The sequence below is a fragment of the Nocardiopsis baichengensis YIM 90130 genome, from assembly GCF_000341205.1.
GTDB lineage: Bacteria > Actinomycetota > Actinomycetes > Streptosporangiales > Streptosporangiaceae > Nocardiopsis_A > Nocardiopsis_A halophila.
Genome location: NZ_ANAS01000044.1, coordinates 1 through 55,385 on the forward strand (window position 1 = coordinate 1; position 55,385 = coordinate 55,385).

The window sequence follows — 55,385 nt, forward strand, 5'->3', positions numbered from 1 at the left end:
CCCCGACTCTCCCGAGATCAACGGGGGTGTCGGTGCGGGCGGGGCCCGGAGAGCTCCACCACGCCAGCGGACACGCCCCTGGGGCGCACTCATGAACGTAGGGGCGGCATGAACCTCTTCCAGGAAGTCTTCCAAGGCGTTCACGGCCTGTCCGCGCCACCGGCGACGGATCATCTGGCCGTCGTCGACGCGTGGCTCGGGGCTCTGCGTGATGCAGGCGGCGTCTCCGCGACCCCCTGAGCGGATCACCTGCTCGTCTGAGCCACCGCAGCCGACCGGTCTCGCAGGCGACGCGCCCGCGGACATGGCGGCGATCCACGAAGGCGGGGGGTCAGAGTCCTGGACGGGGCTTCAGCCCTGGTCCACACCCGGTCACTGCCAATAACCTTCGACTTCTGAGGCCGGGCGGACGCGGGCCTCGGGGGCCTCGTCTCCGTACTCCTCTTGGGCGCGGCGCTGGCGGAGCAGGTCCCAGCACTGGTCGAGTTCGGCGGCGACGCTCCGCATTCGGGCGCGCTCGTCCGGCGTCAGGCGGTGCTCGCTCTGCTCGCGCAGCGCCTTCTCCTCGCCGATCAGCTCGTTGACCCGGGAGAGGATGTCCTTCTCCGCCCGCTTTTCGTCGCTCATGAGCCAATGGTCGGCCGCCGGCTTCCGGACGGCAAGCCTGGCGACCGGCGTTTCCGCAGCTCGCCGCGGTAACGGTGAGGCGGAACAGGCCCCCGCGGCGACCCCACTACTTCACATATACTATGTGAACTTAACATCGTTATTCACATTCAGGAGGCGACGTGGCGGATCCTTCGGCGCCGCTGTGGGTCGGCATCGACGTGGGCACCCAGGGCGTCCGGGCGGTGGCGGCGCTCGACGACGGCACGGTGGCCGGCCAGGGGGCGGCCCCGCTGCGCGGCACCCGCCGCGACGGCCGCCATGAGCAGGACCCCGAGCACTGGTGGGAGGCGGTGGGCGCGGCCTGCCGCACCGCGATGGAGCAGGCGGGCGCCGGGCGCCCGGTCGGGGGCGCGGCGCTGTGCGCCACCTCCGGCACCGTGCTCGCCGCGGACCGCGCCCTGCGCCCGCTCGGCCCGGCCCTGATGTACGACGACGGGCGCGCGGCCGCGGCCGCCGAGGACCTGATCGCCGCCGCGGGCGAGGAGGCCTGGCGGCGGGTCGGCGCCCGCCCCCAGCCCTCCTGGGCCTTCGCCCGGCTGGCCCTGCTCGGCCGCCGCGCCCTGCGGCCCGGCCGCGGCGACCTGCTGCTGCACCAGGCCGACTTCCTCACCGGGCGGCTGAACGGCGCCCCGACGGCCGCCGACACCAGCCACGCCCTCAAGTCGGGGGCCGACCCGCTGACGGCCGCTTGGCCGGACCCGGTGGTGGAGGCCATGGGGGTGCCCCCCGCCGCGCTCCCCGCGCTGACGGCGCCGGGACGCCCTGTCGGCACGGTGTGCGCCCGGGCGGCCGCGCACACCGCTCTTCCGCAGGGCACGCCCATCGTGGCGGGGATGACCGACGGGTGCGCGGCCCAGCTCGCCTCCGGGGCCTTGGAGCCGGGCCGGTGGAACGCGGTCCTGGGCACCACGCTGGTGCTCAAGGGCACCTCCGAGCAGCGGATCTCCGACGGCGCCAGCGGCGTCTACAGCCACCGCTCCCCCGACGGCAAGTGGTGGCCGGGCGGGGCCTCCAGCACCGGTGCGGGGGTCCTGACCTCGGCGTTCCCGGGGACCGACCCGGCCTCCATGGACGCCGTCGCGGACCTGGACCGCCCCGCCTCGGCCGTCGTCTACCCGCTGGCGGGCCACGGCGAGCGGTTCCCGTTCGCCGCCCCGCAGGCGCGCGGATTCACCCTCGGTGCCCCGACGGACGAGGCCGACCGGTACGCGGCCACCCTGCAGGGGGTGGCGTTCGTGGAGCGGCTGTGCTTCGAGCGGCTGGCGGAGCTGGGGGCCCCGGTGAGCGGCCCGGTGCGGGTGACCGGCGGCGCGGTGGCCGGCGCGCGGTGGACACAGCTGCGGGCGGACGTGCTCGGGCGGGCGCTGGAGGTGCCGGAGAACACGGCACCGGCGTTCGGCATGGCGCTGCTGGCTGCGTGCGGGGGCGGGCCGCCCGAGCGCGTCGCTGCGCGGATGGTGCGGATCCGCGCGACAGTGGAACCGCGCCCCGAGGTCGGCGAGCGGCTGGAAGGCGCGTACAGGCGGTTGGTCGAGGAGCTCGCGGAGCGCGGGTGGACGGACGCCCCGGCCGGGGCGGGAGCACGGAGGGGACTGCGGTGACGGAGCCGACGGAGCTGGTCGTGGTGCGGCACGGGGAGACGGTGTGGCACCGGGAGAACCGGTACGCCGGGTCGAGCGACGTGGCGCTGACCGAGAACGGCGTGCGGCAGGCCGAGGCGCTGGCGCGGTGGGCCGCGACGGCGGGGCTGAGCGCGATCGTCAGCTCGACGCTGAGCCGGGCCGCGGACACGGCCGCTCCGGCGGGCGAGGCCGCGGGGCTGCCGGTGGCGACCGACCCGCGCCTGGTGGAACAGGACTTCGGCGACGGTGAAGGGCTCACCTCCCGGGAGATGCGCGAGCGGCTGGACGGGGCGCGGGAGCGCTTCGAGCTGGACCCGTTCCGCAACCCGCTGCCGGGTTCGGAAGACCCCGTGAAGGCGACCGAGCGCGGGGTGGCGGCCCTGGCCGACGCGGCCCGGGCACACCCGGGCGGGCGGGTCCTGGTGGTGGCGCACGGGACGCTGATCCGCCTGGTCCTGTGCCGGTTCCTGGGCATGGACGCGGGCCGGTACCGGAGGGCCTTCCCCAAGGTCGGCAACTGCCGCGGCGCACGCCTGCGGTGGGAGGAGGGCGAGGTGGGCCTCCTGGGCTTCAACGAGCCCATGGAGGCCTGACCGGAGGCCCGTGGGCCACGCGCGGTCCAGCAAGATCACCAACGACGGAGCAGCCGGTGCCCCACGTCCGGGCTCCGGCCGGGCGGCGGGCTCCAAAGGTGCAGGGAGGCGGGCGGTTCCCCGGCCGACGTCCCTGAGCGGGGCACCCGCTGCTCCGTCGCCGCTGCTTTTCCGGAGCCGCGAGGAGCCAGGTGGCCGACAGGCAGCACCGGGGAACCGCCCCTCCCCCACACCCCGGATCTGACCTCGTCGGACCCCGGGTCGCCGACCGATGACCCGGCTCTACCACCGGCGGGGGTTGACGTGACCTGGACCATAACCGTATTAGTAGGATGTAATCACCACACATGATGTTAATTTCACATTCATTTTGATCGAACGGTGGCGGCGGATGGACATCGGCGTGGACGTGGGCACCTCCCTGACCAAGGCGGTGGCCTTCGACTCCCAGGGGCGCGAGGTCGACACCGCCTCCGTCCCCACGGCCCTGGAGCACCCGGCGCCCGGCCATGTCGAACAGGACGCCGAGGCGGTCGTCTCCTCGGTCGGCGCCGTCGTGCGGGCGCTCGCCTCGCGCCTGGCCGAGCCCGTGCGCCTGGTCGCCCTCACCGGACAGGGCGACGGGCTCTGGCTGCTGGACCGCGACGGCCGCCCCGTCCGCCGGGCCATGTCCTGGATGGACGGCCGCGCTTCGGGGATCATCACCGAATGGGAGCGCAGCGGCGCCGCCGCCGAGGTGTTCGCCGCCACAGGAGGCGCCCTGTTCCCCGGCGCCCAGGCCGCGCTGCTCGCCTGGGCCGACCGCGCCGAGCCCGGCTCCCTCGACCGCGCAGCCACCGCCGCCTACTGCAAGGACATGGTCTTCCAGCGCCTCACCGGCGTCCGCGCCACCGACCCCTCCGAGGCGTCGATGCCCTTCGGAGGCTCCTCCGAGGGCTACAGCGCCTCCGCCCTGCACGCGACCGGCCTGGAGCACCGCGCCGGCCTGCTCCCGCCGGTGCACGACGGCCCTCCCCTGGCCGCGCTCGACGCCGCCGGAGCGGCGCTGACCGGCCTGCCCCAGGGCACCCCGGTCTCCTCCGGCCCCTACGACCTGCCCGCCTGCGCCCGCGGCGCCGGGGTCACCCGTCCCGGCGACGGCCTGCTCATCGTCGGCACCACCCTCGCCTGCCAGGTGGCCCGCACCTCCGTCGAGACCACCGGCACCCGCGCCGGGATGTCCCTGGCCACCGGGGCCGGCGACTACCTGCGCGCGATGCCCGCCATGGTGGGCACGGCGAGCCTGGACTGGGCGCTGCGGCTGACCGGGCGGCCGGTGGAGGACCTGGAGTCCCTGCTGGAGGGGTCGCCGCCGGGGGCGAACGGCCTGCGCGTGCTCCCCTACCTGGCCCCGTCGGGCGAGCGGGCCCCCTTCGTCTCCCCCTACGCGCGCGGGGAGCTCGACGGGCTCAGCCTCCACCACGGCCCCGCCGACGTCGTCCGCGCGGTGTGCGAGGGGATCGCCTACGCCGCGCGGCACTGCCTGGAGGCCGCCGGGCTGCAGGGGCGGCTCACCCTGTGCGGCGGGGGCGCCCGCAGCCGTGCGTGGGTCGGGGTGTTCTCCGCCGTGCTCGGCCGCCCCGTCGCCCTGGCGCCGGGGGCCCAGGCCGGCGCGCGCGGTGCGGTCCTGGCGGGCCTCCGAGTCCTGGGCGAGGAGGCCGACGAGGCCGCGTGGACCGGTGCCCCCGTGTCGGCCGAACCCCCGCGGGAGCTGGTCGAGGCCTACGACGAGGGGTTCCGCCGCTACCTGGCCCGCCTTGCGGCCTCCCGCCCTCTCTGGGAGGCGGACGCGGCGGCCCCGGCCCCCGCGGGAGGCGCCCTCAGGCCGGCCTGAACGCCGCCGCCCGGAAGGGGGGACCCCCAGCCCGCCCCCTCGACGGCGGGGCGGCAGGGCCTCCCCCACCGGATCGGACGGCCGTACGGCGCGGACCTCCCGGGCCGTTCCTCCCGTGTTCGCCGGTATGTCCCCCCGGTCGGCGCGCCATAGGGTTGCCCCGCGAGGAATGCCGGTGAACCATGCCAGGTTGGATACCGCGAGGGGGTATATTGATGGACGCAGACTCTGACGAGCAGGGGAGCACCCGGATGGCGACCTACGGCTACCACGATGACAAGCAGAGCCACATCAACCGGCTGCGCCGGATCGAGGGCCAGGTCCGCGGGTTGCAGCGCATGGTCGAGGACGACAACTACTGCATCGACATCCTGACCCAGACCGCCGCGGTCAACAAGGCGCTGCGGTCCTTCGCCCTGTCGATGCTGGACGAGCACCTCAAGCACTGTGTCGGGCACGCCGTGGCCAACGGCGGCGAGGAGGCCGACGAGAAGGTGCGCGAGGCGTCCGAGGCCATCGCCCGCCTGGTGCGCTCCTGACCGTCCCCGGAGCGAACGGAAAGTGAGGCCCCCAATGGCCGGCACCACCATCACGGTCAGCGGAATGACCTGCCAGCACTGCGTCAGCTCGGTCAAGGAGGAGGTCGGCGAGATCGCCGGCGTGACCTCGGTCGAGGTCGACCTCGGCAGCGGCCGCGTCGACATCACCAGTGACGAGCCCATCCCCGCCGACCGCCTCGCGGCCGCCATCGACGAGGCCGGGTACACCGTCACCGGCTGACCCGGCGCCGCACCGCCACCGACGAGCGCGCCCGAACCCCGCGGGGTTCGGGCGCGCTCGCGTCCCGTCCCGCCGGCGGCCCCGCGGACGGCCGCCCGTTCCTCTCGGGATCCGCCGCGGCTCCGGACGGCGCGGACGCGCCATCGGCGGAGGGCCCCGGAGCCTGCGCCGCCCGGTGTTCCGCACGCCGCACCCGGCCTGCGGGCTGGGCGCTTCCGCGGCCCGTCGGTGCGCATGAGTCCGCGCCGGCCGGGCCCCGAGCCGTCGGGGCCCGCGCCCGCCGCCGCCCGGCGGAAGGACGCTAATCCCCGCCGGTCTCCTTCAGGCGCTTGGCCTCCGCCTTGGCCGTGTCGCGGTCCAGGTAGTGGTCGCCCTCGATGTCCACGAACGCCGTCGGCTTACCGTGGTGGAAGCCCAGGCGCGCGACCTCGCCCCCGAGCATCGCGTCGATCACCCAGTTCGCCAGCACGCGTGCCCGCGACGGCGCGGACGGAACCGCAGCCAGGTGGTAGGCGCGCGTCACCCCGAGCGCGGGCAGCCCGCTCAGCTCGTACCCCAGCGGCCGGGCCAGCGCGTCCTTGCCGCTCAGGTCGACCACCAGCCCCAGGTCCTTGTGCACGAACGGCGCGAGCGGCCGCCCCAGCAGGGACGCGACCACGTTGTCGGCCACCACCGTGCCCTGCCGCTGGGCGAACTGCGCCGTGGGCGGGCAGTAGCCGCCCTCGTCCTTGACCAGGTCCGGCACGGCGGCCGCGTCGCCCAGCGCGAACACGCCGTCCAGGCTCTCGGCCGCCATGTCCGCGCCCACCACGAGCCGCCCCCGGTCGGTCTCCCCGTCGAGGGTGGCCATCAGCGGGCTGGGCGTGGTGCCCGCGGTCCAGATCAGCGTGCGGCAGGGCAGCACCCGGCCGTCGGTGAGCGTGACCCGGTTCTCGGTGACCTCCTTGACCGAGACCCCCAGCTTGACCTCGATGCCCAGGCCGCGCAGCAGGTCCAGGGCCTCGTCGCCGAGCTTGGTGCCCAGCTCGGGCAGGATGTGGGGGGCGATGTCCACCAGGTGCCAGCTGATCAGCGAGCGCAGCTCGGGGTAGCGGCGCGCCATGTCCTCGGTGAGGCGCTCCAGGGACGCGGCGGTCTCCACGCCGGTGTAGCCGCCGCCGACGACGATGAACCGGCAGCGCTCCTCGCGCTCGACCGGGTCGTCGCTGGCATTGGCCAGCTCCAGCTGGGCCAGCACGTGGTCGCGCAGCACCACGGCCTCGGCCAGGTTCTTGTTGCCGAAGGCGTGCTCGCGCAGGCCGGCGATGTCGAAGGCCCGGGTCAGGCTCCCCGGCGCCAGGACCAGGCGGTCGTAGCGCTCGTGGGTCATCTCGCCGTTGATCTTCTCGACCACGACGGTCCGGGCGTCGGTGTCCACGCCCATGGCGGTACCGGGCACCATGCGGGTCCGGCGCAGCACGCGGTTGAGCGAGACCGCGATCGACTGGGGCGTGAGCAGCCCGGAGGCGACCTGCGGCAGCAGCGGGCTGTAGAGCATGTAGTCGTTGGGCGCGATGAGCACGATCTCGGCGGCCGCCCGCGGGATGCGCCGCTCCAGCCGACGCAGCGCGTGCAGCCCCGCGAACCCCGCACCGATGACCACGATCCTGGGACGTGCCATTGTCGAACCACTCCCCCTTCGACGGACCCGCTGCCCGGGCGTCCCCGTGCCGAAACTAACCCCTCGCCGCGCCCGCGCGGCGGCCAACGCGCCCGGTCGGCGCACCTTTTGGCGGGGATTTGCGCCGGTCCGCATTCCGATACCAGAGGTTCAGCCACCCATGACCCTGCGATGATCACACATGGTTACGATTTGATATCGGAATGTGATCGCCGGGCCCCGTTCCCGCCGATCACCCGGATCGACCGACCCGAGATAGGGGAGATCATGAAGCGTGTCAGCAAGGCGGCGGCCGTCGCCCTGATGACCGGTGGCCTGGTGTGCGCGGGCGCGACCGCCGCCACGGCGGAGGAGAAGCCCGCGGTTCCCGAAGCCGACCTGATCGCGAACATCACCGCGGTGTGCGAGGCGGCCTCAGAGCTGGACGCCGGCGAGGCCGCCGAAGGCACACCTGTGGAGGACGTCGAGGGCGCCGCCGAGGGGGCCGCCGACACCGCCACCGACACCGCAGGCGAGGCGGGTGAGGCGGCCGAGGCGGGGGAGTCCGTGGACACCGAGGCCGCCACCGGTGCCGCCGACGACGCGCAGGCCGAGCTGAACGCGGCCGTCAAGAAGCTGTGCGAAACCGCGGAGGGCGCCGACCTCGAAGCGCTCGGCGAAGCCCTGGGCACCGTCGAGGGCGCCACCGGGGGCGTGGACACGGGCGCGGTGGACGGCGCCACCGAAGGCGTCGACACCGGCGCCGTCGATGGCGTGACGGGCGGCCTCGGGCTGAACTAGCGCCGACTCGGTCAGGGGCCCATGGGCCCCTGACCGGGGACCGCGGTTCGCGAGGCCGTCCGAGAACGGCGCAGCGGGTGCCCCGCTCACGGCTTCTCGCCGAACGCCGGGTCGGCGCCGGTCGGGGAAGAGGGCGACGACGGCACAGCGGTGCCCCGCTCCGGGCCGATCGGCGAGAAACAGGGCACCGGGGTGCCGGGTGGAAGGCGGCGACGACAAAGGGCCGCGGCCCTTGCGGTAGCGCTGTCGGGGGTCGTGTCCGCTGGCGTAGTGGGACTCTCCGGGCCCCGGCCGCCCCCGTGGAGCACTGCCCGCCGCCCGCCCGAATCGCCCGGTTCGAAGGGGCGTGGGAGCCTCGGACACCCCGGAGCGCCCCCCGGAACCGGGCGAGTGCACGATGCCGGCCATACCAGAACCGGATTCGGTGCCTGATCCCCCCTCTACTGGCAGTCGGGTCCCACTTACACCGCCGATCGTCACTGCGAGTAGTCGAAAACGGGTCGGTGGCGACGCGAAAACCGGCGCAGGGGCGATACCCCGGCCGCCTCCACCCAACCGCCTCCCCGGAAGCCCGGCAATCAGGGGTCTTCTGGACGCCTTTTCCCCGAATCCCGTTCTGGTCTGGCCGACACCGCGCCTGGAGCCCGCCATGGGGCGTCGATGAGCGCGCTCCCGCCCGCTCCAAGCCGTGACGGTTCGTATTGCCCCAGTTCAGTAGCGTGCCGCCGATCGAAGGGGGTGCCCGGTTCGGACCGGTCGGGCGCCGCGAACGCGCGTGAGCCGACCCCGGCCCCGCCCGGACCACGGAGAGCCCCGTCACCCAGCGGGCAGTCCCGGGACCGCCCGCATCGTCCCGTCGCCGCCCGTTCCCGGAACCGGCGGCGGCCCGCCGCCCGGCACCCGACAGCGCTACCGCAAGGGCCGCGGACCTTCCTCGTCGCCGCCCTCCACCCGGCACCCCGGCGGCCCGCCGTCCGAACGAGCACCAAGCGCGGGGCACCGGCTGTCCCTTCACCGGTGAGTATCCGCGCGCCCGGCACCCGACGGCACCAGGCGATGGAGCGCCATCCGGGGCTCTTCGCCGCCCGGCCCCGGACCGCCGGTGCCCCGACGCCGCGGCATCGCGGCATCGCGGCATCGCGGCGGATCCCCTACGCGTCCTCGGCCAGCAGTGCGGCCCTGCCCATCCGGAACAGGAGGTCGGCCATGGGCTCCGGCGCCAGCTCGCCCGCGCTGTGCGGGGTGGAGTTGAGCAGCCCGAACGCCGCGTGCACCGCCGCGCGCAGGGACTGCGGGTCGCGTCCCGGGCGCAGCAGCGCCAGGACCCGCACCCACCCCTCGGCGTAGCCCCGCTGCAGCCGCCGGATGCGGCGGCGCTCGGGCTCGGGCACGTTGTCCAGCTCCCGGTCGTGCACGGTGATCAGCGCCGGCTCGCCCAAGGCGAAGGCGATGTGCCCGCGCAGCAGCCCCTCCAGCGCCTCCTCGGGCCCGGCCGCCGAGGCCGCGACGTCCTCGCCCTGCTCGGCCAGACGCTCGCTGACCTCCAGCAGCATCGCCGCGAGCAGCGCCTCCTTGCCCGGGAAGTGCCGGTAGAGCGCGGGCCCGGTGGTCCCCACCGCGCGCCCCAGGTCCTCGATGGACACCCCGTGGTACCCGCGGGCGGCGAACAGCCCGGCGGCCGCCCGCAGGATCTCGGCGCGGCGGGAGCCCGCCGCCGCCCGCTCGGCCATGGCCGCTCCCCTCGCTCGCCGTCCGCCTTCGTCGTCCGCCCCGCCGTCCGCGGCCGATGATCGTACCGGGATCGGCCGGTGTGACGCTGGACACCGATGTTAGTCATCACTAACATCGACGATGTTAGCGGCCATTAACACAGAGGGGAACCGATGAGCAGGGCACCCGCGCTCTCCTCGGCGGTGGACACCGGCGGCGCCGCGTTCGCCGCCAACGCCGAGGCCAACCGCGCCCTCGCCGCCGAGCTGCGGGAGCGCATCGCCCGCACCTCGCTGGGCGGCCCCGAGAAGACCCGCATCCGGCACGAAGAACGCGGCAAGCTGCTGCCCCGCGAGCGCGTGCGCGCGCTGCTCGACCCCGGCTCCCCCTTCCTGGAGCTGTCCCCGCTCGCCGCCTGGGGCCTGTACGGCGAGGACGGCCACGACGCCCCCGCCGCCGGGATCATCACCGGCGTCGGCCGCGTGGCCGGCCGCGAGGTGGTGGTCGTCGCCAACGACGCCACCGTCAAGGGCGGCACCTACTACCCCATGACGGTCAAGAAGCACCTGCGCGCCCAGGAGGTGGCCCGGCAGAACCGGCTCCCCTGCGTCTACCTGGTCGACTCCGGCGGCGCCTTCCTGCCCATGCAGGACGAGGTCTTCCCCGACCGCGACCACTTCGGGCGCATCTTCTACAACCAGGCCACCCTCTCCTCCGAGGGCGTCCCGCAGATCGCCGCCGTCCTGGGCTCGTGCACCGCCGGCGGCGCCTACGTCCCCGCGATGAGCGACGAGGCCGTCATCGTCCGCGAACAGGGCACCATCTTCCTCGGCGGCCCGCCGCTGGTGAAGGCCGCCACCGGCGAGGTCGTCAGCGCCGAGGAGCTGGGCGGGGGCGAGCTGCACTCCCGGGTCTCCGGGGTGACCGACCACCTGGCCGACGACGACGCGCACGCGCTGTCCATGGTCCGCGACATCGCCGCCACGCTCGGCCCCCGCGAGGAGCCCGCCTGGGAGCGGCGCGAGTCCCGCCCGCCCGCGCTGGACCCCGACGAGCTGTACGGCATCATCCCCACCGACACCCGCACCCCCTACGACGTGCGCGAGGTCATCGGCCGCATCGTCGACGCCAGCGAGTTCACCGAGTTCAAGGCCGAGTACGGCAGCACGCTGGTCACCGGGTTCGCCCATGTCCACGGCCACCCGGTGGGCATCGTCGCCAACAACGGCATCCTGTTCGCCGAGTCGGCCATGAAGGGCGCCCACTTCATCGAGCTGTGCGACCGGCGCCGCATCCCGCTGCTGTTCCTGCAGAACATCTCCGGCTTCATGGTGGGCCGCGACTACGAGGCCGGGGGCATCGCCAAGCACGGCGCCAAGATGGTCACCGCCGTGGCCTGCGCGCGCGTCCCCAAGTTCACCGTGGTCATCGGCGGCTCCTTCGGCGCCGGCAACTACAGCATGTGCGGCCGGGCCTACTCCCCCCGCTTCCTGTGGATGTGGCCCAACGCCCGCATCTCCGTCATGGGCGGCGAGCAGGCGGCGTCGGTGCTGGCCACCGTGCGCCGCGACCAGAAGGAGGCCCGCGGCGAGGAGTGGAGCGCCGAGGAGGAGGAAGGCTTCAAACGACCGGTCCGCGACCAGTACGAGCACCAGGGCGAGCCCTACTACTCCACCGCCCGGCTGTGGGACGACGGCGTGATCGACCCGGCCGACACCCGCACCGTGCTGGGCCTGGCCCTGTCGGCCGCCCGCCGCTCCCCCCTGGAGCCGGTGGGCTACGGCGTCTTCCGGATGTGAGGCGGGCGTGAGCGATGAGAGGTGGACGATGACGACGACCGACCCCCGCGAGCGCGCCCGGGCCTGCCGCCCGGGCACCGCCCCGTCGGTCCTGGTGGCCAACCGCGGCGAGATCGCGGTGCGGATCATGCGCACCCTGCGCCGGCTGGGCATGCGCTCGGTCGCGGTCTACAGCGACGGCGACGCCGGGGCCCGGCACACCCGCGAGGCCGACGAGGCGGTGCGCATCGGCGGCGCCGCCCTGGCCGACAGCTACCTCAACGGGCCCGCGATCATCGGTGCCGCCCGGCGCGCGGGGGCGACCATGGTGCACCCGGGCTACGGGTTCCTCTCGGAGAACGCCGGGTTCGCCCGGCAGTGCGCCGAGGCCGGGCTGGTGTTCGTCGGCCCCCCGCCCGAGGCCATCGAGGCCATGGGCGACAAGATCCGCGCCAAGGAGGCGGTCGCCCGGGCCGGGGTGCCGCTGCTGCCCGGGTTCGCCGAGGAGCCCGGGGCGCCGCTGTCCGACGCCGACCTGGCCGAGGCCGCCGACAAGGCCGGGTACCCGCTGCTCATCAAGCCCTCGGCGGGCGGCGGCGGCAAGGGCATGCGGCTGGTGCGCGAGCCCGGCGAGCTGGCCGGGGCCGCGGCGGCGGCGCGCCGGGAGGCCGCGGCCTCCTTCGGCGACGCCACCCTGCTGGTGGAGCGCTACGTCGACCGGCCCCGGCACATCGAGGTGCAGGTGCTGGCCGACGCCCACGGCACCGTGCTGCACCTGGGCGAGCGCGAGTGCAGCCTGCAGCGCCGGCACCAGAAGATCGTCGAGGAGGCGCCGTCGCCGCTGGTCGGCCCCGACCTGCGGGCCGCGATGGGCGGGGCGGCCGTCGCCGCCGCCAAGGCCTGCGGCTACGTGGGCGCGGGCACGGTCGAGTTCATCGTGCAGGACACCGCCTCGGGCGACCCCGAGTTCGCGTTCCTGGAGATGAACACCCGCCTGCAGGTGGAGCACCCGGTCACCGAGGAGGCGGTGGCCGTCGGCGGCCGCCGCGGGGTGGACCTGGTCGAGCTCCAGCTGCGGGTGGCCGCCGGCGACCCGCTGCCCTTCGCCCAGGCCGACGTGGGGCTGGAGGGGCACGCCGTGGAGTGCCGTGTCTACGCCGAGGACCCCACCCGCGACTTCCTGCCCACCGGCGGCACGGTGCTGCGGCTGGAGGAGCCGGAGGGCGAGCGCATCCGGGTCGACTCCGGCCTCGACGAGGGCACCGCCGTCACCTCGGCCTACGACCCGATGCTGGCCAAGGTCGTCGCCTGGGCCCCGGACCGCGCCTCGGCGCTGCACCGGATGGACGCCGCCCTGGCCCGGTACACGCTGCTGGGCTGCGGCACCAACGTGGCGTTCCTGCGGGCGCTGGTCGCCCACCCGGCGGTGGCCGCCGGGGACCTGACCACCGGCCTGACCGAGCTGCTCCGCCCCGAGCTGGCGCCCGGCGGGGACGCCGCCGTGCCGCCGCAGGTGTACGCGGCCGCCGCGCTCGACCACCAGCTCGGCCTGGAGCCGGCCGGGCCCGGCGCCGACCCGTTCGACGTGCCGAGCGGGTGGCGCCCCGGGGAGCACGCCTGGACCACCTGGCGGCTGCGCGCGCCGGGCCGCGACCCGGTCGCGGTGGAGGTGCGGCGGCTGTCGGGGGCCGACACCGGCGCCGGCGCGCCGGTCGACTACGAGCTGCGGGTCGGCGACGGCCAGGCCGTGCGGGCCCGCGCGCACCGCTCCCCCGACGGCCGGGCGCTGACCGTGGCCTCCGAGGGGCGCACCCTGCGCTACGAGCGCGCCGCCGCGGGGGGCGAGCTGTGGCTGGGCCGGGCCGGGGCCGCCTGGTCCTTCACCGACGCCCCGGCCATCACCCCGATGCGCACCTCCTCGGCCGCCGCCGACGGCACGCTGCGCAGCCCGATGCCCGGCACCGTGCTGGCCGTCCCCGTCGCCGTGGGCGACCGGGTGGCGGCCGGGGGCCCCGTCGTCGTCGTGGAGGCGATGAAGATGGAGCACACGGTGACCGCCCCCGTCGACGGGACCGTCGCCGAACTGAAGGTGCGCCCCGGCGACGCGGTGGCCATGGACGCCGTCCTGGCCGCCGTCGCACCGGACCCCGCGGACCCCGCCCCGACCGGGCCGGGCCCGTCCACCGACTCCCCGACCCAGGAGTGACCGCCATGACCAGCACCGCACTGTCCGCCGAGCACGAAGAGCTGCGCCGCACCGTCGAGGCCTTCGCCCGCGACGAGGTGGCGCCGGTCATCGGCGACTACTACGAACGGGAGGCCTTCCCCTACGAGATCGTGGCCAAGATGGGCCGGATGGGCCTGTTCGGGCTGCCCTTCCCCGAGGAGCACGGGGGCATGGGCGGGGACTACTTCGCCCTGTGCCTGGCGCTGGAGGAGCTGGCGCGCGCCGACTCCTCGGTGGCGATCACCCTGGAGGCGGGGGTGTCGCTGGGCGCGATGCCGATCTACCGCTTCGGCAGCGACGAGCAGCGCGCGACATGGCTGCCCCGGCTGTGCTCGGGCGAGGCGCTGGGCGCCTTCGGGCTGACCGAGCCGGGGGGAGGCTCGGACGCCGGCGCCACCCGCACCACCGCCCGCCTGGAGGAGGGGCGGTGGGTGGTGGACGGCACCAAGTGCTTCATCACCAACTCGGGAACCGACATCACCGCGCTGGTGACGGTGACCGCGGTGACCGGCCGCAAGCCGGACGGGCGGCCGGAGATCTCGACGATCCTGGTGCCCTCGGGCACCCCCGGGTTCACCGTCGGGCAGAAGTACTCCAAGGTGGGCTGGAACGCCTCGGACACCCGTGAGCTGGTGTTCCAGGACTGCCGGGTGCCCGAGGAGAACCTGGTGGGCGAGCGGGGGCGGGGCTATGCCCAGTTCCTGCGGATCCTGGACGAGGGGCGGATCGCGATCGCCGCGCTGTCGGTGGGCCTGGCCCAGGGGTGCGTGGACGAGAGCCTGCGCTACGCGGGCGAGCGGGAGGCGTTCGGCTCGGCGATCGGCGGGTACCAGGCGATCCAGTTCAAGATCGCCGACATGGAGGCCCGGGCGCACACGGCGCGGCTGGCCTACTACGAGGCGGCCCGCAGGATGCTGGCGGGCGAGCCGTTCAAGAAGGAGGCCGCGATCGCCAAGCTGGTGGCCTCGAACGCGGCGATGGACAACGCCCGCGACGCCACGCAGGTCTTCGGCGGCTACGGCTTCATGAACGAGTACGCGGTCGGCCGCTTCTACCGCGACGCCAAGATCCTGGAGGTCGGCGAGGGCACCAGCGAGGTGCAGAAGATGCTCATCGCCCGCGAACTCGGCCTCCCCGCCTGACCGGCGGAGGGCACCGGGGCCGGGCGCGGGATCCGCCCACGCCCCCGGTGCCCTCTCCGCGCCCCCGGGCCCGCTCCGTGGGCGGACCGGGCGGTCCGTCCGGCGCGGTGGCGGTCTCGGCCTCGTCGGGGAGGTGGGAGACGCGACGCCCGGCCCTCGGCGTGGGAACCGTGCAGGGCAGGCACGCGGAGTCAGGAGTGCGGGTCATGCGGGCGGGTCTTCGGAGCGGGCGGTCCTCGTCCGGCCGCCGAACAGCCGGCGGAAACGGAACGCGGCGACGGCCACGACGAGGACGATGGCACCCGCGGCCATCCACGGGAAGCCGCCGTCGTCCTCTGTTACCGGCTCCTCGGAGGCCTCACCGGAGGCGAGGGCCGTTCCTCCCGCCTCCCTCCCGCCCCTCTCCGCGGGCACCGGTGCGTCCGCGCCCGGCAGGGACCCCGGCCCCTCGGCCGACCGCTCCCGGAAACGCAGACGCCCCCCGCATCGCCTACGACCGCGCAGGGCAGGGGCCGCCCCTGGTGCTGCTGCACGGCATCGGCCACCGGCGCCAGACCTGGTACCCCGTGATGCGGGAGCTCGCCGCCCACCACGAGCTCATCGCCGTGGACCTGCCCGGCTTCGGCGGCTCCACGGCCCCCGCCCCCGGCTCCCCCTACGACGTGGAGTGGCTGGTCGACACCGTCCAGCGGATGTGCGCCGAACTCGGCGCGGAGCGCCCGCACGTGGTCGGCAACTCCCTGGGCGGCGCGATCGCCCTGGAGCTGGGCGCGCGGGGCGCGGCCGCCTCGGTGACCGTCTTCTCCCCCGTCGGCTTCGCCCCGACCGGCACCCACACCGGTCTGCGGGCGCTCGCGGCCGGGGCGCGCATGGCCGGGCTGGTCCCCGAACCGGTGCGGGTGGCCGCCGCCGCCAGCCCGCCCGCGCGCTCGATCGCCCGGCGGGTGCTGCGCGGCGACCCCTCCTCGCCCGCCGCGCGCGGCCTGGCATTCGACGCGACCCTGGTCAGCGCCGGTTCACCGTTCGTGCGCCTGGTGCCCCGGGTGGCCGACTACCGGTTCGACCACCGCGAGGTGCCGTGCCCGGTGACGATCGCCTGGGGCGACCGCGACCGCCTGCTGCCGCCCTCGGGCGCCCGCACGGCGCTGCGCCGCATCCCGCACGCCCGGGTGGTGTCCCTGCTGGGCTGCGGGCACATCCCGATGGCCGACGCCCCGCGCCTGGTCGCCGCCGAGATCCTGCAGACCGCCCGCTGCGCGTGATCCGCCGTGGCGGCCCGGGCGCGTCCCCGCCGCACAAGGGTGCAGGGCAGGGGCGCCCAGAAACACGCGGTTTTCCGCCACACGGCGGCCGGTGAGGCGCGGAGCGCCGGGTGCCTGTTCGGCTCGACCGGTCGGCCGGCCGGCCCGTCGGCCCGTCGGCTCAACCGCCGGTGACGCGGATCTTCGACTGCCCGTGGGGCAGCTCCTCCCAGTCCTCCATGAAGGAGGCCTTCAGGCCGTGCTTCTCGGCCAGCGCGATCAGCGTCTCGGTGCGGTAGTAGAAGTCCTCCCGCAGCACGTGGTGCTCGGACCCCTCGGTGCGGTCGAAGGTGAAGTCGAAGAAGCCGCCTGGGGCGAGGATCCGCCCCACGTTCGCCAGGCACTCGTCGATGACCCCGATGGGCGAGTGGGAGAAGACGCTGTGGGCGTGGACCACGTCGAACCTGTCGTCGGGCAGGAACGCGAAGGTCAGGTCGCGCGTCAGGGTCAGGTACGGGAGCTTGTCCTGCAGCCCGCGCTCGGCCAGCACACCGGTGGCCGAGGCCAGGATGTCCGGCGAGATGTCGATGCCGTAGTAGTTGCCCTCGTCCAGGTACTCGATGAACCGCCATCCGGCCCGCAGGTTGCCGCACCCGATGTCGAGCAGCCGGTGCTGCGGCGTGAGCCCGTGCCCGACCAGGTAATCGAACTGCATCTGCCCAAGGGCGAGCCACCGCTTCTCCGACTGGCTGCCCACGGCGGCCTTGGGGTCGCGCGCGGCGTCGGAGGCCATGACGGCACGGTAGTAGGAGACATGGTCCCGGTGGCGGAACCGCAGGGCGGCGTCGCGCAGGGCGCGCGACGCGTAGGGCACCACTCGCCCCGGGTTGCGCAGGGCATAGCGCACCTTGTGGCCGAGGGAGGACCGGTTCGCGGTCAGCGCCCCGGACTTCTTCTCAGGCATCACTCTCACTCCTCACACCGTGTTCACGGTCTCCGGATCCCGGGTCCGATCCTCTACCGCGGACGCCGGGCGGGCCCGCAATGACACGGGGCGCGTACACGTGCTCCGGAGGGAGGGAGCGGGCGGCGCGATGGTGGGGAGGGGCGGCCGCGGTGGGGGGACCCTCGGCGGCCGACACTACTCTCCCTGGGGCCGCGGACGGGAGAGCCCTTGGGGCCGGAACCACTTGCGTGGCGGGCCTTCCCGGCCGGCCGAAGGTTCACCGGTCGGCCCCGGCGCCCACCGATCGATGCGGGCGCGCGTAAGGCGCCGAGCGGCCCCACTCCCCACCCCAATGCCCCAAGGCCGCCCGACCAGGGCGCGCGCTATGCCCGGCGCACCCGGCGTCGGACCGTCGGCCCGACCGTTCCGTCGCCGCCGCCTCCGGCTTCACGCGCCGTAGACCGGCTGGGGCGGGGGTGCCTGGGCCAGGAGTTCCTCGACGGCGCCGCCGACGTCGGGCGGGTACCAGCGGGTCGGGCGTACGGCCTCGGGGCCGGGCCGGTAGCCCTCCATCAGGCGGATGCGCCCGCCCTCCGCCTCGAAGACGCGGCCGCTCACCCCTTGCGCGGCGCCCGACCCCAGCCACACCACCAGGGGTGCGACGTTGGCCGGGTCCATGGCGTCGAAGCCGTCCTGCGGCCGGGCCATCCGGTCGGCGAAGACCTCCTCGGTCATGCGGGTGCGCGCCGCCGGGGCGACCGCGTTCACCGTCACCCCGTACCGTTCCAGCTCGGCCGCGGCCACCAGGGTCAGGGCGGTGATGCCCGCCTTCGCCGCCGCGTAGTTGGCCTGGCCCACGCTGCCCAGCAGGCCGGCGCCGGAGGAGGTGTTCACCACCCGGGCGGCAGGGCGGCGCCCGGCCTTGGCCTCGGACCGCCAGTGGCCCGCGGCCTCGCGCAGCATCAGGAAGTGGCCCCGCAGGTGCACGCGCACCACGGCGTCCCAGTCGTCCTCGGACAGGTTGACCAGCATCCGGTCACGGACGAACCCCGCGTTGTTGACCAGCGTGTCCAAGCGCCCATAGGTCTCCAGGGCCGTGCGCACGGCTTCCCGCGCCCCGTCGGCCGACGCGATGTCCCCGGTGCAGGCCACCGCCTCGCCGCCGCGCGCGCGGACGGCGTCGACGGTCTCCTGCGCCGGGCCGTCCGCGGCACCGGTTCCGTCGCGCCCCACGCCCAGGTCGTTGACGACCACGCGCGCGCCCTGGCGGGCGAACTCCAGCGCGTGCGCGCGTCCCAGGCCTCGCCCCGCCCCGGTGACCAGGGCTGTCCTCCCCGCACAGATCACGGGCGCTCTCCTCTCTCTCGCGCCGCCAGGTAGGCGGGCCGTTCGCCGCCGCCGTGCACCGGCAGGCAGGCCCCGGTGATGTAGGAGGCGGCGCCCGAGGCCAGGAAGACACACGCCTCGCCGATCTCGCGCGGTTCGGCCAACCGCCCGAGCGGCACGGTGCGCCCGGCCTCCGCCACGCCGCGCTCGTCGCCGTAGTGCAGGGCGCTGCGCCCGGTGCGCACCATCCCGGCCCGCACGCAGTTGACCCGCACCTCGGGCGCCCACTCCGCGGCGAGCGAGGCGGTCAGGCTCTCCAGCCCCGCCTTGGCCGCCCCGTAGGCCGCCGTCCCCGGCGACGGCCGAACGGCGCTCACGCTGCCGATGAAGGTGAGCGAGCCGCCGCGCTCGCGGAGCGGCGCGTGGAAGGCCCGCGCCAGCAGCAGCTGGGCGGTGAGGTTGAGTTCGATGATCTTGGCGTGGGTGCGCGCGTCCCCCTCGGCCGCGGGCAGCGGCGGCGCCCCGCCGGCGTTGCCGACCACGGCCTCCGCCTCCCCGGCCTCGGCGGCCAGCCGCTCCAGGTCGCCGGGGTCGCGGATGTCGGCGCGGACGAAGCGCACCCCCGGCGGGAGCTCCGCGGGCGACCGCCGGGCGCAGGCCACCACGTGGGCCCCCGCCGCCGCGAAGGCCGCGCAGATCCCCGCGCCGACACCGCGCACGCCCCCGGTGACCAGCACCGTCCTACCGTCCAGGTCGGCCATCGCGGGCCCCTTCCCGCCGTCGCGAACCGCTGTTACGTTCTTTCTAACAAACGTTTGGTGGAAAGGTAAGGCATGGAGATCTCCACCGGCCTCCACCCGGACGGGACCGCCGAGGTCACCGTCGATGCGCCCCCGGTCAACGCGCTGGGGGCCGCGGCCTGGCACCGGCTGGCCGCCTCGGTGCGCGAGGCGGGCCGCGACCCTCGGGTGCGCGCGGTGCTGCTGCGCGCCGAAGGGCGCGGCTTCAACGCGGGCGTCGACATCAAGGAGCTCCGGCGGGAGGGGCACGCCGCCCTGGTCGCGGTCAACCGGGGGTGCGCGGACGCCTTCGACGCCGTCTACACCTGCCCGGTGCCGGTGGTCGCCGCCGTGCAGGGCCACTGCCTGGGCGGCGGGGTGGGGCTGGCCGGCAACGCCGACATCGTTATCGCCGCCGAGGACGCCTCCTTCGCCCTGCCCGAGGTCGACCGGGGCGCGCTGGGCGCCGCCACGCACCTGCGCCGGCTGGTCCCGGACCACCTGGCGCGCGCCATGGTCTACACCTGCCGCCCGGCGACGGCCGCGCAGTTGCACGCCTTCGGCTCGCTGCTGGAGGTGGTCCCGCCCACGGAGCTGCGCGGGGCCGCCCTGAGGGCGGCCGGGGACATCGCCGCCAAGGACCCGGAGGTGATCCGCCGCGCGAAGGAGTCGCTGAACGGGACCGACCCGGTGGACCCGCGCCGCTCCTACCGCTTCGAGCAGGGGTTCACCTTCGAACTGGCCCTGAACGGCACGGGCGACCGGCTGCGGGAGGCGTTCGCCGGCCAGGGAGCGCGGCCGGGCGCACGCACGGACCCGAACCCGTCCGGTGAAGGCACCTGACCCGCACGGACGGCGGCCACGATGAGCCCGCCGATCAGCGTCCGCCCGGCCGGGGCGCCTCCGTGCCGCTGTGGACGCCCGCACGTCGAGGAGGGCTGACCCCTGGACAAGCTCATGACACCCGACGCGATCGCCGCCTCGGTTCCCGACGGCGCCGTGCTCGGCATCGGCGGCTGGGGCTCGCGCCGCAAGCCCATGGCGCTCGTGCGGGCCCTGTGCCGCGCCCCGGCCCGCGACCTGACGGTGGTCTCCTGCGGCGGCCCCGACCTCGGGCTGCTCTGCGCCTACGGCAAGGTGCGCAGGGCCGTCGCGCCGTTCGCCACCCTCGACTCCATCCCGCTGGAGCCCTGGTTCCGCGCCGCACGCGAGGACGGCCGCATCGCGCTCACCGAGTACGACGAGGGCCTGTTCATGTTCGGCCTCCTGGCGGCCGCCCACCGGCTGCCGTTCCTGCCGACCCCCGCGGGGCTGCACTCCGACGTCATGCGGGTCAACCCCGGGCTGCGCACCGTCCGCTCGCCCTACCCCTCCCCCGGCGGCACGCACGACGGAGACGGCGGGGAGCCGGAGGAGCTGGTGGCGGCGCCCGCGCTGCGCCTCGACGCCGCCTTCGTCCACCTCAACCGGGCCGACCGGCGGGGCAACGGCCAGTACCTGGGCCCCGACCCCTACCTCGACGACCTGTTCGCCAAGGCCGCCGACCGCACCTACCTGTCCTGCGAACGCATCGTCGACCGCTTCGAGGGAGCGGCGCAGACCCTGCTGGTCAGCAGGGCGGCGGTGGCCGGGGTGGCCGAGACCCCGGGCGGGGCGCACTTCACCTCCTGCGAGCCCGACTACGGCCGCGACGAGCGGTTCCAACGCGCCTATGCCGACGCCGCCAAGGACCCGCAGGCCTGGGAGCGCTTCCGCGCCGCCTATATCGACGCCGGCGAGGACGCCTACCGCAGGGAGGCCCTGCCATGACCGCCCGCCCCGTCCCCGCGGATCCCCCCACCCGCGCCGAGGTGGCCGTCGCCGCCTGCGCCGACGCCTGGCGCGGCGACGGCGAGGTGCTCGCCGCCGCCATGGCGCCCTGTTCGGTACTGGGCGCCCGCCTGGCACGCGCGACCTTCTCCCCCGACCTGCTCACCACCGACGGCGGTGCCCTGCTCACCCGCGAGCCGGTGCCCCTCGCGACCGGCGGCGCCCCGGCGGCCGAACCCGAGGCCGAAGGGTGGCTGCCCTTCCGCGACCACCTGTGGCTGGTACTGCACGGACGCAGGCACGTCATGCTCGGCGCCTCCCAGATGGACGGGGAGGGCAGGACCAACATCTCGTGCATCGGCGGCTGGGAGCGGCCGACCTCCCAGCTTCTAGGGGTGCGCGGCTGCCCGGGCAATACGGTGCGCAACACCGTCAGCTACTGGGTTCCCCGGCATTCGCGCCGGGTCTTCACCTCCAAGGTCGACATGGTCAGCGGGGTCGCCGCCGCCGACGCGCACGAGCTCCGGCGCGTGGTCACCGACTTGGCGGTGATGGACTTCGGCGGCCCCGGCCGCACCCTGCGCCTGGTGTCGGTGCACCCGGGGTGCACCGTCGAGCAGGTCCGCGACGCCACCGGGTTCGACCTGGCGCTGCCCGGCGGCGGGGAGACGGCCGTCGCCGAGACCCGGCGCCCCTCCGCCGAGGAGCTGCGCCTGCTCCGCGAGGTGCTCGACCCCCGCAGCGCCCGCGACAGGGAGGTGCCCGGATGACCCGCCCCTTCGGCCCGCGGCCCGACCCGGACTCCGGGCCCCGGCTGGGCCCCGCTCCCGCCCCCGGACCGATGGACACCGCCCTCACCCGGCTGGCCGGGTGCCGCTACCCGGTGGTGCAGACCGGCATGGGGTGGGTGGCGGGCCCTCGCCTGGTGGCGGCGGCCTGCGAAGCCGGCGCCCTGGGCATCCTCGCCTCGGCGACGCTGGGGCGCGAGGAGACGGCGGCCGCCATCCGCGCCGTCAAGCGCCGCACCGACGCGCCCTTCGGGGTCAACCTGCGCGCGGACGCCGCCGACGCCCGCGAACGGGCCGAGATGCTCGTGGCGGAGGGCGTGCGGGTGGCCTCCTTCGCCCTGGCGTCGCGGCAGGACCTGATCGACCTGCTGAAGGACGGCGGGGTCGCCGTCGTCCCGACCGTCGGTGCGCCCCGCCACGCCGAGAAGGTGGCCTCGTGGGGCGCCGACGCGGTCATGGTGCAGGGCTCGGAGGGCGGCGGGCACACCGGCCCGGTCTCCACGACGGTCCTGCTGCCGCGCGTGCTGGACGCCGTGGACATCCCGGTGGTGGCGGCGGGCGGGTTCCGCGACGGGCGGGGGCTGGCGGCGGCCCTGGCGTTCGGGGCGAGCGGGATCGGCATGGGGACCCGGTTCCTGCTGACGTCGGACAGCACGGTCCCCGACGCGGTCAAGCGCGCCTACCTGGAGGCCGAGGACACCGTGGTCACGCGCGCGGTCGACGGCCTCCCCCACCGCGTGCTGCGCACACCCGCAATCGAGGCCCTGGAACGGGCCGGCGGGCTGCGCCGCCTGCTCCTGGCCCTGCGCAACGCGCGCGCGTTCCGCACCGAGGCGGGCGCGGGGTGGGCGCCGTTGCTCCGGGAGGGGTGGGCCATGCGCCGCTCGACGGGGGCCGGCCTCGGCCGGACGCTGATGGCGGCGAACACCCCGATGATGCTGAAGGCCGCCATGGTCGAGGGGCGCACGGACGCCGGGGTGATGTCGGCGGGCCAGACCGTCGGCGCGATCACCGACCTCCCGAGCTGCCGCGACCTGGTCCACCGAACCGTCCGCGAGGCGCGCAGGGCGCTGGTGCGGCTTCCCGTTTGATCCTTCAGCTGCACTGCGCCGACGATAGACTCGGGGAACACCGGATCCGGTGGGTGCGAAGAGGAGGGGACATGGGCGAGCCGGCTTTCAAAGACCCTGGTCATGTGCTGATCGAACAACCGGCGCCCACCCCTGCGGCCCTGCGTGCGGCAGTCGCCCAGATCGCACCGTCCCGTCTACCGGAGCTGACCTCCCACCTCTTCGAAGCGATCACCAACGCCGACAAGACGGGATCATGGGCCCCTGTTCGATCCTTTACACACCACTGGTCCACGTTCGTCGCGATTGCCCGGTTCCCTGAGAGGGCCAACCGCCTCCGGGAGCTCGAAGCGGTCGTGAGCAGCGGCTCATCCGAGTCCCGCGAGGCCATCAGGGAGATCCGGCGTATTCTGGCACAGGCGGAAGCAGAAGTCACTCCGTGAACAACTGGGGATACGCCTTCGAGCCTGCCGACCTTTGCACCGGACTTCCCGTCGGAGCCGTCGCAGAAGTCGAGAGGCTGGCCGCTGAACTCGCAGCGCTCGGCGCCGACGCCGATACCGTCGGCCGGCCGGAAGACCGGGTCGGCGGACTTCGACAGTTCACCCTTTTCGAAGGACGGGGCTTCTTCTCGTACCTGGTCGACCGCCACCACGAGGACATCGTCATCGTCCAGGTCGTCTGGTTCGGCTAGGGGACACCTGCGGACCCGACCCGCTCGATCACGGTCACGTTGGCCTGGCCGCCGCCCTCGCACATGGTCTGCAACCCGTACCGGCCGCCGGTCCGCTCCAGCTCGTGCAGCAGGGTCGTCATCAGCCGCGCCCCCGTCGCCCCGAGCGGGTGGCCCAGGGCGATCGCTCCCCCGTTGGGGTTGACCCGCTCCGGGTGGGCGCCGGTCTCCTTCAGCCAGGCCAGCACGACCGCCGCGAACGCCTCGTTCACCTCGACCGCGTCCATGTGGCCGATGGACATCCCGCACGCCTCCAGTGCCCGAGCCGTGGCCGGGATCGGCGCCGAGAGCATCCGGATCGGGTCCTCCCCCAGCACCGACATGTGGCGGATGCGCGCCCGGGGCACCAGGCCGTGCTCCTCCAGCGCGCGCTCGCCCGCGATCAACAGCGCCGCCGCCCCGTCGGTGACCTGCGATGCCGTTGCGGCTGTGTGCAGGCCGCCGGGCACCAGCGCGGGGAGCGCGGCCAACTTCTCCCGTGAGGTGTCGCGGCGCGGGCCCTCGTCGGCGGCGACGCCGTCCACGGGCACGGTCTCCCGCGCGAACCTCCGCTCGTCGGCCGCGCGCACCGCGCGCCGGTGCGACTCGACGGCGTAGTCCTCCAGCTCCCCGCGCGCCAGCCCCCAGTCGCGGGCGATCGCCTCCGCCCCCGCGAACTGCGACACCGGCGCGTCCCCGTACCGGCGCCGCCACCCCTCAGAGCCGCCGAAGGGGCCGAGGAGGGCGCCCGCCCCGGCTCCGCGCCCCTCCGGCCCCTCCGCGCGCGCGAGCGCCTCGCCCGCCCTCATGGCGGCGCCGATCGGCACCGCCGACATGCTCTGCACCCCGCCCGCCACCACCAGGCCGACCGTCCCCGCCATCACCGCCTGCGCGGCGAAGTGCACGGCCTGCTGGCCCGAGCCGCACTGCCGGTCCACGGTCACCCCGGGCACGTGCTCGGGCAGCCCGGCGGCCAGCCACGCGGTCCGCGCGATGTCCCCGGCCTGGGGGCCGAGCGCGTCGACGCAGCCGAACACCACGTCGTCCACCGCCCCCGGGTCGGCCCCTGAGCGCTCCATGAGGGCGGTGATCACCCGGGCGCCCAGGTCGGCCGGGTGCACCCCGGCCAGGGCCCCGCCCTCCCTCCCCCGGGCGACCGGGGTTCGGACCGCATCGACGATGAAGGCTTCCGGCATGGTGCGCTCCTTGAGGGGGCGAGGAGGGAGCGGACGTCACTCGCCGGGCGCCTGGATGCCTTCCAGGACCATGGCGAGGTACTGCTTGGCGATGTCGGAGGCGGGCAGGCGGCCGTGGGGGTCGTACCAGTTGGCCGCCACCCAGACGGTGTCGCGGATGAAGCGGTAGACCAGGGAGGCGTCCAGGTCGGCGCGGAACGCGCCTTCCTCGGTGCCCCTCCTGAGCAGCTCCATCCACATGGACCGGAACCTGGTCTGGGACTCGGTCAGGTAGGCGAAGCGCGGGCTGAGCGCCAGGTGCCGGGACTCGTTCTGGTAGAGCACCACCGCGGGCCGGTGCCGGTCGATCGACGCGAACGAGGCCTCGATCAGGCGCTCCAGGGTGGTGCGGGCGTCCTGGCCGTCGGCGAGGATGCCGTCGTAGGCGGCCCACAGGTCGTCCAGGAATCCCGAGAGGATCTCGTCGGCCATCGCCTCCTTGGAGTCGAAGTGGTAGTAGAGGCTGCCCGCGAGCATGCCCGCGGCGTCGGCCACCTGACGGATGGTGGTCGCCGCGAAGCCCTGCCGGGCGAACACCTCCGCCGCCGTCTCCAGGATCTCGCTCCGCCGCCGCTCCCTCGCGGCCGCGGTCCGCTCGGCGTCCCTGCGCCGTGGGCTCATCGTTCGTCGCCTTCGTATCGGTCGGTCGTGTCCGTCGGTCCGGTCGGCCCGGGCGGCCTTACAGTGCCGTCGTCGAGATCGACGACAGGTGGGGCGGGGCTCACGCGCGCTGGCTGGAGACCGGCACCACTTCTCCTGTCATATAGGACGCGTAGCCGCTGGCGAGGAACACGATGACATTGGCGACCTCCCAGGGCTCGGCCGGCCTGCCGAACGCCTCCCGCCCGGCCAGCTCCTCCAGCATCTCCTGAGGGGCGGACTTCGCGAGGTTCTCGTGCATCGCCAGGCTGGGGGCGACCGCGTTGACGCGCACCCCGTGCGGGGCCGCCTCCATGGCCGCGCACCGGGTCAGGGCCATCACCCCGGCCTTGGCCGCCGCATAGTGCGCCTGCCCCGGCTGCGCCCGCCACCCCAGCACCGAGGCGTTGTTGACCACGGTGCCGCGCCCGCGCGGGCACATCCGCCGCAGCGCCGCCCGGGTGCAGCGCATGGCGCCGGTGAGGGTCACGTCGAGCACCCGGGACCACTCGGCGTCCTCCATGCGGGCCAGGGGCGCGGTCCCGCCCAGCCCGGCGTTGTTCACCACCACTTCCAGCGGGCCGAACCGCGCCTCGGCGGCGTCGAAGGCGGCCCGCACCTGCTCCTCGTCGGTGACGTCGCACGGTGCCGCGGCGACGCGGTCGGCGCCGAACTCGGCGGCCAACGCGCGCTCGCACTCGGCCAGGCGGCGCTCGTGCGCGTCGCTGACCAGGACCCGCGCCCCCTCCGCCAGCAGGCGCCGCGCGGCTGCGCCGCCGATGCCGGTCCCGGCGGCGGCGGTGACCAGGGCCGTGCGGCCGCGCAGCAGCCCGTGGGCGGGCGGGGGCACCGGCGGGCGTCCGCGCTCGGGGTCGACCATGGGGGTACCCTACCAAACGATTGTTAGAAATAATGGGCGGGTACCGCCCGACCCGACGCGGAGGGGCCGCCATGGACCTCGACCCGACCCCCGCCCAACGCGCGTTCCGCGACGAGGTGCGCGCCTGGCTGCACCGCAACGTCCCGGACCGCCCGCTGCCGCCCATGGACGGCGCCGAGGGCTTCGAGGCCCACCGCTCCTGGGAGCGCACCCTGGGGCGGGCCCGCCTGTCGGCCGTCACCTGGCCGGCCCGGTACGGCGGCCGCGGCGCCGGCCCCGTCGAAGGGCTGATCCTCGACGAGGAGTACCACGCCGCCGGCGCCCCCGAGCGCGTCGCGCAGAACGGCATCGCCCTGCTCGGGCCGACCCTCCTGGCGCACGGCACCCCCGGGCAGTGCGCACGCGTGCTGCCCGCGATGGCCTCCGGCGAGGTGATCTGGGCCCAGGCCTGGTCCGAACCGGGCGCAGGCAGCGACCTGGCCGCGATCCGCTCCCGGGCCGAACGCGCCGAGGACCCCGAGCGCGGCCCGGGCTGGCGGCTGTGGGGGCAGAAGACCTGGAGCTCACGGGCGGCCTTCGCCGACCGCGGCTTCGGCCTCTTCCGCACCGCCCCCGACCGCCACCGCGGCCTGACCTACCTGATGTTCGCCCTGGACGCGCCCGGGCTGACCCGGCGCCCGATCCGCCGCCTGGACGGCCGGCCCGTCTTCGCCGAGCTGTTCTTCGACGGCGTGTTCGTCCCCGACGCCGACGTCATCGGCGCCCCCGGCCAGGGGTGGCGCATCGCCATGGGCACCGCCGCAGGCGAACGCGGCACCGGCCTGCGCGGGCCCGGGCGCTTCTGCGCCTCGGCCCGCCGCCTGGACCGGCTGCGCCGCGAGCGGGAGGCGCCCGCCCACGGCGCGGCCGGCGACCGGGTCGCCCGCGCGTGGATCGGCGCCCAGGCCTACCGCCTGCACGCCTACGCCTCGGCCTGCGCCCCCGAAGCACCGTCGGCGGGCGAGGCGAGCATGAACAAGCTCTTCTGGTCCGCCCTCGACACCGACCTGCACGAGACCGCCCTGGACCTGCTCGGGCCCGAGGCCGAACTGGACGGGGACTGGATGCACGGCCACGTCTTCGCCCTGGCCGGACCGATCTACGCCGGAACGAACGAGATCCAGCGCGACATCGTCGCCGAACGCGTCCTGGGCCTGCCCCGGCCCGGCAGGAGTGAACGCTGATGCACTTCGCCCCCACCCCCGAGCAGGACCTGTTCGCCCGCACCCTGGACGCCCTGCTCGGCGCCGACGAGCCGGGCGCGGCGGCGCGCGCCTGGGCCCGCGGCGACCGCGGCCCCGGCGAGCGGCAGTGGCGGGGCCTGGCCGAGGCGGGCCTGTTCTCCCTCGCCGTGCCCGAGGAGCACGGCGGCGCGGGGCCGCTGCCGGTCGAGCTCGCCCTGGGCATGATCGAGGCCGGGCGGCACGCGGTGCCCGGTGCCCTGGTCGAGACGGCGGCGGCCGCGCTGCTCCTCGACGACGACGCGCTCCTGGAACGGATCGCCACCGGACGGCTCGCGGTCTCCGTGGCCGTGCCTCCCTGGGCTCCGCAGGCCCTGGACGCCGACCGGGCCGGCGCGGTGCTCGTGGTCGCCGCCGGGCGGCCGCACACGGCCGACCCCGTCGAACCGCTGGCCTCCCTTGACCCTGCCCGGCGGCTCTGGCGGGTCCGCAGGGGCGCCCCGGTGCCCGCGGGCCCACTGGCCGGGTGCGCCCTCGACCTGGCGGTCCTGTGCTGCGCCGCGCAGGCGCTGGGCGTCGGTCAGCGCCTGCTGGAGAGCACCGTGGACCACGTGAGGACCCGGCGGCAGTTCGGCCGCCCGATCAGCGACTTCCAGGCCGTGCGCCACCGGCTGGCCGACACCGCGACCGCCCTGCACTTCGCCCGCCCGCTGGTGCTCGGGGCGGCGGCAGCGTTCGACTTCGGCCCTGCCCACGGGAGGCACGGGTCCTCTGCGGCAGACGGCGCGCACGGGGCCACCGGCGCGCACGGGGTCACCGGTGTACGCGGGACGGCCGGGGCGCACGGTACGACGCGCGCCCGGGACGTCTCCGCCGCGAAGGCCGCCGCCTGCGACGCCGCGCACACCGCCGCCCGGACGGCCCTGCAGCTGCACGGCGCCATCGGCTACACCGACGAACACCCCGCGACCCTGTGGATCCGCAAGGCCCACACCCTCCGCCGCGCCTGGGGCACCCCGACCGCCCACCGCACCCGCGTCCTTGAGGCCCTGGACCGGGAGGCCCTGGACCGGGAGGCCCTGGACCGGGAGGCCCTGGACCGGGAGGCCTTGGAACCGGTCGGCCTCCCCGGGGACGGCCCCGGAACCGACGGCGCACGCGTCCCACCCGGTTCCGCGCCTGTCCAGCCCCCTGAAAGCCGAACGAGCCCGAGGGGACGCCTCTGAGCACCGACCACCGATCACCGCCCCGCGCTCCCTGTAGTCCTCAACGGACCACCCACCGGGACCGACATGGGCGCGCTCAGAAGAACGGGCGCAGCGGGCCGATGATGCGTTCGGTGAGTTTGGCCAGCAGGGGCCTGCGGTTCCAGGCGGTCTCGCTCAGCGGGCGGGCGTTGGCGATGTCGTTGGCGAAGACCTCTTCGAGGTGGCCGGCCATGCCGTCGTCGAAGATCTCCACGTTGATCTCGTGGTTGCCCGTCAGGCTCAGCCGGTCGATGTTGGCGGTGCCCACGGTGGACCACCGCCCGTCGATCGTGGCGGTCTTGGCGTGCACCATGGCGCCCTGGAAGCGCCACAGCGTCACCCCGCCCCGCAGCAGCGACGCGTACAGCCCCCGGGAGAGCCAGTCGGCGACCACGTGGTTGGACTCGGCCGGGACCAGCACCCGCACGTCCACCCCGCGCCGGGCGGCGGCCGCCAGGGCGTCCACGATCTCCCGGTCGGGCAGGAAGTAGGCCTGGGTGATGTAGATGTGCTCGCGCGCGCGGTCGATCGCGTCCAGGTACATCCCCCGGATGGGGTAGACGAACAGGTCCGGCTGGTTGCGCTGGGAGCGCACCGCCGGCGTCCACTGCGCCTCGCCGAACGCCGACAGCCGCGGCTGGGCCGCCTTCCGGTACCGGTTCCAGAACTCGCAGAAGGCGTTCTCCAGCTCCCAGACCGCCGGTCCGGCCAGGCGCAGGTGGGTGTCGCGCCACTCGGTGGCGTAGGCCGACCCGACGTTGTAGCCGCCCACGAAGCCGACCTCGCCGTCGACCGAGAGGATCTTGCGGTGGTCCCGCCCGAGCTTGCGCACGTCCAGCAGCAGCACGCCCGGGTGGACCACGGGGAACCGCAGCACGTTCACCGACGGCGGGAAGCGGAAGAACGAGCGCGGGACGACCAGGTTGGCGAACCCGTCGTAGATGACGTGGACCTCAACGCCGCGCTCGGCGGCGGCGATCAGCTCCCGCTTGAACTGGCGCCCGACCTGGTCGCCCTTGACGATGTAGGACTCGAACAGGATCCGCCTGCGCGCCCCGCGGATCGCGTCCAGCATGTCGGAGAAGAGGTCTTCCCCGTAGGTGTAGGTCGTCACGAGGGTCTCGCCGACCGGCAGCTCCTTGGGAGCGGTCCGGGGGAAGTGCGCCCGCCGCGGCCGCACCCGCTTGCGCCACAGGTCGATGGCGACCAGCCCCAGGACCGCGGCCGCCTGGGCCGCGAACAGCCCTGCGATCAGGCGTCTGACCACGGTGATGACCGTCGTTCTTCGTACCATTGCGTCAGTCTCCGGTCCGCGGACCGCCCGACCGGCGTCGGACGGTCACCAACGCTACCGTCCGCACCCCCTCGGCGCCGCGCACCGCGACACGACCGTGTCCCCTCCGCGGCGGCGGAGGGGACACGGTCCGGGGCCGCGCCTCAGCGGCGCTCGCGCACGGCGGCGATGATCTCCTGCGCCGCCTCCTCCAGCGGCACGCCGTTCTTCTGGGAGCCGTCCCGGTAGCGGAACGACACCGCGCCCTTGCCGATGTCCTCGTCGCCGGCCAGCAGCATGAAGGGCACCTTCTGCTTCTGGGCATTGCGGATCTTCTTCTGCATCCGGTCGTCGCCGGAGTCGACGTCGAACCGGATGCCCTCGCCCCGCAGCCGCTCGGCGAACCGCTCCAGGTAGGGCACGTGCTCGTCGGCGATCGGGATGCCCACCGCCTGCACCGGGGCCAGCCAGGCCGGGAACGCGCCGGCGTAGTGCTCCAGCAGTACCGCGAAGAACCGCTCGATCGAGCCGAACAGGGCGCGGTGGATGACCACCGGCCGCTGCCGGCTTCCGTCGGCGGCGGTGTACTGCAGGTCGAAGCGCTCGGGCATGTTGAAGTCGACCTGGAGGGTGGACATCTGCCAGGTGCGGCCGATGGCGTCGCGCGCCTGCACCGAGATCTTCGGGCCGTAGAAGGCGGCCCCGCCCGGGTCCATGACCAGGTCCAGCCCCTGCTTCTCGGCGGCCTGGCGGAGCGCCTCGGTGGACTCCTCCCACACCTCGTCGCCGCCGACGTACTTCTCCGGGTCCTTGGTGGACAGCTCCAGGTAGAAGTCGTCCAGCCCGTAGTCGCGCAGCAGGTCCAGCACGAAGGTCAGCAGCGAGTCGAGCTCGCCGGCCATCTGCTCCTTGGTGCAGTAGATGTGCGAGTCGTCCTGGGTGAAGCCGCGCGCCCGGGTCAGGCCGTGCACCACGCCCGACTTCTCGTACCGGTAGACGGTCCCGAACTCGAACAGCCGCAGGGGCAGCTCCCGGTAGGAGCGCCCGCGCGCGTCGAAGATCAGGTGGTGCATCGGGCAGTTCATCGGCTTGAGGTAGTAGTCCACCCCGTCGTCGAGCTGCATGGGCGGGTACATGCCGTCGGCGTACCAGTCCAGGTGGCCCGAGGTCTCGAACAGCTGGGCCTTGGTGGCGTGCGGGGTGTTGACGAACTCATAGCCCGCCTCCTCGTGCCTGCGGCGCGAGTAGTCCTCCATCTCCTTGCGGATGACACCGCCCTTGGGGTGGAAGACCGCCAGCCCCGACCCGATCTGGTCGGGGAAGGAGAACAGGTCCAGCTCGGCGCCGAGCTTGCGGTGGTCCCGCTTCTCGGCCTCCTCCAGGAAGGTCAGGTAGGCCTTGAGGGCGTCCTTGGACTCCCAGGCGGTGCCGTAGATCCGCTGGAGCTGGGGGTTGGTCTCCTTGCCGCGCCAGTAGGCGGCCGCGGAGCGCATCAGCTTGAACGCCGGGACCGCCTTGGTGGTGGGCAGGTGCGGGCCCCGGCACAGGTCCTTCCAGCACAGCTCGCCGGTGCGGGGGTGCACGTTGTCGTAGATGGTCAGGCCGCCCTCGCCGACCTCGACCCCGGCCCCCTCGGCGGCCTCGTCCGCGCCGCTCTTGAGGCCGATGAGCTCCAGCTTGTAGGGCTCGGTGGCCAGCTCGGCGCGCGCGTCGTCGTCGGAGACCTCGCGGCGGTCGAAGCGCTGGCCCTGCTTGACGATCTCCTGCATCTTCTTCTCAAGACGCTTCAGGTCGTCGGGGGTGAAGGGCTCGGCGACGTCGAAGTCGTAGTAGAAGCCGTTCTCCACGGGCGGGCCGATGCCCAGCCTGGCCTCGGGGAACAGCTCCTGGACGGCCTGGGCGAGCACGTGCGCGGTGGAGTGGCGCAGGATCGCGCGCCCGTCCTCGGAGGAGACCTCCACGGGCTCGACCGCGTCCTGCTCGGACAGCTCCCAGGCGAGGTCGCGCAGCTCGCCGTTGACGCGCGCGGCGATCACGGTCCGGCCGTCCGCCTCCAACGCCTGGCCGGCCGTCGTCCCCGCCGCCACCGAACGCTCGGTTCCGGCGAGGGTGATACGCAGCTCAGGCACGGCGGACACAGTGGCTCCTCAAATCGCTTGCCGGATCGTGGTCGGGAGGGGCCCACGGCGCACCCGGGACCGGCCCCGGGGCGCATGCCGCCTCCCACGCCCGATGCTATCGGTTGGCCGGGCCGGGACCGGCCGTCCGGAGCCGATCGACGCGCGGTAACCGGGCCGGTCGCACGGGTATGCAACGGGCGGGGACCGGAACCGGACACCGGCGGACACTCGGCAGGACGGGGGCACAGGGTGCGCATCGTGATCGTCGGAGCGGGCATCGCCGGGCTGACGCTGGCGCTGGCGCTGCACCGCTGGGGCCGGCGCTGCGTGGTGCTGGAGCAGTCCCGCCACTTCACGCCGGTCGGCGCCGGGGTGCAGCTGGCGCCCAACGCCACGCGCCTGCTGCTGCGGCTGGGGCTGGGCGAGGCGCTGGCCGCGGCCTCGGTGCGCCCGGCCCGCCGCGAGGTGCTGGAGGGCGCCGACGGCCGGCTGCTGCACGCCTTGACGCTCGGCGAGGAGGCGGAGAAGCGCTACGGCGCGCCCTTCTACACGCTGCTCCGCTCCGACCTGCACGCGATCCTGCTCGATGCGGTGCCGCGCGGCACCGTGCGCCCCGAGCACTACGTCACCGACATCCTGGAGAACAGCGACGAGGTGGCGCTGCTGTGCGCGGACGGCCGCCGGGTGCACGGGGACGCGGCGATCGGCGCCGACGGGGTGCACTCCTCGATGCGGGCGCTGCTGCGGCCCGAGCACCAGCGCCCCTCCGGGCAGAGCGTGTACCGCGGGCTGGCGCCCGGGAGCGCGCTGCCCGCGGCGGTCGCCGACCCCGGGGTGCGGGTGTGGGTGGGGCCGGACCGCTCCTTCACCCGCTACCCGGTGGCCGGGGGGCGGCAGGTCAGCTTCAACGCGCTGGTGCCCGCGGGTGAGCCTGGCGCCGAGTCCTGGACCGCGGGAGGGCGTGTGGAGGTGCTGGCCCGGGCCTTCCGCGGCTGGGTCCCGGAGGTGCTGGAGACCCTGGGCGCCGCCGAGTGGGTCGGGGCCTGGGGACTGCAGGACCGCGCGCCCGTCCCGGCCTGGACCAGCGGCCGCGTGGCGCTGGCGGGCGACGCCGCGCACCCGATGCTGCCCTTCTTCGCCCAGGGCGCCGACCAGGCGGTGGAGGACGCGGTGGTGCTGGCGCGGTGCCTGTCCGGGGCCACGGCGCTGACCGTGGGGCCGGCGCTGTCGGCGTACGCGCGCGCCCGCCGCCCGCGCACCGACCGCATCCACGCCCTGGGGCGCGGCGCCATGGAGGTGCTGGCGCAGGAGGGCGGGGTGCCCGACGCGCGGCCCGGGCTGCTGGCCGACGTGGAGTTGGAGAACGCGGACTGGGTGTACGGGCACGACGCGGGGGCCGGGGCGCCCCTCCCCTGAGGAGCCGCGGCAGCGGCGGGGACGGCGGCGCGATGGCCGGTCGGGGCGGAAGGGAGGGGCCCAGACACGCCGATTCGCGGCCGCGTCGTCGCCGGTCAGCGGGCGGTTCTCGCAATCGGTCCGATTCCCGGGCTTGATCAGGCCGATATCCTCTGCGCATGCCCAAGACCCCACTGGCCGGCCTTGAAGATCAGCCGGATCCGTCGGGATCGCGCCCCTCGCCCGCCCGAACGCGCCACTGGCGCCGCCTGAGGGCACGCCTGCGCGTCTGGCGGATGCGCATGCACGCCCACCCGGTGCTCCATCTGACCTGGCGTTCGGTGGTCGCCGTCGTCGGCTCCTCCGTGCTGATCGCCGGGATCATCATGTGCGTCACCCCGGGTCCGGGGATCGGCGGCATCCTCATGGGCCTGGTGATCCTCTCGACCGAATTCTCCTGGGCCAGAGGCCTGCTGCGCCGGGCACGGGTGTGGGCACGGCGCGGCAGGGACAAGGCGATCGAGGCCGATCAGAAGCGCCGCGCGAAGCGCGCGCTGCGCAAGAAGGCCCACCGCTCCTGAGGGGCGGTAGGCCGGGGGCCCTGTACGCGCCTCAGGGCGTCCCGCACGGGGCGACACGCCCGGCGCACACCCGATGCTTTCGGCACGCCCGCCGACGCGGCTCCCCTTCTGGGCGCGGAGCGGAGAAGACGCGGACGGGAGCGGTGCGCGCCCCTGCACCGCGGCTCGGGGACGCCGCTCCGGGATTCGGGCCGCATCTTTCCGGCCGCCGCCCGCCCTCAATGGCCCGTGCCCCGCCCCACGCGCCCCAGTGGGGCCGTTGCGCACCTTGCTCGCTCCGAGGCCGAACCGTTCGCCTCCAACGCTGCTCTGAACGCGCGGAAGGAACCGTCGACGGGCACGCACGCGGCGGCCGCCGTTCGGCTCCGGCGCGGGCCGGACCGGGGCGGCACCGGGACGCGGCGCCCGGCGGGAAGGCCGAAACCCCAAAGAAAAAGGCCGACTCCGTGTGAACGGAGCCGACCTTGATCCCAGGTGGGCGATACTGGACTCGAACCAGTGACCTCGTCGGTGTGAACGACGCGCTCTAGCCAACTGAGCTAATCGCCCTGGTGTCTCCCGCCTGTCCGGCGGGGCGAACAATGAAAACTCTAGCGCATCCGACAGGGTGCTCGTGCAACCCGCGCCCCCCAGGAGGGCGGTTCGGGGTGTGATCGAGGTCTCATCGCTGGTGCCGCCCGGCCGTTCATGGGCACGCAAAACGTGAAACCCCTTCGGTAAAGGGGATGTGAACGGCCGGTGGCGAGGAGGGCCGCCACACCCCTCCGGGCACGTGACGCGGCACACAGATCATCCGGAAATTCCTGGTTTCCGCAGCTCATTACAGTGACGGAGGATCGGCGAGGCTCCGCTTGGGCACCTCTTGGCGATCCGATGGCAAAAAGTCCCGCGGTTACGCGTCATACATCGCGGACGGCCGCGTTGGAGCGGGTGAGACGGCACTACGGACCCGCGCTCCGCGGGGCCGGACGAGAAAAGGTTTGGCGAACATGAACAGTAGCGGCACCACCGCCAGCGCCGAGCTGGGCCTGCGGCTCGTGGTCCCCGACCGCACCTCGGTCCCCCTGGTCGCACGGCTGGACTACACCGCCGACGACCCCTACGCGATCAAGGTGGCCTTCCACACCGGCGAGGACGAGCCGGTCGAGTGGATCTTCGCCCGCGAACTGCTGACGGTCGGCATCGTGCGCCCCGTCGGCGAGGGCGACGTCCAGGTGTGGCCCTCCAAGGGCGGCGACGAGCGCACCGTCAACATCGCGCTCTCCTCGCCCTTCGGCCAGGCGCAGTTCGACGCCCCGGTGGCCCCCCTCGCCGAGTTCCTCCACCGCACCTACGAGATCGTCCCGGCGGGTGAAGAGGGCGGCCACATCGACCTCGACGACGAGATCGAGCGCCACCTGTACTCCTGACGTCCGGCCCGCGCCCGCCGCCCCGGGGCCTACGGGAGCGGTTCCGGGCCAGTGCGGGCGCACCCGGACGCGGGTACGCCACACATGCCGTGGGTGGTTTACCCACCGCGTTGCGTGACAAAACGCCATCGGGACGAGATATCCGCCCGAATACGGACGAGTGCCGCGGACCCCGGGGGCCGCGGCACTCGTGTTCCGTCAGGGCCCCGCCTCAGGGGTCCGTGTCCGCCGCGGAGCGCTCCGCGAAGACCTCCGCCGCCTTGCGGGTGACCGGACCGGGGGCGGCGGGCAGGTCCCGCCCGTCGATGGCGCTGATCGCCTGCACATCGCGGCCCGTGGAGGTCAGGAAGGCCTCCGAGACGCGGGCCAGGTCGGCCATGGGGACGTCGGCCTCCTCTCCCCCGGCCCACTCCAGCACCAGTTCACGGGTGATGCCCGCGAGGGGGCCGGCCGACAGCGGCGGGGTGACCAGGCGCCCGTCCAGGACCACGAAGATGTTGCTCCCGGTCCCCTCGCACAGGTCGCCCTGGGTGTTGGCGAACACGGCCTCGCTCGCGCCTCGGTCGTGGGCGTACTTCAGCGCCAGGACGTTGTCGGCGTAGGAGGTCGTCTTCAGCCCCGCCAGGGCGCCCCGCTCGTTGCGCGGCCAGGGCACCGTCTGGACCGGCACGGTCGACGGGATCGGCGGGAAGGGGCCGATCCCCACGATGTAGGTCGGCTCGCCGCCGCCCCGCTCCGACCCCAGCGGCGCCGGCCCGCCGGTCATGGTGATCCTGATGCGCGAGGGGTCGGTCTCGGGGTTGGCCTCCACGGCGCGGCCCACCCCCTCGGCCAGCAGCTCCAGGTCGGGCTCGGGCAGCCCCAGACCGGCGGCCGACCGGGCGAGCCGCCGCAGGTGCCGCGAGAGCGCGAAGGGTCGGCCCGCCACCCCCTTCACGGTCTCGAAGACCCCGTCCCCGACGGTGATCCCGTGGTCGAGCGCGGGGATCCGGGCCTCCCCCTCGTCCAGGACCTCTCCGCGGCCGAACCCCGCGCCCGCGATCCACACCCGCATGGCCTCCACCCCCACAGTCGCTGCATCCTTACCGGCCGATCCTGCCACGCGGCCGGCCCGCGTGCGGGGGATCGGGGCGGGATGGGGTACGGCCGCCGCGGCGGGCACGCAAGCCCCGTGTCCGGCATTGGCCGGACCCTCGGCACGGAAAGGGCCCGTGAGTACCGTGACCGCTGGGTAACCGGGGTCTCCGGCGCCTCCCGCACCACGGCGCACCACCCCGGCACGGCGGCGGAAACCGGCCCCACGGGTTACGAATGGCTATCATCTGGGCAACGCTTATGGGGATCCCCACCCACGGGCGCCGCCCGGTGGGCCTGGACGGTCGGCCCACGAACCCACCCCACGACAGAGCTTGAGAGTTATGACCACACGGAGCACCGCCCCTGGCGAACTGAGCTGGCTTCTGGACGACCTGCTCACACGCGCTCAAGGAACCCGGCATGCCATCGTCCTGTCCACCGACGGCCTCCTGATGGCCTCTTCGAGCGGGCTGGACCGTTCCGCGGCCGAGCACCTGTCGGCCATCGCGTCCGGACTGCACAGCCTCGCCGGCGGCGCGGCCCGGCAGTTCCAGGCGGGAGACATCCGGCAGAGCATCATCGAGATGGACGGGGCCTTCCTGTTCGTCGCCGCCGCCGGGGAGGGGGCCTGCATGGCGCTGCTGTCGGACACCGACAGCGACGTGGGGCTGATCGCCTACGAGATGAACAAGGTGATCGAGCGGGTGGGCCAGTACCTGTCGGCCCCGCCGCGCCCGGACATGCCCGGCACGCCCGCACGCGCGGAGAGGTAGACCCCTCCCCGCCGCTCCGGGCGCGCCCGCGCACACCCGCGCGAGCGCGCCCACCCGCAAGGGCAGCACGGGCAGGCGGGGCGAGGGGCGCACCCCGCCCGGAGAGCCCTCACCACCCCCTCCCCGACCCCCGCGTGACCGGGGCCCGACCGGCACGCGCCGATTCCGATTTCGCACTGGCGCCGAGTATCCGCTAGAGTTCAGGACATCGCAGAGAGGCGACCGGCCGGGACACCGGCCCGGATCACTCCCTCCGATGCGGACGTGGCTCAGCTGGTAGAGCATCACCTTGCCAAGGTGAGGGTCGCGGGTTCGAATCCCGTCGTCCGCTCTGGACCGCCCCGGCGGTCCGCAACAAGAGAAGGTGCACGGAGTTCCGCTCACGTGACACGCGGACGTGGCTCAGCTGGTAGAGCATCACCTTGCCAAGGTGAGGGTCGCGGGTTCGAATCCCGTCGTCCGCTCGGAGAAGCCGTATGGGGCACTCGAATGGCCGCACGGCTCATGGCGGAGTGGCCGAGTGGCTTAGGCAAGGGACTGCAAATCCCTGTACACGGGTTCGATTCCCGTCTCCGCCTCTAGACGTACCGATCCACTCGGGCGGTTAGCTCAGTTGGTTAGAGCGCTACCTTGACACGGTAGAGGTCACAGGTTCGAATCCTGTATCGCCCACCAGCATCACCGCAGGGCGGGACCGTACAACGGTCCCGCCCTGCGGTCGTTTCCCCCGTCGATGGAGACGGCATGGAGACGATCTTCCTCCGGCACCGTCACGGGCCCCTCCTCAAATCCAGGGCACGGCAGTACGCGTCCGCCGTCCCCGATGCCGCCGCGGCAACTCACTCTGATCACGCCCGGCCGGCGGAGCGCAGGGCGTCGCTGCGCGCGCGTCAGAGCGTCGCAAGGCGGAGCACTGGAGCAGCCGCCATGAGAGGCATAGGCTCGTATGAGCGGCGGTGCACCGGGATGGTGTCCGGCGCGACGGATACGGGATCGCACGGTGGGCGATCACCCACCACGATCGAACGGGGTGACGCGCCATGACCGCTGAGCAGACGATCCGGGTGTTCCTGGTGGACGACCACGACATCGTACGCCGCGGAGTCGGGGCGATGATCGAGAAGGAATCCGACATGGAGGTCGTGGGCGAGGCCGCCGACGCTTCCGGGGCGCTCGCGCGCATCCCCGCGGTCGAACCCGACGTGGCCCTGCTCGACGTGCGCCTACCGGACGGCAGCGGCGTGGAGGTCTGCCGCGATCTGCGCTCACGGATGCCCGGCCTCGCCTGCCTCATGCTCACGTCCTACGCCGATGACGACGCCCTCTACCAGTCGGTGATGGCGGGTGCCTCCGGGTACGTGCTCAAGCAGATCCACGGCGGCGACCTGCTCGGCGCCATCCGCACCGTCGCCGCGGGCGAGTCGCTCCTCGACCCCCGCAGTACGGCGCGGATCCTGCGCCGCATGCGCGAGGAGGCGGAGCGCGAGGACCCGCTGGCCGCGTTGTCGGACAAGGAGCGGAGCATCTTCGAGCAGATCGGTGAGGGGCTGACCAACCGCCAGATCGGCGAGCGCGTCTTCCTGTCCGAGAAGACCGTCAAGAACTACGTCTCCAGCATCCTGTCCAAACTGCAGATGCAGCGCCGGACCCAGGCGGCGGTGTACGCCGCCCAACTCAAGTCCGAGGAGTCGCGCGGCGGCGGAACCTACTGAGCGCCGCCTCCGAGAGCGGCGTTCCGAAGTCCCTCCGGAGCAGTCGCAAGGTCCCGACACCCTCCCCCGTTCGCCGCTGCCCCCGTCCCCTGCCGCCTCACTAGCGTTGGTACCGACAGCTCCGGTGAACCGAGTGAGGCAGTGATGAGCAAGCGACCCGATGCGCCGGTACTCGCGGCGGTCGACGGAACCGAGGCGAGCCTGCGCGCTCTGGACTGGGCGGCCGATGAAGCCCTGATGCGCGGGCGGCGACTGCGCATCGTCTACGCCTTCGACTGGCCGCTGTACCACAGAGTGCCCGCGGGCCTCCCCGGCTTCTCGTTCGACGAGCTGGGGCGCGGCGTGGTCGAGGAGGCCGCGCGGCGGGCCGCGGAGCGCAGCGCCGGCCTGGACGTGGAGACCGCCTACAAGGTGGGCGATGCCGCTCCGATCCTGCTCCTGGAAGCGGCCGAGGCCGAACTCGCCGTCGTCGGCTCCCGCGGGCAGAGCCGGCTCGGCGCGGTGATGCTGGGGTCGACCGGCATGGAGCTGGCGGCGGCCGGCCGCTGCCCGGTGGTGGTGGTCCCCGACCGCGCTCCCAAGCCGCCGGTGCAGCGCATCGTCGTGGGACTCGACGGGTCCGCCTCCGCGCGTGCCGCCGCGGACTGGGCGTTCTCCGCCGCGGCCGCACGCGGGGCGGTGCTCCGCGCGGTCATCGCCCACCGCGCAGTCGCCCAGAACATCCTGGGCTCGCCGGGAGCCTCGGTCCATGAGGCCGCCCACGCCGAACTGGCGGCCGCCGCTGCAGAGGCCCGCCGACTGCTCTCGGAGTCGCTCGCCGGGCTCCGCGAGCACTACCCGCAGGTCGAGGTGGAGGAATCGGCGATCCCGGGGCACCCGGCACAGGTCCTCGCCGATACCTCGGCCGGCGCCGACCTGCTGGTGGTGGGGAGCCGCGGACGCGGCGGCTTCACGGGCATGCTGTTGGGCTCGGTGAGCCAGTCGGCCCTCGTGCACAGCACGGTCCCGGTCGCGGTGGTCCACACTGCCCCTTCCGGCACCGACACCCGCTGACCTGCCGCACGGAGAACGAGGACGAGGACGAGGAGCAGACCATGCCACGGACCATCGCCGACGTCATGACGACCGAGGTCGCCTCGGTCAGCGAGGAGACAGGGTACCGGGAGATCGTACGGACCCTTCTGGAGCGGAACGTCAGTGCCCTTCCGGTCGTCGGTGCCAGCGGCCGCGTGCTCGGTGTGGTGTCCGAACAGGACCTCCTGCACAAGGAGGAGTTCAAGGACACCGAACGCGGTTCCGACTACCGGCCGCCCCTGCGGGCCCGGCTCCGCTCCCGGCTCACGGGGACCGGTGTGCTGGTCGAGCGCTCCGATGAGAAGGCCGCCGCCACCACGGCGGCCCGGCTGATGAGCAGCCCGGCGATCACGACCACGCCGGACTCCCCCCTCGTGGAGGCCGCCCGGCTCATGGAGCTGCGCGGGGTCAAGCGCCTGCCCGTGGTGGACGGCGAGGACCGGCCGGTCGGCATGGTCGCGCGCCGGGACCTGCTGCGGGTGTTCCTCCAGGACGACGAGACCGTCGCCGAGGCGGTGAAGGAGGAGATCGGCTTCCTCACCCGCACGGTCAGGGGGTCCGACCTCTCCTTCTCGGTGGCGGACGGAACCGTCACAGTGACCGGCAGCGTCCACCACCGCAGCACGGCGCACACCCTGGGCCGACTGCTCCGCCGGATCGAGGGCGTCGTCGCCGTGGAGGACAAGGTCACCTGGGAGGTCGATGACCTCATGCCCCCTTACTCCGGACTGTGAGGACGGCAGCGGCGGGAACCCGGCCACGCTCCAGGTGGCAGGGCTCCCGCCGCGCCGTGCTCCGGTCGGGAGCGATCCCCCTCTCCGAGCCGCCGGGCTCACCCCCGTTCGGCTTCTCTGGCCTTGGGCACGAACCGGAGCCGACCGCCCTCTGTGCTCGTGCCGCCATCCGGCCCTCGGCGGATGCTTTCAGCGGTCTCGGACAGGACGTCGCCCGCTGAGGTCTTCACGTAAGTAGGGAAATGCGCTCTCCGACCGGGGCAGGGCCCGTTGAAGCGTTCAGTGTCGCTCTCGGCCCGGGATCGGGCCGCCGAAGACTCCTGCTGCGGATCTCGCCTCTCTGCGGTGAGCGTCTTGAAGCCTGCGATACAGGACCGCCCCTCGTCCTCCACCTCGGCCTCCCCGCCTCGATCGCGGCGGCCTACGGACGGTTCGGCGCCGGCCGCCCGCGCCGAGCGCCGGGCCTCCCCCTGCCAAGGTAGAATCCCAGGTGCGGTCAAGGGCCCGCGGCGTTCGGCGCCTGTGGACTCGGAGGTGAGCGGTGTCCGACGACGATGCCCGGTCCTCGGGCACGCAGATGCTGATCCCACAGATGCAGCTCGACCAGCTGCTCGCCGAGTTGCAGAACCGCCTCAGCGCCGTGATGGTGACCCGCGATCGGGTGCACTCACTGCTCAACGCGGTCGTCATGATCGGCACCGGCCTTGATCTGGAAACGCTGCTGACACGCATCGTCGAGGCCTCCATGGACCTGGTCGATGCGCGCTACGGCGCGCTGGGCGTGATCGGGGGCGACGGCGAGCTCGAACGGTTCATCCCGGTCGGCCTGGACGACGAGGCGATCGAGGGCATCGACCACTGGCCCCAGGGGCGCGGCCTCCTCGGGCTGCTGGTCAAGGATCCGCGTCCGCTCCGGCTGCGGGACATCACCGACCACCCCGAGTCCCACGGCTTCCCTCGGGGCCACCCCCCGATGCGCGGCTTCCTCGGGGTGCCGGTGCGCGTGCGCGACACGGTGTTCGGCAACCTCTACCTCACCGAGAAGGCCGGCGGCGCCGAGTTCGACGAGGACGACGAGGCGATCATGGTCGCCCTGGCCACGGCCGCAGGCGTGGCCATCGAGAACGCCCGCCTCTACGAGGAGTCGCGCCGTCGCGAGCACTGGCTGAGCACGTCGGACGAGATCACCACCCGGCTGCTGACCGGGGACGGGCTGGACACGGTGCTGGAGCTGCTCGCCGCGCGGGTCCGCCCCCTCACCGACGCCGACCTGGCCGCCGTCGCCGTACCGGAGCCGGGGGGTGAGAGGCTGACCGTGCTGGCCTCCGACGGGCCGAGGGCGGCGGAGGTCCGGGGACGTACGGCCCCGGTACACGGAACGCCGGTCGGGCGGGCCTTCCGCGGCGACGCGCCCATCGTCATCGACGTCTCCTGGGAGGACGGTGCGTCCGCGCCGCTCCTGGACGGACTGGGGCTGGGGCCGGCTCTCCTGGCCCCGATCGGTGCGGGTGACAGCGCGCGCGGTGTCCTGGTGCTGGGTCGCGGCGCGAGCAGCGCCCCGTTCCCACCCGAGACCGCGCAGATGCTGCACACCTTCCTCGGCCACGCGGCGCTCGCCCTCGAACTGGCCGAGGCGCGCAGCCACGCCGAGCGGTTGAGCATCCTGGAGGACCGCGACCGCATCGCCCGGGACCTGCACGACGTCATCATCCAGCGGATGTTCGCGATCGCGATGTCGCTCATGGGCTGCGTCGACCGGATCACCGATGCGGCGCCCGCCAGCCGGGTGCGCCAGGCCGTGGACGACCTGGACGACACCATCCGGCAGACGCGCTCGACCATCTTCGCTCTGCAGCACATGGGCGAGGGCCGACGGTGGCTGCGCACCCGGATCCTGGAGGCGGTCGGCGCCGCCTCCGAGCCCCTCGGGTTCTCGGCCGGTCTGCGCCTGGACGGCCCCATCGACAGCGCGGTCCCCGACGACGTGGGCGAGGACGTCCTGGCCGTGATCGGGGAGGCCCTGTCGAACGTCGCCCGCCACGCCGAGGCCTCCCGGGCCGAGGTCCTCGTCCACGTCGACGAGGGGGTCGCCGTGGCGGTGCAGGACGACGGTGTGGGCCTCCCGGAGGAAGGCCGCCGCAGCGGACTGCGCAATCTCGCCGACCGCGCCGCTCGCCATGGCGGCACGTTCACGGCCGAGCGGCGCCCGGAGGGTGGGACGCGGACGGTGTGGCGCGTCCCCATCGACGAGGACGGCTTGGGCTAGAACGGCCCGGCCGCCCATGCGCGTGCGGCCCGGCCGGCGGGCGGACCGTCGATGCCGACGGCGCTGAAGCGGAGGGGACGGTCCTGGGGCCGGTCGGCGCTTCGGGCAGGGGACCGGGACCGCCGTTGCCAGATGTCATGTCCATGCTCGGGATTCTCCATGGCCGTAGGCGTCGGGACGTGTGGTTCCGGGGCGCCGGGCCTGTGGGGACTCCGGGCCCGACATACCGCCGCGCAGGAATGCTCCCGCCCCGGAGGGGCCCGGCCCCTCACGGCATCCGGTCAGCGTCGTCAGGGCCAAGAAGGACCGGTAGATGGTGGCGGACTGGAACCAGTGGTCGGTGCCGGCCCCACGATGACCATGGAGCGGCCGCGCGACTCCTCGGCGTTGGCGGCGGACTCGCGGCCGATGCGCCCCGCCTTGTCCGCCGGGGGCACCGGTGTGGACTTCCTGCCAGGCAGGGGGCAGGGCTGGGTGGCGTCGCCGTATCCACTCGGGCACATGCCCGGCAGTCCGGAACGCCCCACCCCGTGCTGCGCGAGCAACGGGTCGAAGACCGTCGTGACCAGGTGCCCGCCGATCTCGCGCACCGGGACGCTGCGGCGGATCGTCTCGGCGCCGCCGCCGTCGAAGCGGGGCAGGTCGGCAAGGGCCGTCTCGCAGCCGTCGGCATAGAGGCGGAGCGGCGATCGGTTGTCGCCGAGCCGGAGGTTCCACCTGCCGCCCTCGCGGCCGTAGCCGAAGCCGAGGGACCCCTGGGGTACGACGGGCTCGCCGGTGCGCCCGTCGATCAGCACCGTCTTGAACGCGGCGTTGTCGCCGCCGACCGTATCGCCGAGGTCGGCGGCGATGAGGAACCTGCCCGGGCGGCAGGCGCCGGCGGAGTCCTCCGGCGGGTCGATCCGGACCAGGAACGGCAGGTCGGTGTCGCGTGCGACGTAGTCGTCCTCTCAGTCCACGACATAGCACCAAAGGACCGATTCGTCGGCATCGATGGGACGAAGGTCCCAGCGCCGACCGGTGCGGCCTGGGCGACGGAGGGATGAGCACCCGGCGCACACGCCGCCCGGCGTCCGGGAAGCGCCTGACGGACCCACCTGGCCGATCACCGCCGACGGGTCGCACGGCGGCCGCGGGTCGTGCCCGTTGACCAGGACAGGGGCCTCGTCGGCTGATGGCCTGACGGCACTGGGGCGCGGGCCTTCCGGCCCGGGCGGGCCTGGAGGGGCGTGTCCGGCGCGGCGAGGAGGCACCCCCACTCTCGCCTGCCCTCCCCCGTGCGGCGCTCGCCCGGTGCCCACGGTCCCGGGTCGTCGGCCGCCGATACGAACGTCCGCCCGCGAGAGGCCCGTGGGCACTGTCGGCCCGGCACCGGACGGCGGAAGTCTGGAAGCAGGGCGGACAGCATGCCGCCGCCCCGGGGACGGGCCGTCCTCCCCTCCGCGTCCGAAGGAACGGGAACGATGCTGGTACACGCGATGATGTCGCAAGCAGAGGTGCTCTTGGACGAGGAGACCCCGGTGCGTGAGGCCGCCCGCCTCTTGGCGGAGAACCGCTGTGACAGCGCACCGGTCGTCGACGCCTCCGGTGCACTGACCGGAATCGTCACGGAGAACGACCTTCTCACCGACCTTTTCGAAGCCGACACCGATGCCTACGCCCGCGCTCTGGAGGCCCGGGCCGCACCCGGTGTGCACCGCGTGAACGCGGCGATGACCCGCGCCGTGGTGACCGCCGCCGAGGACGACGATGCCTGCGAACTGAGCCGGCGCATGTTCGAGACGCGTATCCGCTGCGTGCCTGTGTTGCGTTCCGGAAGAGTGGTCGGCCTCGTGTGCCGCCGCGACATCATGCGCCTGATGATGCGCCCCGATGCGGATGTCGCCGCTGACGTCCGAGCCGAGCTCGACCTGCGCCTCCCCGATCCCGGGGAGGTGGAGGTGACCGTTCTCGATGGTGTCGTCGAGGTCGTCGGCGCCGCGGACCCGCAGGCGCGCCGGGGCATTGAGGCGCTGGCACGACGGATTCCCGGCACCCGCAGAGTCGTGTTCCCTCAGCGGGCCGCGCCCGCACCGCGCGAGCACGGCGGGCAGCAGGGGCACGCACCTCTGCGCAGTGGTCTCCACGGCTGAGGCGTCGTCCGAGCGCTCCGAGGAGAAAGGCCCGGTCATCACGGTCCGCCCCGACGCCCCGCCCCGGTGGGCGCCCGACCGGTACAGCTCCGGGGACGAGCCTCAGCCCGTGGTCGACAGCAGCGACACACAGGGCGCACGGGGCGGTTTGGTCGGCCGCCTCCGCAGCATGGGACGCTGCGCCGACGCAGCACGGGCCGCACCTTGGGCGGGCGGATCGACCAGGTCGAGGACGTGGACTCCGTCGGGGGGCAGTGCCCGCACCCCGGACGCGGCGCGGCGGTCCGCGATGACCACGGGACAGGTACCGAGAAGGAGGGGCCGTGCTGGTCAACGATGTGATGACCACGCCGCGCGTGGTGCTTTCAGCAGGGACGACGGTAGGTGACGCCGCCCGTCTGTTCGTCGAGCGGGGTGTGGCGGCCGCCCCGGTGCTCGACGGCGACGGTGTGCTCCTCGGCATCGTCACGGAGATCGATTTTCTTCGGGAGCGGTACGAGCCCGATCCGCGGGCCTCGGCACTTCCGGCGGCGGAGCCTGCATCGGGGTTGGCGGAGCGCGTCGCCGACGTGATGACGCGCGATGTGGTCACCGTCACGGAGAACACCGACGCGGCCCGGCTGGTCGACCTGATGGTGCGCGACCGGATCCGGTGGGTTCCCGTGGTGCGCGCGGGGCGTGTGGTGGGCATGGTGGGCCGTGGAGACCTGCTGCGGATGCACTGGCGGTCCGACGCCGAAACCACCTCCGACCTGCGCTCCGCGCTGGCCGAGGGGGCGCCCTACATGCGGCGGTGGTCGGCCGAGGTACGCGACGGGGTGGCGCACCTGGCCTGTGGCGACGCCACCCCCGGAGAGCGCCGGACCGCGGTCGGCATCGCACGGACCGTCGCGGGTGTGAGTCGCGTGGTCGTCGAAGGACCATGATGCGCGGCGGGCCGCCCGCTGGAGCAGGGGGCCGCCCGGCGGCCGGTCCTCGGGACCGATGGCCCTGTCGGGGAGGATATCCGGCACTCTCCTCCCCGGTATTGGTCTCTGCCGGTTCGGACATCGATCGGGTGTGCTGGAGGTAGGGACCGCGGAGGGTCCGTCCCCCTTCCGGCCCCTCAGAAGCGACGGCCGGACCGGCCGCCCCGGAATCCGCGGGCTGCACGGGCCGGAGCCGCGGAGACTGCCACCGACCGGAGCTGACGATGATGGAATCGCCCGACATGCGCACCACCGAACCCATGCCCCTGCAGGCCGCCCTGGAGGCCGGCGAGCGTGCACCGTCCGTGTGCAACACCCGTCCCTGGAACCTCAGCGAGGAGCGGGGGCGCATCATCGTCGCCACCGACCCCGAGCGGCTCCTGGACGTGGCCGACCCCCGGGCAAGGGAACTGGTCATCAGCTGCGGGGCCGCGCTCTACAACATCCGGGTGGGGATGCGCGCCCAGGGGAGCGTCCCGGAGGTCGCGATTCTGTCCGACCCCGAACGCCCCGGGCGGCTGGCCGAGGTCGCGCCGGGACCCGCGGTCCCACCCGACGAGGAGTCCCGCGCACACGCCGCGGCCATTCCCCGGCGCCGCACCCACCGCGGCCCGTTCTCCGCCGACATCGACGACGTCATGCTGGTCCGCGACCTGACCGCCGCCGCGGCCGCCGAAGGCGCGACCCTCCAGCCGCTGACCGCTGAGCCGCTCATCCGCGCGCTCTCCGGCTTGGTCACCGCCGCTGAGCACCTCCACCGCCACGAGCGCGTCCGGACCGCCGAACTCGCCCGCTGGGTGCGGTCGGCCGAAAGCCGGACGGCCGAGGGTGTTCACGCCGGCGACTTCCCGCCCGACCCGGACAGCGGCCTGTTCCCTGGCCGCGACTACGGGCAGCAGCGCATCCGCGGCATGCTCGACGTGCAGGGGACGGTCACCGGAACGGTCGCGCTGCTGACCACACCCGGCGACACCCGCGGCTCCTGGATCGCCGCCGGACAGGCACTGGAGCGGGTGCTGCTGGCAGCCGCGGCCGAGGGCGTGGCGGCGGCGTTCCACACGCAGCCGCTGGAGGAAGAGGCGCTGTGTTCCTTCATCGCGGAGCGGATCTGCGGCGGCGCATACCCGCAGATGATCCTGCGACTGGGGCGGCCCCGGCCGCGCGGGGCCCGGCCTGTTGCGCCCTCACGGCCGCACTGACCCGGGCTTCCACCTGCGGCGAGGAGGGCCCATCGCCCGTTCCGCCCCTGGCCCCGGCGGGACGCTGGTCGATGTGCGGTCGCCTGCGGCCGCGGCCCGTGTCCCGGCATCGGACGTCAAGGGTCGGCGAACGCGGTCCGTACACGGATGACGGTTCCGCAGGCCGCCGCCCTCCGAGCCGCAGAACCGGCTCGGCACCGTCATGCCGGCTCGCGGCCAGGGGGTGACTCCTGCTCAACACGGTGGTGGTGACCGGTTCCCGTCGGCCCGGGAGACCGCGACGCGCGGAACGAAGAACTTCCATCCGGCGCCCGTGATCGCCTCCTCCCCCGGAACACCGGTCCGTTCGTGCTCCGGGCGCCGACGCGACCGGCCCACTCGCTCCTTCTCTCGGCGTGTCAGCGGCATGGTGCCCGCGGCCGCATACCGTCCCCCTCGACCGTGTGCACCGGCCCCGGGACCTCCGCCATGGCCCAAAGGCCCGAATGCCCCATGGCCCATCGGTGTCACATGCGTGACCGTGTGCAGAACGACCGTGCGCAGAAGGAGCGCGACCGACCGGACGAACGCCGAACACGGGGCAGGGCGATGACAGGACCGCACACCGCGCACAGCGGCGACATCGGACGCCGTGTCGTCCAGCGCCGCACGGAGATGGGGCTGACCCGGGACGAGGTGGCCGAGCGCAGCGGGATGGACCCGGGATACATCGCCTACCTTGAGACGCACCCCGCTCGTTTCAGCCGGGAGTCGCTGTACCGGCTGTCGCAGGCACTGCACACCTCCCCCGACCACCTGCTGGGAACCGACACCGACACGCCGCCCGGCAGCGCTGCCACGGCGGTTCCCGAGCCGGAGGTCACCGTGCTGACCGGTGAGGAATGCCTGGAGCTGATCAGCCCCGGCGGGGTGGGCCGCGTCTCCTTCACCGAGGCCGAAGGCGCCGCCCCGGTCGTGCTTCCGGTCAACTACGGCGTCATCGACGGCACCGTGGTCGTGCGTACCGCCGTCGACGGGGCCATCGCCCAACATGTCGGCGAGCCCATGAGCTTCCAGGTCGACAGGCTCGACGAGACCATGAGCGAGGGATGGAGCGTGCTCCTGGCCGGACGCGCCCGCCTCATCGACGACGACGCCGAACGCGCCGCCCTACGCGAGCGGCGCCCTCTGCGCCCGTGGGCGGGCGGCGACCGCGAGGCCTGGATCCGCATCGACGCCGGGCGGGTCACCGGCCGCCGCGTGGGAGGACGCGGCATGCACGCATAGGAAGGCCCGGGGCGCCGACGGTTCTTGGCCGCCCAACGCACCCGATGTCCGGATGTGCCCGGGGCGCGGTGACCTCGGTCCCGGCGAGACGGTGCGGCCGCCCCTGCCCCTCACGAGGGGAACGGGCGTTTTCTGGAATCGCCACCGCACGTCCCTGAAAGGACACGGACATGACGTCACGGAACATCCACCGGCCCCCCGTCGCGGCCGATGCGCCTCGCGACATCGTCGCCTCCCCCGCGGCCCGTGCGGTCCTCGCCATTGTCCGACTGGCGATCGGCTGGATCTTCCTCTGGGCCTTCCTGGACAAGCTCTTCGGGCTGGGATTCGCCACCCCCGCCCAAGGCGCCTGGCTCAACGGAGGCAGCCCGACCCGGGGTTTCCTCACCGAGGCCACTTCAGGGCCCCTCGCCGGGTTCTACCAGTCGTTCGCCGGCGCCGCCTGGGCCGACTGGCTGTTCATGCTCGGCCTTCTCGGCATCGGCCTGTCCTTCCTCCTGGGCATCGGCATGCGCATCGGCGGGGTCGCCGGTGCGATCATGCTGGTGCTGATGTGGAGCGCCGCCCTCCCGCCGGAGAACAACCCGTTCATGGACGACCACCTCGTCATGGCGCTGGTGATGGTCGGCCTCGCCCTCGTCCACGCGGGCGACACCGCCGGCCTGGGCCGCTGGTGGAACGGCCTGGCCATCGTCCGCCGCCTCCCGGCGCTGCGCTGAGGAACCTCCGGGCGGACGCGTCGGCCGTGTCCTTCCGGCGGCCGCCCGGACGGCGACGCCCGTCCGGCAATGCACGGGGGAGAGAAGGGGAAGTGGAGCACACCAGTGGCGCGCTGATCGTGCCAGAGGAGATCACGGCAGTGGCGTTCGCCTTGGACGGGGTCATCACCGACACCGCCTCCATCCACGCCGCCGCCTGGAAGCGCACCTTCGACGACTTCCTGCACTCACGGGCCCGTGCCGTGAGTGAGCCGTTCGTCCCCTTCGCACTGCGCGACGACTACCTGGCGTACATCGACGGCCGCTCTCGCCTGGACGGCGTGCGGGCCTTCCTCGCCTCGCGCGAAATCACGCTGCCCGAGGAGCACACCGGCGCCGATCCGGGCAGCCTGACCGTCGCCGCGCTGGACGACCGCAAGGAGCGCTTCTTCCTCGACTACGTGCGCACCTACGGCGTCACCGCCTCCCCCTCCACGCTCACGCTGCTCAAGGCCCTGCGGCACGCGAGGATACGCACGGCGGTCGTGTCGGCCGACCGCAACAGCGCCGCGATCGTCAAGACGATCGGCGCCTCCGAGCTGTTCGACGTGCGGGTGGACGGTCGCGACGCTGAACGACTGCACCTGCCCGCCAAGCCCGACCCCGCCCTGTTCCTGGAGGCGGCCCGCCGCATGGGCACTCCCCCCGCCCGCACCGCCGTGGTGGCGGACTCCCTGGTCGGGGTGGAGGTCGGCGTACGCGGCGGCTTCGGCATGGTGGTCGGGATCGACCGGGGCGGCCAGGCGGCCGGGCTCTTCGCCCGCGGCGCCGAGGTGGTCGTCTCCGACCTCGCCGAGCTGACCGTGACAGGGGCGGACGCATGAACCCGTGGCCGCCCTCCTACGAGGACTTCGCTCCCGCGGACGAAGGCCTGCGCGAGCCCCTGTGCCCCTCGGTCCGGCTGCTTCGCCACACGCCGCGCTGCGGCCGGCGGCCCGGCGCCACCTCTGTGGCGGGAGTGCGCGAGGGTGATCGATGCCACCGACGACCGGCGCCTGCCGCGTCTCCACCTGATCCACCTGATCCACCTGCTGCAGACGCTCCCGTCGCCCACCGTCGAATCCGGGCGGCTCGGGCATGCCCGCCCCTCGGCACGTGGGCCTCTGCGGGCGCGCTGGGCGGGGCCGGTGGCAGGGCGCGGGCCTGCTCGGCGCCGCGGTCCGCGGCTTCGACCACTCGCAGGTCAGGGCGTTCGTCGTCGCCCTGTTCCGCTCGGTCGCCTCGGACAACGGCGGTCGGGGCCTCGTCGGCTTCCGCTTCCGGGGCGGTCGGGCTCGTCGCGCTGTCGGGCCCGTCGGCTGCGTTCTCAGGGTCTGATCCCTGCTCACGCCTGAGTTCGCCTATCAGCGGCTCGAACGCACCCGCCAGCGCGACCGCACGGGCCCGGAGATGAGGATTCGTTCTCCATTGCAGGTCATCGACCATGCTCAGGAGCCGTCCGCCGACGAGCGCTACCGCACTCCGCAATCCCCCGGACGCTTGTGGAGACAGTACTCCTCCGGCACTCCTCCGGAGCCGTCACGGCCTTGAGGACGTAGGGGCCATGGCGCGGCTCCGGGGCCGGGCTCATTCCAGGGAACGGAACCGCGGGTCCCGCTTCTCCAGGTAGCTCGCGACGCCCTCTGCGGAGTCGGGGTGGCGGAAGGCCTCGGCCATCAGGGTCTCGGCGTGGGCGACCGCGGTCGGGAAGTCGGAGTCCATGGCGCGCATCACCTGGTCCTTGATGAGGCTCATCGAGGTCGGCGAGGACAGCCGGGCGAGTTCATCGGCGTAGGCGACCGCGGTCTCCACCAGGGACTCGGGCTCGACCAGGCGGTCGACCAGCCCGAGGGACAGCGCCTCCTCGCCGCGGACCAGCCGAGCGGACAGGAGCAGGTCCAGGGCGCGGCTCTGTCCGACCAGGCGGGGAAGGATCCAGGCGATGCCGTACTCGGCGATCAGGCCGCGCCGGGCGAAAGCGGTGCCCAGTTTGGCCTCCGGGGTGCAGAAGCGCAGGTCGCAGTAGAGCGCCTCGACCAGGCCGAGCCCCACGGCCGCGCCGTTGATCGCGGCGATCAGGGGCTTGCGCAGGAAGAGGGGGCGCTCCCGCGGGCGCTCCCTCTCGGGCGGCTCGACGGAATCCGGGCCGCGCGTGCCGACCTTCTGGAGGTCCTCGAAGTCGGCCCCGGCGCAGAAGCCGCGGCCCGCCCCGGTGACGACGACCGCACGGACCCGCGGGTCGCCGTCCGCCTCGTCGAGGAGGTCGAAGTAGCGGTCTTCGAGCGCATAGGTCCAGGCGTTGAGCCGGTCGGGGCGGTTGAGGGTGAGCAGGAGGACCGCGCCGCGGCGTTCGGCGAGGACGAGGTCGGAGGGCGGTGTCTCGGTCATTCGGGTGTCCTTGTCCGTGGATGGCGGCCTGGGCGGGGGCGGTCGGTGGCGGCGGGTGGCGGGACCGCCCGTGATGGGGACGGGCGCGGAGTGGACGGGCGCGGCATCGGCCCGGAGTGCGCGGTCGAGGGCCCGGAGGCTCCCGGACGGCGGTGCGCCCGGTGCCGCGACACGGCCCCTAGCCCACCGCGCCCTCGAACACACGGCGCGGGGTTCCGACCAGCATCCGGTCGAGCTGGTCCTCGGTGACACCGCGCTCGCGGACGTACGGGACGACCTCTTCGTGCAGGTGCAGGTAGTTCCATTGCGGGAGGAACGCCATGACCTCCGGGTCGATCCAGTCGATGTAGCAGGAGGCGTCCTGGGAGAGGATCATCCGGTCCGCGTAGCCGCGCCGGCACATCTCGACCAGCGTGTCCGCCCGGGCCTCGAAGGTGGTCTCCAGGTAGAGGCCGAACCGGTCCATGCCGAGCACGAACCCGGCGTCGGCGAGCTCGGACAGGTGGTCGCAGTCGGCGGTGTCGCCGCTGTGGCCCAGGACGATCCGGCCGGGAGGCACGCCCTCCTCGTCGCACATGACGCGCTTCACGTGCAGGCCGGTGCGCGAACCCGGGTGGGTGTGCACGGTGACCGGCGCGCCGGTCCGGTGGTGGGCGCGGGCCACGGCCCGCATGATCCTCTCCACGCCGGGGGTGAGGCCGGGCTCGTCGATCGCGCATTTGAGCATGCCCGCCCGGACGCCGGTGTCCGCGATCCCCCCGGTGATGTCCTCGACGAACATGTCGGTCATCGGGTCGGGGACCTCGGTGCCCAGCGCCTCGTTGAGGGCGGGGCCGCGGTGCCGGAAGAAGAACGGGACCCGCTCGTAGGCGTACACGCCGGTCGCCACCACGATGTTGAGCTCGGGCACCCGGGCGGCGACCCGCTGGATGCGGGGGATGTACCGGCCGAGGCCGATCACCGTCGGGTCGACGATCGTCGTGACGCCCTGGGCGGCGAGGGCCTTGAGCCTGGCGACGGCGTCGTCGACGCGGGCCTGCTCGTCGCCCCACTCCCCGGGGTGGTTGATCTGCACGTCGGTGGTGAGCACGAAGACGTGCTCGTGCATGTAGACGGTGCCGAGGGCGGAGCTGTCGAGGGGGCCGTTGACGGTGGGGACGGTGGTCACGCGCGCAGCTCCTTCTTGAGGATCTTTCCGGTGGGGCCGACGGGGAGGGCGTCGAGGAAGCGGACCTCGCGCGGGTACTTGTAGGCGGCCAGGCGTTCCCGGCAGAACGCGGTCACCTCGTCGGCGGTGGCGGTGCTCCCGGGCTCCAGGGCGACGTGGGCGACGACCTCCTCGCCGAGGCGGGCGTCGGGCCTGCCCACCACGGCGGCCGCGGCGATGGCGGGGTGGGCGTAGAGGACCTCCTCGATCTCGCGCGGATAGACGTTGTAGCCGCCGCGGATGATGAGGTCCTTCTTCCGGTCGACGATGAACAGGTAGCCGTCCTCGTCGGCGTACCCGAGGTCGCCGGTGTGGAACCAGCCGTTCCGGAACACCTCGGCGGTGGCCTCGGGCCGGTTCCAGTAGCCCTTCATGAGGTTGTGGCCGCGGATGACGATCTCGCCGACGTGGTCGGGCCCCGGGGGCAGGGGCCGGTCGTCCTCGTCCACGATCCGGGTCTCGACGCCCCGGATCGGCTTGCCGATCGAGCCCACCTTGCGCTCCTCGGCGCTGATGTTGAACGTGGTGGTGCTGGCCGTCTCCGACAGCCCGTACCCCTCGAGGACCACCGCTCCGGGGAAGGTCTCCTCGAACGCCCGGATGACCTCGCCGGGGATGGCCGACCCTCCGGAGACGCCGACCCGCAGTGCGGACAGGTCCCGTCCGGCGAGGTCCTCCTGGAGGAGGGCGACGTACATGGTCGGCACGCCCGAGAAGACCGTGCAGCGGTGCGCCTCCATCGCATCGACGACCGGCCCGGGCTCGAACCGGGGGACCAGCGCGAGCGTGCCCCCGTAGCGCACCGCGACGTTGAGGACGCTCGACAGGCCGAACACGTGGAACAGCGGCAGGACCGCCAGGCCCACGTCGTCGGACCGGAAGCCGAACAGCTCCCCGGCGACGGTGCAGTTCATGTAGAGCTGGTGGTGGGTGAGCTCGGCGCCCTTGGGGCTGCCGGTGGTGCCGCTGGTGTAGAGCAGGACCGCGGTGTCCTCGGCCCGGGTCGGCTCGATCTCTCCGGTGTCGTCCGCGGCGAGGAGTTCCTCGAACGGCAGGGTGCCTTCGGGGGGCTCCGGGTCGCCGACCACGTAGACGGCGGCCTTCGTGCCGGCACGGAGGGCCTCGGCGGTGAGCGGCCCGAAGGTGACGAGCACGCCCGCCCCGGCGTCCTCCACCTGGTAGGCGATCTCGGGCGCCTTGAGCAGCGGGTTGAGCGGCACCATGACCAGCCCTGCCTTGAGGATCCCGAAATAGCAGAACAGGAACTGCTCGACGTTGGGCAGCTGCACCGCCACCCGGTCGCCCGGCACCAGGCCGAGGCCGCGCAGGCCCGCCGCCACCCGGCCCGACACCTCGTCGACCTGCTGGTAGCTGAAGGCCGTGCCGCCGCTGTGGCACAGCGGCTTGGCCGGTTCGGCCAGCCGGGATTCGCGCAGGATCGTCGCGAGATTGAAGCCCATGGTCGCCTCGCCCCTCTTTGCATGCCGACCGTTCGGTATGCCTCCGATGAATATCGGCGCGCTTCTCCGGCTGTCAATGGGGGTGCCTCGGCGGAAGCGGGGGCCGGCACGGCCGTGGAGCGGCCGGGAGGCCCTCCGGCCAGGCCCGAGCCGGTGAGGGCGGGAGGAGTCGGCCCCCGCTCGGTCCGCCGGTGGGAACGGTCGTCCCCGCGGGTCCCACCTCCCCGACAGGTCCCACCGGCGCCCCCCGCTCCGATACGGCGAGGACCGGAGGAATGGGCGAGACTGTCAGGCTCCCGACACGACCGCGCCTCGGACCGGCCCGGCGGCGGAGCAAGGAGGGAAGGGGCGGCGACCCGTTCCCGAGCGGTCGGCGCGGGCCGAGGCGAATACGAGGGGGCATGGCCACGATCGCTCATGCACGTTCCCGCGCCCTGACCCATGCCGGGCGGGGGCTCATCTCAGGTCTCGGCGGCGGGGTGGTCTTCGGCGCGCTGATGGCGGTGACCGCCATGCTGCCGATAGTGGCGATGCTGGTCGGTTCCGAGAGCGCGGCCGTCGGCGCCGTCGTTCACCTGGCGACATCGGCGGCGATCGGACTCGGCTTCGGCGTGCTCGCCGGCGCCGTCGCCGACCGGGTGCGGACGGTCCTCCCCGCCGGTCTGCTCTGCGGCGTGGTGTGGTGGGTCCTGGGCGCGCTCGTGCTCATGCCCGCCTTCCCGGGGATGCCGCTGTTCATGCTCGGCCCGCCCGCGATGATGCGCCTCATGGGCCACGCCGTCTACGGCCTGGTGACCGCCGCGATCCTCTTCGGGCTGAGCCGCACGCACGTCTGACGGCCGCCCGGTAGGGGCACGGGTGCTGCCGCCCGTGCCCCCGCTCTCTGGG

The 55,385-nt window shown here is 73.9% G+C and carries 50 protein-coding genes and 5 tRNA genes; 38 read left to right on the top strand and 17 right to left on the bottom strand.

Annotated features, from left to right (window positions below; all coding sequences use genetic code 11):
* Window positions 1–108 precede the first annotated feature (108 nt).
* Window positions 109–240: a hypothetical protein gene (locus tag C892_RS32695; RefSeq protein WP_275041839.1), complete on the top strand. Its 132-nt coding sequence runs from the start codon at window positions 109–111 to the stop codon at window positions 238–240.
* A 132-nt stretch (window positions 241–372) separates the two neighbouring features.
* On the opposite strand, the gene C892_RS0127245 is transcribed toward C892_RS32695, so the two are convergent.
* Entirely contained in the window at window positions 373–627 is a 255-nt protein-coding gene (locus C892_RS0127245; protein ID WP_017541094.1) for a DUF2630 family protein, read from the bottom strand.
* A gap of 161 nt (window positions 628–788) precedes the next feature.
* Between C892_RS0127245 and C892_RS0127250 the strand changes: the two genes are divergently transcribed.
* The 5 genes from C892_RS0127250 (at window position 789) to C892_RS0127270 (ending at window position 5,537) form a co-directional block, all read left to right on the top strand.
* Window positions 789–2,270, top strand: coding sequence for an FGGY-family carbohydrate kinase (locus C892_RS0127250; RefSeq protein ID WP_017559797.1), 1,482 nt, complete (start codon window positions 789–791; stop codon window positions 2,268–2,270).
* Window positions 2,222–2,884: a histidine phosphatase family protein gene (locus tag C892_RS0127255; protein ID WP_017559798.1), complete on the top strand. Its 663-nt coding sequence runs from the start codon at window positions 2,222–2,224 to the stop codon at window positions 2,882–2,884. The genes C892_RS0127250 and C892_RS0127255 overlap by 49 nt, the downstream gene beginning before the upstream one ends.
* Before the next feature lie 391 nt (window positions 2,885–3,275).
* On the top strand, window positions 3,276–4,757 hold the full coding sequence (locus C892_RS0127260) for an FGGY family carbohydrate kinase (protein WP_017541091.1): 1,482 nt from the start codon (window positions 3,276–3,278) through the stop codon (window positions 4,755–4,757).
* Between the two features lie 251 nt (window positions 4,758–5,008).
* On the top strand, window positions 5,009–5,296 hold the full coding sequence (locus tag C892_RS0127265; protein WP_017541090.1) for a metal-sensitive transcriptional regulator: 288 nt from the start codon (window positions 5,009–5,011) through the stop codon (window positions 5,294–5,296).
* A gap of 34 nt (window positions 5,297–5,330) precedes the next feature.
* Window positions 5,331–5,537, top strand: a complete 207-nt coding sequence (locus tag C892_RS0127270; RefSeq protein ID WP_017541089.1) for a heavy-metal-associated domain-containing protein — start codon at window positions 5,331–5,333, stop codon at window positions 5,535–5,537.
* 301 nt (window positions 5,538–5,838) lie between these two features.
* On the opposite strand, the gene C892_RS0127275 is transcribed toward C892_RS0127270, so the two are convergent.
* Window positions 5,839–7,197, bottom strand: a complete 1,359-nt coding sequence (locus C892_RS0127275) for an NAD(P)/FAD-dependent oxidoreductase (RefSeq protein ID WP_039820877.1) — start codon at window positions 7,195–7,197, stop codon at window positions 5,839–5,841.
* Between the two features lie 267 nt (window positions 7,198–7,464).
* On the opposite strand from C892_RS0127275, the gene C892_RS0127280 reads away from it, so the two are divergent.
* Window positions 7,465–7,977, top strand: coding sequence for a hypothetical protein (locus C892_RS0127280; RefSeq protein WP_017559799.1), 513 nt, complete (start codon window positions 7,465–7,467; stop codon window positions 7,975–7,977).
* A 1,151-nt stretch (window positions 7,978–9,128) separates the two neighbouring features.
* Here C892_RS0127280 and C892_RS0127285 read toward each other — a convergent pair.
* Window positions 9,129–9,707: an SACE_7040 family transcriptional regulator gene (locus tag C892_RS0127285; protein WP_017559800.1), complete on the bottom strand. Its 579-nt coding sequence runs from the start codon at window positions 9,705–9,707 to the stop codon at window positions 9,129–9,131.
* 153 nt (window positions 9,708–9,860) lie between these two features.
* Here C892_RS0127285 and C892_RS0127290 point away from each other — a divergent pair, with 153 nt between their 5' ends.
* The 4 genes from C892_RS0127290 (at window position 9,861) to C892_RS29740 (ending at window position 16,096) form a co-directional block, all read left to right on the top strand.
* Window positions 9,861–11,486, top strand: coding sequence for a carboxyl transferase domain-containing protein (locus C892_RS0127290; RefSeq protein ID WP_017559801.1), 1,626 nt, complete (start codon window positions 9,861–9,863; stop codon window positions 11,484–11,486).
* A 28-nt stretch (window positions 11,487–11,514) separates the two neighbouring features.
* A complete protein-coding gene (locus C892_RS0127295; RefSeq protein ID WP_017559802.1) occupies window positions 11,515–13,671 on the top strand; it encodes an acetyl/propionyl/methylcrotonyl-CoA carboxylase subunit alpha in 2,157 nt (718 codons plus the stop codon).
* A gap of 5 nt (window positions 13,672–13,676) precedes the next feature.
* On the top strand, window positions 13,677–14,834 hold the full coding sequence (locus tag C892_RS0127300) for an acyl-CoA dehydrogenase family protein (protein ID WP_017559803.1): 1,158 nt from the start codon (window positions 13,677–13,679) through the stop codon (window positions 14,832–14,834).
* A 521-nt stretch (window positions 14,835–15,355) separates the two neighbouring features.
* On the top strand, window positions 15,356–16,096 hold the full coding sequence (locus C892_RS29740) for an alpha/beta fold hydrolase (RefSeq protein ID WP_017559805.1): 741 nt from the start codon (window positions 15,356–15,358) through the stop codon (window positions 16,094–16,096).
* A 160-nt stretch (window positions 16,097–16,256) separates the two neighbouring features.
* Here the strand turns inward: C892_RS29740 and C892_RS0127315 are convergent, their stop codons facing one another.
* The 3 genes from C892_RS0127315 to C892_RS0127325 form a co-directional block, all read right to left on the bottom strand.
* Window positions 16,257–17,039: a class I SAM-dependent methyltransferase gene (locus C892_RS0127315; RefSeq protein ID WP_017559806.1), complete on the bottom strand. Its 783-nt coding sequence runs from the start codon at window positions 17,037–17,039 to the stop codon at window positions 16,257–16,259.
* 429 nt (window positions 17,040–17,468) lie between these two features.
* Window positions 17,469–18,368: an SDR family oxidoreductase gene (locus tag C892_RS0127320; RefSeq protein ID WP_017559807.1), complete on the bottom strand. Its 900-nt coding sequence runs from the start codon at window positions 18,366–18,368 to the stop codon at window positions 17,469–17,471.
* On the bottom strand, window positions 18,365–19,108 hold the full coding sequence (locus C892_RS0127325) for an SDR family oxidoreductase (protein ID WP_017559808.1): 744 nt from the start codon (window positions 19,106–19,108) through the stop codon (window positions 18,365–18,367). The genes C892_RS0127320 and C892_RS0127325 overlap by 4 nt, the downstream gene beginning before the upstream one ends.
* Before the next feature lie 72 nt (window positions 19,109–19,180).
* Between C892_RS0127325 and C892_RS0127330 the strand changes: the two genes are divergently transcribed.
* The 6 genes from C892_RS0127330 (at window position 19,181) to C892_RS0127355 (ending at window position 23,487) form a co-directional block, all read left to right on the top strand.
* Complete coding sequence (locus tag C892_RS0127330) at window positions 19,181–19,969, top strand: enoyl-CoA hydratase family protein (RefSeq protein WP_017559809.1); 789 nt, start codon at window positions 19,181–19,183, stop codon at window positions 19,967–19,969.
* A 114-nt stretch (window positions 19,970–20,083) separates the two neighbouring features.
* Window positions 20,084–20,935 carry a CoA transferase subunit A gene (locus tag C892_RS0127335; protein WP_017541075.1) on the top strand — a complete coding sequence of 284 codons (852 nt, stop codon included), beginning with the start codon at window positions 20,084–20,086 and terminating at the stop codon, window positions 20,933–20,935.
* On the top strand, window positions 20,932–21,705 hold the full coding sequence (locus C892_RS0127340) for a CoA-transferase subunit beta (protein ID WP_017559810.1): 774 nt from the start codon (window positions 20,932–20,934) through the stop codon (window positions 21,703–21,705). Before C892_RS0127335 ends, C892_RS0127340 begins: the two co-directional genes overlap by 4 nt.
* Entirely contained in the window at window positions 21,702–22,814 is a 1,113-nt protein-coding gene (locus tag C892_RS0127345; RefSeq protein ID WP_017559811.1) for an NAD(P)H-dependent flavin oxidoreductase, read from the top strand. Before C892_RS0127340 ends, C892_RS0127345 begins: the two co-directional genes overlap by 4 nt.
* A 71-nt stretch (window positions 22,815–22,885) precedes the next feature.
* On the top strand, window positions 22,886–23,236 hold the full coding sequence (locus C892_RS0127350) for a hypothetical protein (RefSeq protein ID WP_017559812.1): 351 nt from the start codon (window positions 22,886–22,888) through the stop codon (window positions 23,234–23,236).
* Window positions 23,233–23,487 (top strand): hypothetical protein, encoded by a 255-nt coding sequence (locus tag C892_RS0127355; protein WP_017559813.1) that lies wholly within the window; start codon window positions 23,233–23,235, stop codon window positions 23,485–23,487. The genes C892_RS0127350 and C892_RS0127355 overlap by 4 nt, the downstream gene beginning before the upstream one ends.
* Here the strand turns inward: C892_RS0127355 and C892_RS0127360 are convergent.
* The 3 genes from C892_RS0127360 to C892_RS0127370 form a co-directional block, all read right to left on the bottom strand.
* On the bottom strand, window positions 23,484–24,701 hold the full coding sequence (locus C892_RS0127360) for an acetyl-CoA C-acetyltransferase (protein WP_017559814.1): 1,218 nt from the start codon (window positions 24,699–24,701) through the stop codon (window positions 23,484–23,486). The genes C892_RS0127355 and C892_RS0127360 overlap by 4 nt on opposite strands.
* Before the next feature lie 36 nt (window positions 24,702–24,737).
* Window positions 24,738–25,361 (bottom strand): TetR/AcrR family transcriptional regulator, encoded by a 624-nt coding sequence (locus C892_RS0127365; protein WP_017559815.1) that lies wholly within the window; start codon window positions 25,359–25,361, stop codon window positions 24,738–24,740.
* A 100-nt stretch (window positions 25,362–25,461) separates the two neighbouring features.
* Window positions 25,462–26,259 (bottom strand): SDR family oxidoreductase, encoded by a 798-nt coding sequence (locus C892_RS0127370; protein WP_017559816.1) that lies wholly within the window; start codon window positions 26,257–26,259, stop codon window positions 25,462–25,464.
* Window positions 26,260–26,330: 71 nt separating this feature from the next.
* Between C892_RS0127370 and C892_RS0127375 the strand changes: the two genes are divergently transcribed.
* Together C892_RS0127375 and C892_RS0127380 are read left to right on the top strand one after the other, a co-directional pair.
* Entirely contained in the window at window positions 26,331–27,482 is a 1,152-nt protein-coding gene (locus C892_RS0127375; RefSeq protein WP_017559817.1) for an acyl-CoA dehydrogenase family protein, read from the top strand.
* The gene (locus C892_RS0127380; RefSeq protein ID WP_017559818.1) at window positions 27,482–28,705 is read left to right on the top strand and encodes an acyl-CoA dehydrogenase family protein; all 1,224 of its coding nucleotides are present in this window, start codon (window positions 27,482–27,484) and stop codon (window positions 28,703–28,705) included. Before C892_RS0127375 ends, C892_RS0127380 begins: the two co-directional genes overlap by 1 nt.
* Before the next feature lie 76 nt (window positions 28,706–28,781).
* On the opposite strand, the gene C892_RS0127385 is transcribed toward C892_RS0127380, so the two are convergent.
* Both C892_RS0127385 and thrS read right to left on the bottom strand, forming a co-directional pair.
* On the bottom strand, window positions 28,782–30,020 hold the full coding sequence (locus tag C892_RS0127385) for a phospholipase D-like domain-containing protein (RefSeq protein WP_017541065.1): 1,239 nt from the start codon (window positions 30,018–30,020) through the stop codon (window positions 28,782–28,784).
* 143 nt (window positions 30,021–30,163) lie between these two features.
* Window positions 30,164–32,137 carry a threonine--tRNA ligase gene (gene thrS, locus C892_RS0127390; RefSeq protein ID WP_017559820.1) on the bottom strand — a complete coding sequence of 658 codons (1,974 nt, stop codon included), beginning with the start codon at window positions 32,135–32,137 and terminating at the stop codon, window positions 30,164–30,166.
* A gap of 240 nt (window positions 32,138–32,377) precedes the next feature.
* Here thrS and C892_RS0127395 point away from each other — a divergent pair, with 240 nt between their 5' ends.
* Both C892_RS0127395 and C892_RS0127400 read left to right on the top strand, forming a co-directional pair.
* On the top strand, window positions 32,378–33,535 hold the full coding sequence (locus C892_RS0127395; RefSeq protein ID WP_239647560.1) for an FAD-dependent monooxygenase: 1,158 nt from the start codon (window positions 32,378–32,380) through the stop codon (window positions 33,533–33,535).
* A gap of 281 nt (window positions 33,536–33,816) precedes the next feature.
* On the top strand, window positions 33,817–34,095 hold the full coding sequence (locus C892_RS0127400; RefSeq protein ID WP_017559822.1) for a PGPGW domain-containing protein: 279 nt from the start codon (window positions 33,817–33,819) through the stop codon (window positions 34,093–34,095).
* Window positions 34,096–34,570: 475 nt separating this feature from the next.
* Here the strand turns inward: C892_RS0127400 and C892_RS0127405 are convergent.
* Window positions 34,571–34,644: transfer RNA gene (locus C892_RS0127405), tRNA-Val, on the bottom strand.
* A 440-nt stretch (window positions 34,645–35,084) separates the two neighbouring features.
* Here C892_RS0127405 and C892_RS0127410 point away from each other — a divergent pair.
* On the top strand, window positions 35,085–35,504 hold the full coding sequence (locus C892_RS0127410) for an SsgA family sporulation/cell division regulator (RefSeq protein ID WP_017541061.1): 420 nt from the start codon (window positions 35,085–35,087) through the stop codon (window positions 35,502–35,504).
* A gap of 211 nt (window positions 35,505–35,715) precedes the next feature.
* Here the strand turns inward: C892_RS0127410 and C892_RS0127415 are convergent, their stop codons facing one another.
* Window positions 35,716–36,558: an aminotransferase class IV gene (locus C892_RS0127415; RefSeq protein WP_026124675.1), complete on the bottom strand. Its 843-nt coding sequence runs from the start codon at window positions 36,556–36,558 to the stop codon at window positions 35,716–35,718.
* 364 nt (window positions 36,559–36,922) lie between these two features.
* Between C892_RS0127415 and C892_RS0127420 the strand changes: the two genes are divergently transcribed.
* The 9 genes from C892_RS0127420 (at window position 36,923) to C892_RS0127460 (ending at window position 43,140) form a co-directional block, all read left to right on the top strand.
* Window positions 36,923–37,354 carry a roadblock/LC7 domain-containing protein gene (locus C892_RS0127420; RefSeq protein ID WP_017541059.1) on the top strand — a complete coding sequence of 144 codons (432 nt, stop codon included), beginning with the start codon at window positions 36,923–36,925 and terminating at the stop codon, window positions 37,352–37,354.
* 258 nt (window positions 37,355–37,612) lie between these two features.
* Window positions 37,613–37,685, top strand: a tRNA-Gly gene (locus tag C892_RS0127425).
* 60 nt (window positions 37,686–37,745) lie between these two features.
* Window positions 37,746–37,818 (top strand) — tRNA-Gly (locus C892_RS0127430).
* 42 nt (window positions 37,819–37,860) lie between these two features.
* Window positions 37,861–37,932, top strand: a tRNA-Cys gene (locus C892_RS0127435).
* Between the two features lie 20 nt (window positions 37,933–37,952).
* Window positions 37,953–38,029 (top strand) — tRNA-Val (locus C892_RS0127440).
* Between the two features lie 365 nt (window positions 38,030–38,394).
* Complete coding sequence (locus tag C892_RS0127445; RefSeq protein WP_017559824.1) at window positions 38,395–39,066, top strand: response regulator transcription factor; 672 nt, start codon at window positions 38,395–38,397, stop codon at window positions 39,064–39,066.
* Between the two features lie 144 nt (window positions 39,067–39,210).
* The gene (locus C892_RS0127450) at window positions 39,211–40,119 is read left to right on the top strand and encodes a universal stress protein (RefSeq protein ID WP_017559825.1); all 909 of its coding nucleotides are present in this window, start codon (window positions 39,211–39,213) and stop codon (window positions 40,117–40,119) included.
* 41 nt (window positions 40,120–40,160) lie between these two features.
* Complete coding sequence (locus C892_RS0127455) at window positions 40,161–40,874, top strand: CBS domain-containing protein (protein ID WP_017559826.1); 714 nt, start codon at window positions 40,161–40,163, stop codon at window positions 40,872–40,874.
* A 541-nt stretch (window positions 40,875–41,415) separates the two neighbouring features.
* The gene (locus C892_RS0127460; RefSeq protein WP_017559827.1) at window positions 41,416–43,140 is read left to right on the top strand and encodes a sensor histidine kinase; all 1,725 of its coding nucleotides are present in this window, start codon (window positions 41,416–41,418) and stop codon (window positions 43,138–43,140) included.
* A 290-nt stretch (window positions 43,141–43,430) separates the two neighbouring features.
* Here the strand turns inward: C892_RS0127460 and C892_RS0127465 are convergent, their stop codons facing one another.
* Window positions 43,431–43,937, bottom strand: a complete 507-nt coding sequence (locus C892_RS0127465) for a hypothetical protein (protein WP_026124676.1) — start codon at window positions 43,935–43,937, stop codon at window positions 43,431–43,433.
* A gap of 666 nt (window positions 43,938–44,603) precedes the next feature.
* Here C892_RS0127465 and C892_RS0127470 point away from each other — a divergent pair.
* The 6 genes from C892_RS0127470 to C892_RS0127495 all read left to right on the top strand — a co-directional run bounded on the left by C892_RS0127470 (window position 44,604) and on the right by C892_RS0127495 (window position 50,287).
* On the top strand, window positions 44,604–45,272 hold the full coding sequence (locus C892_RS0127470) for a CBS domain-containing protein (RefSeq protein WP_017559828.1): 669 nt from the start codon (window positions 44,604–44,606) through the stop codon (window positions 45,270–45,272).
* Window positions 45,273–45,595: 323 nt separating this feature from the next.
* Window positions 45,596–46,198: a CBS domain-containing protein gene (locus C892_RS0127475; protein WP_017559829.1), complete on the top strand. Its 603-nt coding sequence runs from the start codon at window positions 45,596–45,598 to the stop codon at window positions 46,196–46,198.
* Between the two features lie 284 nt (window positions 46,199–46,482).
* Window positions 46,483–47,439 carry an Acg family FMN-binding oxidoreductase gene (locus C892_RS0127480; protein WP_239647562.1) on the top strand — a complete coding sequence of 319 codons (957 nt, stop codon included), beginning with the start codon at window positions 46,483–46,485 and terminating at the stop codon, window positions 47,437–47,439.
* A 588-nt stretch (window positions 47,440–48,027) separates the two neighbouring features.
* Window positions 48,028–48,705, top strand: a complete 678-nt coding sequence (locus tag C892_RS0127485; protein ID WP_017559831.1) for a helix-turn-helix domain-containing protein — start codon at window positions 48,028–48,030, stop codon at window positions 48,703–48,705.
* 170 nt (window positions 48,706–48,875) lie between these two features.
* Window positions 48,876–49,424, top strand: a complete 549-nt coding sequence (locus C892_RS0127490; RefSeq protein WP_017541044.1) for a hypothetical protein — start codon at window positions 48,876–48,878, stop codon at window positions 49,422–49,424.
* Window positions 49,425–49,516: 92 nt separating this feature from the next.
* Entirely contained in the window at window positions 49,517–50,287 is a 771-nt protein-coding gene (locus C892_RS0127495; protein ID WP_040685630.1) for an HAD family hydrolase, read from the top strand.
* A 742-nt stretch (window positions 50,288–51,029) separates the two neighbouring features.
* On the opposite strand, the gene C892_RS0127505 is transcribed toward C892_RS0127495, so the two are convergent.
* From C892_RS0127505 to C892_RS0127515, 3 genes are all read right to left on the bottom strand, one after another.
* Window positions 51,030–51,830 carry an enoyl-CoA hydratase-related protein gene (locus C892_RS0127505; RefSeq protein WP_017559834.1) on the bottom strand — a complete coding sequence of 267 codons (801 nt, stop codon included), beginning with the start codon at window positions 51,828–51,830 and terminating at the stop codon, window positions 51,030–51,032.
* A gap of 178 nt (window positions 51,831–52,008) precedes the next feature.
* Window positions 52,009–52,998: a phosphotriesterase family protein gene (locus tag C892_RS0127510; protein WP_017559835.1), complete on the bottom strand. Its 990-nt coding sequence runs from the start codon at window positions 52,996–52,998 to the stop codon at window positions 52,009–52,011.
* Entirely contained in the window at window positions 52,995–54,497 is a 1,503-nt protein-coding gene (locus C892_RS0127515) for a long-chain-fatty-acid--CoA ligase (RefSeq protein WP_017559836.1), read from the bottom strand. Before C892_RS0127515 ends, C892_RS0127510 begins: the two co-directional genes overlap by 4 nt.
* A 401-nt stretch (window positions 54,498–54,898) precedes the next feature.
* On the opposite strand from C892_RS0127515, the gene C892_RS0127520 reads away from it, so the two are divergent.
* Entirely contained in the window at window positions 54,899–55,333 is a 435-nt protein-coding gene (locus tag C892_RS0127520; RefSeq protein WP_026124678.1) for a hypothetical protein, read from the top strand.
* Window positions 55,334–55,385 lie beyond the last annotated feature (52 nt).

Excerpts from the sequence above, each read along its gene's own strand:
- C892_RS0127415 (WP_026124675.1), bottom strand. The coding sequence starts at position 36,558 with ATGCGGGTGTGGATCGCGGGCGCGGGGTTCGGCCGCGGAGAGGTCCTG.
- C892_RS0127385 (WP_017541065.1), bottom strand. The coding sequence starts at position 30,020 with ATGGTACGAAGAACGACGGTCATCACCGTGGTCAGACGCCTGATCGCA.
- C892_RS0127350 (WP_017559812.1), top strand. The coding sequence starts at position 22,886 with ATGGGCGAGCCGGCTTTCAAAGACCCTGGTCATGTGCTGATCGAACAA.
- C892_RS0127245 (WP_017541094.1), bottom strand. The coding sequence starts at position 627 with ATGAGCGACGAAAAGCGGGCGGAGAAGGACATCCTCTCCCGGGTCAAC.
- C892_RS0127280 (WP_017559799.1), top strand. The coding sequence starts at position 7,465 with ATGAAGCGTGTCAGCAAGGCGGCGGCCGTCGCCCTGATGACCGGTGGC.
- C892_RS0127295 (WP_017559802.1), top strand. The coding sequence starts at position 11,515 with ATGACGACGACCGACCCCCGCGAGCGCGCCCGGGCCTGCCGCCCGGGC.
- C892_RS0127505 (WP_017559834.1), bottom strand. The coding sequence starts at position 51,830 with ATGACCGAGACACCGCCCTCCGACCTCGTCCTCGCCGAACGCCGCGGC.
- C892_RS0127365 (WP_017559815.1), bottom strand. The coding sequence starts at position 25,361 with ATGAGCCCACGGCGCAGGGACGCCGAGCGGACCGCGGCCGCGAGGGAG.
- C892_RS0127345 (WP_017559811.1), top strand. The coding sequence starts at position 21,702 with ATGACCCGCCCCTTCGGCCCGCGGCCCGACCCGGACTCCGGGCCCCGG.
- C892_RS0127515 (WP_017559836.1), bottom strand. The coding sequence starts at position 54,497 with ATGGGCTTCAATCTCGCGACGATCCTGCGCGAATCCCGGCTGGCCGAA.
- C892_RS32695 (WP_275041839.1), top strand. The coding sequence starts at position 109 with ATGAACCTCTTCCAGGAAGTCTTCCAAGGCGTTCACGGCCTGTCCGCG.
- C892_RS0127490 (WP_017541044.1), top strand. The coding sequence starts at position 48,876 with ATGACGTCACGGAACATCCACCGGCCCCCCGTCGCGGCCGATGCGCCT.
- C892_RS0127270 (WP_017541089.1), top strand. The coding sequence starts at position 5,331 with ATGGCCGGCACCACCATCACGGTCAGCGGAATGACCTGCCAGCACTGC.
- C892_RS0127260 (WP_017541091.1), top strand. The coding sequence starts at position 3,276 with ATGGACATCGGCGTGGACGTGGGCACCTCCCTGACCAAGGCGGTGGCC.
- C892_RS0127470 (WP_017559828.1), top strand. The coding sequence starts at position 44,604 with ATGCTGGTACACGCGATGATGTCGCAAGCAGAGGTGCTCTTGGACGAG.
- C892_RS0127380 (WP_017559818.1), top strand. The coding sequence starts at position 27,482 with ATGCACTTCGCCCCCACCCCCGAGCAGGACCTGTTCGCCCGCACCCTG.
- C892_RS0127275 (WP_039820877.1), bottom strand. The coding sequence starts at position 7,197 with ATGGCACGTCCCAGGATCGTGGTCATCGGTGCGGGGTTCGCGGGGCTG.
- C892_RS0127340 (WP_017559810.1), top strand. The coding sequence starts at position 20,932 with ATGACCGCCCGCCCCGTCCCCGCGGATCCCCCCACCCGCGCCGAGGTG.
- C892_RS0127445 (WP_017559824.1), top strand. The coding sequence starts at position 38,395 with ATGACCGCTGAGCAGACGATCCGGGTGTTCCTGGTGGACGACCACGAC.
- C892_RS0127410 (WP_017541061.1), top strand. The coding sequence starts at position 35,085 with ATGAACAGTAGCGGCACCACCGCCAGCGCCGAGCTGGGCCTGCGGCTC.
- C892_RS0127420 (WP_017541059.1), top strand. The coding sequence starts at position 36,923 with ATGACCACACGGAGCACCGCCCCTGGCGAACTGAGCTGGCTTCTGGAC.
- C892_RS0127330 (WP_017559809.1), top strand. The coding sequence starts at position 19,181 with ATGGAGATCTCCACCGGCCTCCACCCGGACGGGACCGCCGAGGTCACC.
- C892_RS0127325 (WP_017559808.1), bottom strand. The coding sequence starts at position 19,108 with ATGGCCGACCTGGACGGTAGGACGGTGCTGGTCACCGGGGGCGTGCGC.
- C892_RS0127520 (WP_026124678.1), top strand. The coding sequence starts at position 54,899 with ATGGCCACGATCGCTCATGCACGTTCCCGCGCCCTGACCCATGCCGGG.
- C892_RS0127370 (WP_017559816.1), bottom strand. The coding sequence starts at position 26,259 with ATGGTCGACCCCGAGCGCGGACGCCCGCCGGTGCCCCCGCCCGCCCAC.
- C892_RS0127335 (WP_017541075.1), top strand. The coding sequence starts at position 20,084 with ATGACACCCGACGCGATCGCCGCCTCGGTTCCCGACGGCGCCGTGCTC.
- C892_RS0127315 (WP_017559806.1), bottom strand. The coding sequence starts at position 17,039 with ATGCCTGAGAAGAAGTCCGGGGCGCTGACCGCGAACCGGTCCTCCCTC.
- C892_RS0127285 (WP_017559800.1), bottom strand. The coding sequence starts at position 9,707 with ATGGCCGAGCGGGCGGCGGCGGGCTCCCGCCGCGCCGAGATCCTGCGG.
- C892_RS0127375 (WP_017559817.1), top strand. The coding sequence starts at position 26,331 with ATGGACCTCGACCCGACCCCCGCCCAACGCGCGTTCCGCGACGAGGTG.
- C892_RS0127480 (WP_239647562.1), top strand. The coding sequence starts at position 46,483 with ATGCGCACCACCGAACCCATGCCCCTGCAGGCCGCCCTGGAGGCCGGC.
- C892_RS0127450 (WP_017559825.1), top strand. The coding sequence starts at position 39,211 with ATGAGCAAGCGACCCGATGCGCCGGTACTCGCGGCGGTCGACGGAACC.
- C892_RS0127290 (WP_017559801.1), top strand. The coding sequence starts at position 9,861 with ATGAGCAGGGCACCCGCGCTCTCCTCGGCGGTGGACACCGGCGGCGCC.
- C892_RS0127400 (WP_017559822.1), top strand. The coding sequence starts at position 33,817 with ATGCACGCCCACCCGGTGCTCCATCTGACCTGGCGTTCGGTGGTCGCC.
- C892_RS0127455 (WP_017559826.1), top strand. The coding sequence starts at position 40,161 with ATGCCACGGACCATCGCCGACGTCATGACGACCGAGGTCGCCTCGGTC.
- C892_RS0127300 (WP_017559803.1), top strand. The coding sequence starts at position 13,677 with ATGACCAGCACCGCACTGTCCGCCGAGCACGAAGAGCTGCGCCGCACC.
- C892_RS0127360 (WP_017559814.1), bottom strand. The coding sequence starts at position 24,701 with ATGCCGGAAGCCTTCATCGTCGATGCGGTCCGAACCCCGGTCGCCCGG.
- C892_RS0127485 (WP_017559831.1), top strand. The coding sequence starts at position 48,028 with ATGACAGGACCGCACACCGCGCACAGCGGCGACATCGGACGCCGTGTC.
- C892_RS0127265 (WP_017541090.1), top strand. The coding sequence starts at position 5,009 with ATGGCGACCTACGGCTACCACGATGACAAGCAGAGCCACATCAACCGG.